Origin of the sequence: Gramella sp. Hel_I_59, from assembly GCF_006714895.1 — a bacterium.
GTDB lineage: Bacteria > Bacteroidota > Bacteroidia > Flavobacteriales > Flavobacteriaceae > Christiangramia.
The window spans coordinates 2479874-2537544 of the sequence record NZ_VFME01000001.1 but is presented as its reverse complement, the minus strand read 5'-3'; the positions used below and the strand labels follow the sequence as shown (position 1 = coordinate 2537544).

Genomic DNA, 57671 nt, shown 5'->3' with positions numbered 1-57671 from the left:
CTTACGTGTCATTAATTCCGATGAAAAAGAAATATGTGATAACACATCAAAAATGTCACAATCGGGAGTAGCTATCATATCACGCAAATCATTGAGTTGCACATTATCAAAACCTAAATCACCTAGTTTTGTTAGTAAATCTGCACGCGTATCTGGGTTAGACCAAATTTTACGCAAATGAGCTTCATCTTTATAGATGGCAGGTAATTCTCCAACCAATCTTTCCAAAAACTCCCTTACTGTGAGTGGCTTTCCGTTTTCATCTATATAGCGCACATCGATATCAGTTACTTTTAATTGTCTACCGTTAGATAGCTCCACAATGAGCTTTTCCTTTCGCTCGTAATCTTCCTGATCTTCTTTTGCTTCTAATCTTATTCGTTTTTTACGTTCTTGTTTTTCCTTTCCATAACCTTCGCCACCATCTGCAGGGTCTTCTGGTTCGCCATCCCAATTAGCATCGTAAAACAGGTTGGTAGCTCCCACAAAGTCAATAATCGTAAAGAAATCTTTTCCTTCAAAAATACGGGTGCCTCTTCCAATAATTTGTTTAAACTCTACCATAGAACCTATAGGAGCAGTTAAGATCACATTGCGAACATTCCGTGCATCAACGCCTGTGGTCAACATTTTTGAAGAAGTTAAAATTACTGGTATATCTCTATCATTATCCTGAAAAGCTTCCAAAAAATCGCGACCATTTTTACCTTCATCGCTAGTAACACGCACACAGTAATTTGGATCTGAAACTTTTTTATGCTTGTTTATATAATCTCTTAAATCTAAGGCGTGATCTTGATTGGAGCAAAAAACTATACTTTTCTCCATTTCACCAATTTGTTCTAAGATGATCTTAGCCTCTAAATCTGTACGCTGATTGATGGTAATATTTTTGTTATAATCGCTTATTTCATACCTGTCTTTCGTTACTTCCCCTTGAATGACTTTGCTATCATTGGTATGGATATATTCGTCGATATTGGTGGTGATGCGTTTAACTTTGTAGGGAGTTAAAAATCCATCTTGTATACCTTCCTTTAGGGAATATTCATAAATAGGCTTTCCAAAATATTTGTAGGTGTCTACGTTATCATCACGTTTTGGTGTAGCGGTTAGGCCTAAATGTACTGCTGGACTAAAATGATCTAAAATAGCTCGCCAAGATCCTTCTTCATTTGCACTTCCTCTATGACATTCATCAATTACAATTAAATCGAAGAAATCTTCCGGGTATTCCTTGTAGTATCCACCAATATCTTCCCGTTCTGCAATAGCCTGATAAATCGCAAAGAATATAAAAGCATTGGTAGGAACAACGCCATTTCGTTTTCTTATTTCTTCCCCATCAATTTTGATCACATCATTTTCATAGGGATTAAACGTGTTAATCGCCTGGTCTGCAAGAACATTTCGATCAGCTAAAAATAAAACTCGAGGTCTTCTATCATCTCCATCCAAATTCCATTTTGTCTGTAATAATTTATGTACAATTTGAAAGGAAATAAATGTTTTACCCGTTCCAGTAGCTAGCGTTAATAACATACGCTTATCTCCATCGGCAATATGTTCCATAACTTTATTGACCGCAATTTCCTGATAGTATCGTGGTGCAAAATTTCCGGTTAATAAGAATGGAACATTATGAAGTTTCTCTTTGAGTTTATTTTTCTTTCTAAAAAGTCTGTCATAAAGAGATTGGGGGGTAGGGAAGTTCTCAATATAATCTCCTTTTCCAGAGCGTCTATCAAACTCGTAAATACGCTTCCCATTAGTTGCATATACAAAGTTGATCTTTAGTTTTTCGGCATATTCCAAGGCTTGTTGCAAACCTTTAGTAGGATGATCATCCAACTTTTTAGCTTCTACTATTGCTAAATTTTTGCTGTTAAACTTTAAAAGATAGTCTAAGAAAAGTCGCTTACCTCTTTTGTTTCCCAACAATTTTCTACCATCGGTAAAATAATATTCTCGTACAATATGAATAGGCTCCCATTGATTTTCAACCAACTTAGGATCAATAAAATTTGCCCTGGTATCAGATTCAGATATCTTATTTCCCATCATCTATTTTACTTTATGAATTTTTTGATGTCACGACTTCCATGAAGTACCCGAACTATTCTAATATGATTATTGAAAATCCGGTAGAAAACAATATGAGATATAAAGGGAAAGCTAAATAGTCCTTCCTTAATTTCATCACGTTTTTTACCTATTAGTGGATTTTTTAGAAGAAGTTCAAAGTGAGTTCTCAAACCGATTAGATATTCAATAGCCTGATCCTGGCCAAATTTATTAACGCCAAATTCATATATATCATTAATATCTTCCTGAGTTTTCTTGGATAAAATATAATGATCCATTAAGATTTCCGCTTGGATTCAATAATCTGATCCATGGTCATGGAACTATCCGGGCCATCCCAGCCAAGTTCAATTTCTTTTCTGAGATCTTGAATAACTTTTTCTCGGTAAATACCGTGTAGTCTAAGGGCATCTCGAATTACCTCACTGTTGTTCTGGTACTCTCCAGAAGAAACCTGCTTGGAGATATATTCTTCCTGTTTTTTAGTGAAACTAATATTCATGGTTTATATCTATATATGATAAATATAGATATAAATAATTAAATAGAAAATTGATAAGATTTGAAAGTTTAGTGATGGGAGTAGGGTAACTATTTCCTTCTCAATTTACCATTTTCTATAATCGCCAAAACTTCTGATCCATCTTTAGATAGTACAAAATCATCTGTTCTTTCCTGACGTGTCTGTAGTATGGGATTAAAAAACGAAAAAGTGGTTTCGGCTTTTTTTGCAAGGAGTTCATTTTCATCCCTATCTTCATATTTAGCCAACGATATAGATTTTTGTTTTTCTACCTCTTTTAGCGCAGTCTGGGCTTTTTCAAGACCTCTTTGATTCATTTCACTAATAGACTTGTTGGCTGCTATTTTAGCAAGGTTATCAATACTGGAATCATCCAGTGATTCGTTTTCCTTCACAGCACTATCGATATTCAATCGAAAATTGTCTATCGACTTTTGAGCTTTTTCTATTTTTGATTGATACCTTTCTTTCAAAATACTAATGCTGTCTGCCACTGTAACGTCTGTAATTTCTAATTGCGAAACTTCAATCTTTAAATCGGTTTTAACTCCTTTAGCATCTTCTTGCAAAAAATTGATTATTGCCTGTTTTTGAGCATCTGTATTTTGTAGGCTATTACAAGCCATCATAGTAATAAGTAAAAATGGTAAAGCTTTCTTCATGATATTTTATTTAGGTTGGTCAATAAGATCTTTTTTGATAAGTGCAGAGATATATTTCAGTTCTGACTTATCGAGATTTGAAGCATAAAGCTTCTCCGAAATGGTGTTTATCTCAATATCTTCTTTGTACTCGCTAGGAATAGGATTGGGATATTTAAGTATGTAGTCTTTCAGATCATAATTGAATGTGGATTGACCTTTGCCATTTGCAGTGTCTTCAAAGTCCCATATACCATCGAGGTAAAATTTTTGTATTATTTTTTTTACCCGGGTATATTCATATTCGCTTAAACCGGCGAATAAAAACTTTTCAGCAATGTCTGGCTGATCATGATATTTCGCAAGAGTTTTCAAAATTTCAACTTCTTCGAAACTGTAACTTAGATGTGCTAACTGATTCATAGGCTTATATTAGAGATTAAGTAGCCTTTGATCCTGAAGTCCAAACACAAAAAAAGCGTGGAACTGCAACATGTCGGTACTAGAGGCATTGCCTTGCCTGCACACCAAACACAAGAGCAGCCCACGCCGTAACGTGGGCGCCTTGCTTTGATATTGGTGTGCATTAAAAAACGGCAATTTTCTAGTACCAAAATCAAAAGCTAAACGCTTAAGAATTTTATTTTATAAAAAATATATTTTTTATTCTATAGTTTATGTTTTTATAATTTTTAAATCTAAAATCTATATTTATTATTTCTAAAATTTATAGTTTTAAGGTTTTCTATTAATCTTAGTAACCAAAAATAGAATTTTTATTGGTTTAATGCTTTTGTTCTATAAGATATAAAAAACCTATTAGGGTACTACACTAATATGATTTTGCAATAAAACCATAAGATCACAAAATAACATTATTGCTTTAGAATAATAGAATTTAGTAGCATTAAAAACTTTGGGCTAATTTCGAACTTTCATCATTTTACCTTTTAGGCCCTTTAAAATCTCTTTTTATCACATTTTTTTGCTTATTAAGTCTTTTGCTTTCATCTATTTTTTTGATAAGTAGGTCTTTTTCCCGAGGAGAACCATTCTTTAAAATGTATTGATTATCAAATTTTTCAATGGCGGATCTTCTATAATTGAAAAGAGTATCAAAAGATTTTTCATTCTTATTGATCCATTTCATACGATCAAAACCTACTTGATAAGAATTTCCTCCTATACTTCGCTGGGTAGACCTTTCTTTGGTAGTAGGTGTTAGTTTTAATCGTTGAGTTTGATCTTTGCGACTTACGATAATATGAGCATGAGAGTTAAGTCCAGGTTTATAATCTCCTGAATTATATAAACCTCGCTTAACTTCTTCATCAGTACCTTTGAATTTTCTAAAGTGTTCGATTTTGGCGTAATACACGAGATCATTTCCTGTCTGCAATCCTTTATTTTGCCTGTTGAAATTCTCGGCGTAATTATCCATTATTTCCTTAATATAATTCTTTAAAAGATGATTGTATTTTCCATACTCGCTATTACTAAGCTGCCAGACGTTATCAATATTTTTCTTTTCAGTAGCCAGAGAAATAACATGTTTTAATTCTGCCTGACTAAAACTTATCGTTGGTGCAAAGTACTTTGCATCGGTTTTTCCAAGTTTTTTAATATTGCGGTCAATACTATCAATCACCTCAATTGGGCTTGTATCTTCCTTTTGATGATTAAAAAAATCTTGTTTTCTGTTTTCGAGTAAAGTGATTTCCTTTAAACTATTCTTTGTATTGATTGTCGCTTCTAACTCCTGATTTTCTTTATTGAGATAATTAACTAGCAACGTGCAACTTCCAGTGTTTTTAGCTCCAAGCGTACTATGTGGCTTACTAATAGGCATTAATCAAAGAGATTATTGATTTTAGATAATATACCGGACTTGTTCTTAGCATCGATTAGTTTAGCAATAGCTATAACTGCTTTTCGTTGTTTCTTAATTTCTGCTAATGCTGTATTGGCCCTTTCTCGTTCATAACGATCTATCCTACTAAGTTCTTCTATTAAAATCTTGTAAGAATTTTGAATCTCGTGTTTTTGCTCCTGAGAATAATCATACACCTCTTGGCGCAATGGTTTTAAAATATCCCTTTCTTGTATTCTAATAAAGGATATTAATCTCTTATCCAATTCTCTAACTGCCTTAGAAGGATTTTCATTCTTTGAATCCAAAGGATTAATGCCTGTTTTCTTAAAATACGTTATCATCTCTTCCACCAATTTGTAATAACTATATCCAAATGCCTCTGATAGTTTCGCAAGTTCTTTATGGTGGTATGCTGAAATTAAGATACTTTTTTTTGCCATTTTAATATTTTTTAGTCCTGATAATCAATTATATACATATATAAATATAGTTTTTGTATAAATTTATACAATCCAGTTATGATAGTTTAAGCCAGTGGTAGTAAGGGATTAGGCCTCGCAGAGCAAGTTGAAAATAGGGGAGTAGCCCCTGTTCAACTTGCTATCACCTTCGGTATACACGTTTTCAACGTCTATTAATTATGAAAATTAATCCTGTTCCCATTTTCATCAAGTAAATCAAATACATCGATCAAGGTTTTTAGGTTCTGGTTTTTCATATAAACCTCTATGTACTTTTGTTGCTGTTCAGATATTATTTTCCTTGGTTTATTGTTTTTATTATCTAAAAAGTAATCTGCGATGTCGTAACCCTTTTGCCTATGCTTATCAGTTCCTTTTCGTTCAAGTAAATCTGATATAGCTATATCAAAACCTTTTTTTTCGAACATCTTCTGTTTTAAATACCATTGTTCAAATGGACTATTGGAGTTTTCTTTCACACCTAAATCTGGATAAAGGATTATTTTCCTCCCTATTATTGGTTTCAATTTATTCTCTGTTAGCCCACCCAGACTTCCAGTTGCTAACCATAAATACTTATCAAAGAGTAAGCTCATAATACAAGCAGTTTTCTCTGATTCGACTATAGCTATAATTTTTTGAGAATGATTAAGGAGATGAAGACCAAATAGACATTGCCTTAAATGAAAGCTATTGATTTTTCTATTTTTTATTTGAATGGCGTGTACCCAATTGATGTATTTCGTACGCTTCCCTGTTTGGGTATAGCTGATAATTTTTCCACCTCTAATTTTTTCCTCCTCATCAATTTGCCAAAAAATTGTTGCATTGTGCCAATTAGAAGCAGTTCCTACTTTATAATCCTTTAGCATTTTAGCTACTTTTAATTGGTCAAATGTTCTGTGCAAAAATTGAATAAGATTATTTTTCCCATTATTAATCAATGTGCGTTCAAGTTCTCTAGAGTTGTGAAATGATGTCCTCAGTTCTAATTTAGGATCAACAACTCTATTCTCTAAAATTGGAAAATAAGGCTCACTAAGATCTTTAAAATAATATTTTGGTGGATAGTGATAAGCACAATTCAATTCCCTATCGCATCTACCGACTAGGTGCGATAAATATTCGTTCGTTTCAGAATCAACATATCTTACGAACCTTTTTTTATAACATCTAGGGCAAATGTGTTTAATCGATTTTTTTTCTAGAGTATATTTATACATAGTAAGTTGCATTTTCCTCATTTTCTGCATTATTCAATAATAGCACGAGTTACAAATAGTTTATAGTTGCATTTTCTCTGCATTTTGATTGCACTTTCAAAAGTTGGGTTTTTTAATTTTTATTACGATTGTGCATTTTATGCACGAATATTGCATTTTATAAAAGCTTTATTTAGTTGTAATTCAACACTTTAAATTAGAAAGTGAAGAAAATGAGGAAAATGCAGTCACAGTATCTTTTCATAATTACCGTGAGATACTCTTTTAAATAACTTTCTGTCGTTCAAATAGGTTTTAAATTGTCTCTCACTAATCCTAGGTTTACCATCAACTTTTTTGCATGCTATTTTTAGACCGGCTTGAGTGGTGAAGTTTTTTGGAAGTTCTGCTAAAATGATTTTCTGAAGTTCAGTTAAGGATTCCAAATAATTTTTTTTGGTAATTTCACTTCGCACCTTTATGGCATTATGATAAAAATATTCGAATAAACGTATCGCTCCTTTGACAGCAAACAATTGCACTTCGTTTTTAGTTTTTTTATCTGAAGCGTAATGAATTAGCTGAAGTATTAGCGCAAATCGAATTACATATTCCTGAAGCTTTACTTCTATGCTCCTTTCGTAATCAAATAAATATTCATCTGGCCGATTATTCTGCCAATTAAATAGGTGTTTCTCAGCACTCTCTTCGATGGGAATAATATTTGCTTGGCCATTCTCATTATTTTTTAGATCAATTAGATTTGATATTATCGTAAAATAGTTTTGTAAAATATTCTCATCCACTTTATCTATGTTCCACTTTATAGTCTTTTGATTTTCTGGATATGCAAAGAGTAAACGATCCATAAAACCGTTAGCACTTCTACCTTCTTTTGCAAATTCTTTGAGAACTGCAATTTGTGTGCTTCCAATTACTCCAACAAAAGGATCTTCAATGCGTAGGTTCTTGCCAGATGCCCTGTCAGTTGATATTGTAGTTCCGCTCCACAGGCTCAAATAAATTTCTGCTTCACCAGAATTATTATACCTATTAAAATTTTTTATCCATCCGTGGAGTTCGTCTACATATATATATAGACCTCTCTTGTTATAGAAATGGGATAGAATTAATGCTTCTAATGTATAATCACTGATTAAGAACTTTTCTAGAAACGGTTTTTTTAGTTTCTTTTGTCCTGATTCTAGGCTATCTTCATAGTTCAGGACCTCTTGTTCGTATCTGTAAAAAAGTTCGCTCTCCCTTATGTGTATGGGTTTGAAACAAAAGTTTAAAGCATGGCTTTTAGAATCTCCTGGCCGCCCAACTATCACGGTAAATAGATTACTCTTTACGTTCCATCCCTCTTTTACTTTAACTTTATGAGAAATACCGATTGCAGCTGAAGAAGCTGATAGAATTCCCGCTCCCAAATAGTCAATAGAAAATTGATATTTATTAGAAGCCTCAAAAATTATTTCCTGTAATACTTTAGGAAAAATATCAAAGGGAAATTGATTTTCATTTTTCTCGGTTAAATTTAAAAAATCACTTTCTAAGTCAAGACGATCAATTGTATTTTTACTAAATTCGTTTTCAGACAAATTATTCGAGCCTCTTATACTTCTCAGGGTATGGGAGGCTTCTTGTTTTTCAGCTCCCATTATCTCTTATATTTAATAGATTTGACATCGTTTAAGGAATCGAATAACTCCTTATGAGGTATGAGTATTCTCCTACCTATGAAAGTGGCACTAATCGTTCCCCTGTCAATATGGTTGCGTACTGTTTGCCGATCTACTTTGAGTAGATCTGCTGCTTCGTTCAATGTATAAAGTTTGTTGGATAGATCTTCATCGGGCTTTTTTAGTAGTTGAGTAACTAAGTTTTTGATCTCAGATAATTCGCCTTGGATACTTTCAAATGGATTATTCATAATTGCAGTTTTATAGATTATCACTGCAAATGAATGGTAATGAAGTGGGTAGTATTAATTCGAATTAATACCTATTTATACCTTATTCTGAAGTAGTATCAAATTGAGATAAATATTGGTAACATTCTTCATTATCTCTAAAACAATTTAATTTGATAAGTGCTTGAACAACATTAGTATTAGATTTACAATACTTTTCTAGATCTTTCTCTCTACCGATCTCTTTGTATTTATTGCTAAATGAGCCTGAATTTAAATTCTCCTTTGATGCTGTGTAATCATAAAAATCCTGAACACGAGCGAACCGAGAAGTGTCTGAATGCGGATTTTCATTTTTGTCAAACTTATTAATGATGTGATACTTAAGCGCAATTACGGCAAGTTCGGAATAAGGTTTTCTTCCAGGCTTTTTGAAAAAATCGTTTTCTTTTTCTCCGTCTAAACTCGATAATTTAACTTCATCGTGAACTATTTTATCTCGGATCCTATTACTCAAGATTGCTTGATACAGCATCATTTCCATATCTTTCAGGATTTTACTTTTTTCAATGGCGTAATCCTTTTTAGCAATACCCTCAAGATTACCTCTTTTTACACGAACGTTACCATTGTCATAAATAAATTCTAAATATGAAATTATCAATTGAACGATGTTTAATTTGAGAATAGATTCATTATGATGCTTTCTTATTAAATCAAGAAAATCTTGATAAAAGGGATATTGTTCTGTTAACTGCTTTATGTGAAGTTTGTTTTCAGCAATTATCTTCTTAGTTATTATCGGAGAATCTTGAATCCGAAAGTGGGCTCGATCGTAATTTTCAGACCAATAATTGATTTCCCTTTGCTCTCTAGATATTCTGAGATTTTCTTTCAATTTATTTAACTCCATACATTTTTCATAAAATTGATTCTATGTTCTTGATTTGGCCTATAGTAATTATTGAAAACCTCTATACTTTTATGACCGGTATAACTCATAATAACCTTATCGGGAACTCCTTCATTTTTCATAATGGTAATAAATGATCTTCTGGCTGTATGCGAACTGATTCTGTCTGCATATGTGGACTCGGTTTCTACAATATCGTTTCCATAACGCATCGTTTTTTTTATGACTTGATCATATTCCATTTCCTCAAACAACTCCTTTAGATAATCATTAAACTTTTGATTTGAGATTCTAGGAAGCTCGTAGTCGTATTTTTCTAAAATCTCCTTAGAATATTTATTGATAGGTATTGATAGCTTTTTTGATCTATCCTTACCGTCAATGACATTAATAAAACCGTCACTGATATCATTTTTCTTCACCTTAGAATAGTTTGAATAGCGCATCCCAGTGCAGCAACCAAAAACGAATAAATCACGAACTCTCTTTAATTTCTCGTTCTTTTTAAGATCAAACTGATAAATCTCGTCTACCTGGTCTTTGGTAAGCGCAATTTCATCTGTCTTGAAACGCTTGATATTCTTAAATGATTTAAACTCTTCGTTATAGGTATATTTGTTTGCAATAGACCAATTCATAAAAGTTTTAAAGAGGCCGATATTTCTACTCAACGTATTTGCAGAATGGTTCTTCGTTTTTACACTATAGTGAATAAATGCATTGTAGAAATCTTTATTGATGGTATTAAATCTAAGATTGTAAGATTTATGCGCCTGGAAATCTTCTAGTAAAGTTTTGTTATACTCATAACGCTTGATCGTTGTCTCTGTATTGGCTTGATCAGAATTATCATTTCTTTTATCCTCTAAGAACAATTCATATACTTTGAAAAAATCATTAGCATTTTTACTGACCTTTTTAAACTCCGTATTGAATTCGTCCTTTACCATTTCAATCGTCAGATTCTCATTTATCGTTTTGTATCTGCTAATCAACTCGATAAAAAAATTAGAGTATCTGGATAACTGTATTTCTATAGCTCTTCGAATCTCAGCATCTTTTCTTCTTCCCGATAAATTTGCTGGACGCTTATTTTTAAAATCCCAATCTCTAGGATGTATTTTTTCTCCAGTAGAATAGACAAAGGTCTTACCTTCGTTCTTAAATGAAGCTGTAAAGTAGATAAGAGATTCCTTGTCTATGTTTGGGTATTTAAGCCTAAAAGAATAATTCATTTATGATTTAAAGGTGTCGAATTAGGTGTTATAAATGGTATGTTTTATCACTAAAACAAAGATATGATTAAATATAAAATTACTGTAAATATCTGAAAAATAGGGCTATTATAAATATGGATGCAAAAGAATTATATTAGGTTCAAAACCCTCTTTCTCCGCAACAAAAACCCCGTTATCTTTTGGATAACGGGGTTTTGCTTTTATATGATCTTTGGATTTTCGCGTCAGATGTTATTAAAGAGAAAGTCAACCCTTGAGAAATTTTCAAGAATAGATGTTTTATCTTAAAAAGATAGGCGCATAAATTTCCATTTCTGAACATTGGAAATCATGTTATTACTAGCTAGAATATACTATTCTGCGAAAATGAACAGTAAAGGATTTTTTCTGATATGAACTACTTCCCTAAACTTGCTAATTTCATAACAACATCCAGACATTGATTAGAAAATTATACAAATGCTTAGATTGCCAAATCAGGTTGTTCTAAGTCGAAGCATTTATCGTAGTAAGGCTTTAGTTAGAATAGCGTACCTGATAGAAACTAGATTACTTATCACGTGTTTAGGTAAACGCCGGGTAGGGATTAGTGAATGAGGTCACTTGAACTAAGACTTTTCGACAGAATTGCTCGAAGTCAATTTACCCTGAATTATAATTTCAAGATTTAATTTTGATTCAAAACTTATATATAATAAAAAAACCTCCTTTTCAGGAGGTTTTTAGTTTACTTTTTTGATTCTGCAACAGAGACTTTACGAAATTCTTTTAGAAGTTTTTCTAATTCTAAAGATGCTTTTCTTGCTCTGGTACCAGCACTTTTATTACCACTCTCTAATTGAGTATTGGCCTCTGTCTGGAATGATTCAAATGTTGACTGAATGTTTTCAACTAGTTCTTTCATTTTTGATGTTTTTAGGTTAATGTGCGAAAATAGAAGATTTTTCCGGGATGCGGACTTCTTCCTGCATTTTTCGTAGCATCATTGGGTGATTGTTGAAGCTCATTTAAATCTGATGATTTGAAAAGCCTCTTTATATTTAGTCAATATTAGATTTCTAGTTTTGATATAATCATGAACTTTAGTGGCTAAACCCTGGTCCTCTGGAATACATGCGGCAGTATTTTTTAAAGCCCTGAAAATAATTTAGTATGATATTAACAAGGGAGTGCACGGGACATTTTATTTTTATTTAAAATTTAAACATGCCAAACTTTGCAGATATTAATTCAGGTTGTCTAAAGATGCCAGAAGATTCACGGCATTTTCCAGCAACTGCAATGCAATTACTTCATGAACAATCATTGCTGCAAATTAATCTTCCGAAGAAATTTCGGGTAAATGCTGAACGCATACCTATTTATGAAACACTAAGTAAGATTGGCAAATGCAATCTATCTGCAGGGCGTATTTATGAAGGTCATTTAAACGCCATCAAACTAATTAAGGATCATGGATCTGAGTCGCAAAAAGAATATTTTTTCCAGGAGGCCAGAATTGGAAGATTATTTAGCGTATGGAATACAGAAATGAGTTCTGAAGCCCTTACAGCACAAGTAAGTTATAGCAAGCTTAAGCTGAATGGAGCAAAAACTTTTTGTTCAGGAGGATTACAGATTGATCATGCGATCATAACTGCTGAAGTTGATGAGGATAAACAGATGTTGATCCTTCCGCTTAAGGAATATCCGAAACTAATCGAGGACTGGTCCCTGTGGAATCCCATGGGAATGAAAAACTCGGTAAGCTGCCGAATTGATTTTTCCGGCTTAGAAGTGTCAAGCGACCTGAAGCTAGGTAAATTAAATGTTTACCAGCAACAGCCATGGTTCTCGGGTGGCGCCATGCGTTTTGCAGCGGTCCAATTCGGCGGGGCAGAGGCATTGATGCTTTCCGCGATCGATCACCTGAATGCACAAAATAAATCCAGTGACCCGTATCAACAACAGCGTATGGGTACCATGGCGATACTGATTGAATCTGGGAAGTTCTGGTTACAAAAGGCTCAAAAAATAGATGATAATCAGAAAAATTATACTTCAGCTGAAATTGTGAATTTTGCAGATATGATGCGTAGCGCTATTTTAAATATTTCCGAAGAAATTTTACAGCTAACCGAACGTTCCATTGGCGTCCAGGGTTTTATGGAAAATCATCCTATGGAGCAGGTTTACAGGGATCTCAAAGTATATCTCAAACAACCAGGACCAGATCTTGCGCTCAAAAATGTAGGCGCTTATACTTTTGATTATTATAAGAAATGAAAAATACCAGGGAACACATTGAGAAAGCCCCGTTTTTGAATATAGAAGGACTCCATAGGGATCTGGGAAAAGTGATCATTGTAGCTCCACATCCCGATGATGAAAGCCTTGGTTGCGGAGGATTAATCGCTCATTTAGCTACTCAGAATGCAGAAGTATCCGTACTGTTTCTTACAAATGGTGATGCTTCGCATCCTAATTCCAGTAAATTTCCACAAAACAAACTTGGGAAGTTACGAAAGTCTGAAGCCATCAATGCTTGTAAGATTTTAGGAGTAAAGGAAAAAAATCTCATATTTCTAAATGCTAGTGATGGGAAATTAGCTGAAAAGTTTAAAAATGATGATTCGGTCGTAAATGAATTAAAAGAACTCTTTCAGCAGAAGGAACCGGACACAATTTTTGCACCCTGGCGTAGAGACCATCATATTGATCATATTGCTGCTTACAACCTGATTAACAAAGCAGCGGAGAGCCTGGAAAGCACAATAGTTGAATATCCAATCTGGCTCTGGAAAAAGGGAGAATCTGCCGACTGGCCCGCTGAAGATGAGGTCCTGACTTTCAGATTAAAGATCGATTCCGTAAAAGAAATCAAGAAAGCAGCGATTCAGGCACATATAAGTCAGACTACAAATTTGATCGATGATGATCCTGAAGGTTTTATTCTTACAGAAGATCTTATGCAGCCTTTTATAGGGAATTATGAATATTTCTTTTTTCCAGCCAAATATAAACCTGCAGTTAATGAAACCTATTTTGCGAACTTATATGCAGATAACGAAGATCCATGGGATTTTGAAACTAGCAGTTACGAGCAGGAAAAATATCGTAAAACAATTGCATCGGTCTTAGGTAAGTCATTCGAGAATGCTCTGGAAATTGGATGTTCCAACGGAGTTTTTACCAAATTACTAGCTCCAAAATGCAAGAATCTACTTGCTGTCGATCTTAGTCAGGAATCCTTAAAGTCGGCTATAAAAAGGTGTGCTTCGTTTTCGCAATGTAAGTTCATGCAATGGGATGTTAGTAATGGTCTGCCAGGAAGTAATTATGACGCTATCTTTTTTTCTGAAGTAGGTTATTATTTCGATCTGAACAGATTAGGTAAACTATTTAAAGATATTACGGACTCTTTGCAGTCAGGTGGAATTTTAGTCATGGTCCACTGGACGGCATACGTTAGATCATATCCACTTACAGGACAACAGGTACATGATCACTTCAGAAAAAATTACATTGATCGTTTTAAACTGCTTAATTCTGAGCGAGCTGAACTGTATATTTTGGAAGTCTGGGAAAAGACAGAAAAGTGATCTTCTAGTTCGTGAATAGCTTCAGCTATATTAATATTAGGATGGGCAGCATTCCATGGAGAATGATCCTCCAAAAAATTTTCAAGGTAAATGACCAATGAATTACTACTGTGGTGTTTTTCAATTAAAGATCTCAGCATTTGTTTCTGAATTTTCAACCGGTGACCGATAGAATTCAGAAGTTCTTCAAAAGGCTGGGAATAATATTGTCTTATTTCAGCAAAGGCCGTGAAGCGTTCTCTTAGTTTAGCATAGCCTTCGACATTTTCAGTTTTAGAAGCCGACCAGTTCTGGATCTGGGAACCAAAACCTCCCGGAACTCTGGAAGAGCTGCGGCAGGAAGTTGTAACCATAGGCTCCATCGCATGTTTAACTGCATAACCAGAGCTTATCACTTTCTGGTACAATGCGATATCTTCCAGGCAGGCGATAGGAGGAATGCCTCCAATATTTTTATAAACTAAATTTCGAACCGCCATGTTAGGTCCTGAATTATGGGAATGCCTCGGCCAGGGATCAGATTGCTGTGGGTATATTTCACTCTCAAGTCTGCTAACCAGGTCAAGATAATGCCTGTTTTCAAAAAGATTCTTCTTTGCTTTCGTATTCAAACCTTTCATGTCTGGTATGATCTGTCCGCATACAAGGTCTACAGGTTCAGTTTGAAGTTTCAAAAATGAATGGAGCCAATTCTTATCTGCTATGGTATCCGCATCGGTCATGATAATAAAACCGTTGTCGGTAAGTCTTTCGCTGGCAAGATCCATTAAAACTTTCCTCGCAGCACCAACATTATTGTTCGCTGGATTGTTTGTTACATATATATAAAACGGAAATTCTGGATTGAGCTCCTGAAAAACTTTACATAGCTCTACAGTATCATCATTACAATTATTACACAAAACTAGAACTTCATATAACTGAGTAGGAACGGCTTTATCTCCTGAAAGCTGATTTGCCAATGCCGTTAAGGTCTTCCAGATAGTCTGGGCTTCGTTCCTGGCAGGAATACAGACACTTAACTCGATGTCTGACGATACCGAGGGCGTTTGGTTACCATAAGCCTTTAGCTCCGCAACAATTTTTGCTATGGATTCAATATTCACTGAAAGTTTTTACCCGAAAAATACTCAATTGTTCTGCTGAATTAATAGAGCTTATAATGAAATTAACAAATGCAAGGGTTAGAGATTGTAGAAGAATTTAGGTACAGAATTCGAAATTGAAATTGATTTTTAAAACAATACATTGTTATACTATGTATTTTGTTAACTGGATCAAAAACTCAAAGATTTTTATCCTGAAATTACTAATTCTGAAGTGATCACAATCAAAAATATGCTTAACCATAGCAGTGGCATTCATGACTTTACAAGAAATGGAGATTATTTAATGTGGAATCAGGTACAACAACATAAGGATAGCATGCTCAAACGAATATCCAGTTACTCTAGTGACTTTGATCCAGCTACAGAAAGTGAGTACAGTAATTCTAATTTTGTGCTACTTACCTATATCCTGGAAGATGTTTACGAGAAAAGCTTTAAAGACTTACTCTACGAGAAAATTACGGGTCCATTAGGTTTAAAAAATACTACCTATGGTAATAGAATAGATCCACTCAATAATGAAGCGTATTCATATTCGTATCTGGGAAAATGGACAAAGTCTGCAGAAACCGACATGTCTATTCCGCAAGGCGCTGGAGCTATAGTATCAACCCCCACAGATTTAAACATATTTCTTAAGATTCTTTTCAAGAACGAAATAATTTCAGAAGAGAGTTTGAAGCAAATGAAAACTATAGAAAATGGATTTGGTTTGGGACTATTACGATTCCCTTATATTAATAAATGGAGTTTTGGTCATACTGGTGGTATCGATGGTTTCGAAGCGGTCTCCAGCTACTTTCCGGAAGATAAGCTGGCTATTAGTCTTCTTTCCAATGGGGTAAATTTTAATAAAAATGATATACTTCTGGCAGTACTGGGAAGCTTTTATGGAGATGAATTTAAGTTACCAGAATTCCGAAAAATAGATTTAAAGTCCAGTGAGCTTGAACCGTTCGTTGGTACTTATTCAAGTGAACAAATACCACCCAAAATCACCATTTCTATGGAAGAGAATACCTTACTGGCGCAAGCTACGGGACAAACTGCATTTCCATTGGAAGCGGTATCGAAAAATATTTTCGTTTATGATAAAGTGGGTGTGGAAATAGAGTTTAAAGCTGAAACTGAAGAAATGATTTTAAAACAAGCAGGCCAGGAATTTATATTTATCAAAGAGTAGCATTAGCGAATGATCTTTACCGCAACTGCCATAGCTAAGAGAAAAATTTATAGTGTACTCTCCGTAAAATAAAGCCATCAAAAAAGCAAAAACCCTGATCTGGAAATCAGGGTTTTTGCTTTTTGTCTTACTTGATTAAATGATGATTATTTCCAAAAATCTACTAAGGCCTTTGCTGTTGGTTCTGCAGATAATGGATTTTGTCCGGTAATCAATAATCCATCAACCTCTACATGTGAAAGGAAGGGAGCGCTTGCATTATGATATTCTCCTCCCAGTTCTTTCAGTCGGTTCTCAAGTGTGTATGGAATATTGTCCATTTTAAGCGACATTTTTTCTTCAAGATTTGAATAGCCGGTCACTCTCTTTCCTTTCAGTAAGTCAGGTTCAATTTCAGCAGCTTTGATTAGTGCCGCGGGTCCATGACAAACTGAAGCTACCGGTTTGTTACTTTCAATAAACTCCAGGATCAATTTCCCGCTATCATGATTAGTGGCAAGATCGAACATGGGGCCGTGCCCACCTGGAAAAAATAAAGTATCATAATTTTCTGCGGAAACCTCAGACAGAAGTTTTGCATTATTTAATGCATTTTTAGCCAATTCATCGTCTTGAAATCTTCGATTGGAACTAGTAATATGTTCGGTTAGCTCACTCATTGGATCAATTGGCGGCTTGCCACCCATAGGACTGGCGATCTCTATTGAATAACCTTCATCTTTAAAAACATAATATGGATCTGTAAATTCTCCAATCCATAAACCAGTGGTGCTGTCGGTATTTTCCAATGCCTTATGAGATGTCACCACCATTAATATCTTTTTCATAACGAGATTTTTTTGATTTAATTGAAATTACCAAAAGCCCCCGAAATTGAAGTTTTCAGTATCATAAATCATTTATAAATTTTCAGAATCCTAATTTTAAATCAGCCAAACGATAGATATTTTTTTTACAGCAGAAATATTATTTAGCACCAATTCTCTGATTTGGCAGCCCGAAGCTAGTTTGAACTATCCTTAAGTAGAAGATTAATATTCTCAAGTATGTCTTCGAATCTGGAAATATCTTTATCCAGCACTGTCCTTATCTTTTCTTTCATCCTTAGAATATTTCCAGAATTATCATCAGCTCTTTCCAGGTATACAGTTCTAAAATATTTGATCTGGTTAGTGATATAGTCACGGTAATCTCCAAAAAAATTTGAATCAACCAGCAACTGATTGAAGTGTTCTAGATTTGCCGATTCATTTTTTGCATAATAGCGGTTTAAAGCAACTAGATTCACTTTCTCCAGAAATTTATCATTCAGGGAAACTGAAAGGACAGGGTCGACCACTTTGTCCAGATCCAGTGATTCTCTAAACTCCCGAAGATCTGTAATCGCGTGATGTATGGAAGATTTTAATCCGGGTAGGGAAGATTTGAAGAATCGATGTGCATCTGTGGCTTTATCATCTCGCTGCACCTTGTAGAGCCAGAATGCGATGATAAAGCCGAACAAGGTCAATAAAACTGCCGTGCCATCCATAAGCATAGACCATTGATTTGGGTCCAGGCTCCATTTTTTGGATAAGATATAATACTGCTCTTTCTGTCGAATCACTACTGAATTTTAATTGTTTCAACTTTTAATATATACATTATTCAGAATTAATAGAGGTTCCCATGTCCAGTATTATTTCTCAAAACAACTTCTTCCGAAGTATAAATAGTTAGACGAATTAGATCAGCTGAAGTGCAAGTTAATGTAATGATAATTAACGTTTTGTAATAAGATCTGCAGCTACTTTTACTTTTTGTTTTAACGACTTCAATTAACGATCAAATTATCTAAATATACTATGGAAACTATCATAAAACGCTCACCAGGAATGGGTTGCATCATAGATGAAGGGCTTACTACCTTTCGCGTGTGGGCTCCAAATGCCGATAAAATATTCGTTACGGGAACCTTTAATGACTGGAATGCCGATGACCTGGAACTTGAACATGAAGAAAATGGTTACTGGGCTGGCACGACCGATAAGGCAAAGCAAGGCGATGAGTACAAATACGTCATCCACAATAATGGTGAAACCTTCTACCGCAATGATCCCTATGCTTTTGAGCTTACCAACAGCGATGGTAATTCTGTAATTCGAGATCTCAACTTTGATTTTGGCGATGATCAATACCAGTTGCCTTCCTTCAATCAATTAGTAATTTATGAACTACACGTAGGAACTTTCAATAGGAAATCGGCAGATACTGTTGGAACTTTCGAAAATGTTATCGAGAAACTGGATTATTTGAAAAATTTGGGAATTAATTGTATAGAACTACTTCCGGTAGCTGAGTTCCCCGGCGGAGAATCCTGGGGTTATAACCCGGCGCATCCTTTCGCCATAGAACAGGATTATGGTGGTCCAAACGGACTGGCAAATCTGGTAAAAGCTGCTCACCAGCATGGAATTGGAGTGATTATGGATGTTGTCTACAACCATTTTGGCCCTTCAGATATGGATCTCTGGCAGTTTGATGGCTGGTCGCAAAACGACAAAGGTGGTATTTATTTCTATAACGACCATCGAAGCAAGACTCCCTGGGGTGACACTCGTCCTGACTATGGTAGGGAAGAGGTAAGACAGTATTTAAGAGACAATGCCCTCATGTGGATTGAGAAATATCGTTGTGATGGATTGCGCATGGATGCGACTTCCTATATTCGTTTTGAAGGTGGAGGTCTGGGTGAAGACACTGCTATTGAAGAAGGAAATCAAATGATGCGCGAGATCAATGCTGAAATTCAGGAGAAATATCCTCATATTATTACTATTGCTGAAGATCTAAAAGGTCATGATATGGTAACCGATACGATCGAAAATGGCGGAATTGGTTATGGTTCCCAATGGGATATGAATTTTGTACACCCGGTACGTGAAGTACTTACCGATACACATGATGATAGCAGGGATCTGGAAAAGATCGCTGGTGCATTGCAGTTCGTGCAAAGCAACGACGCTTTCAAAAGGATCATTTATACTGAATCTCATGATGAAGTCGCCAATGGAAAAGCAAGGGTGCCTGAAGAGGTTCAGCCCGGTGATGCCGAAAGTGCATTCGCTAAAAAGCGAGCTCTGCTGGGGATAGTACTAACTCTTACTACTCCAGGCATTCCAATGTTATTTCAGGGTCAGGAGTTTATGGAAGATTCTTATTTCCAGGATACGGTGGAGCTTAACTGGGAGAAATTAGAAAAACACCAGGGGATTTCCAGATTGGTTAGTAACCTTATTAAAATAAGAACAGGAGAAATTGAAGGCTATGAAGGTTTAAGACAACAGGCTATTGAAATCATACACTTAAATAATGATTCTAAAGTTCTGGCATATCTTCGAGGCGAAGAGAACTCCAAAGTTTTAATAGTTATAAACTTCAGTAATAAAGATTATACCGAATACAACCTGGATCTTGCGGAGCAGTCTAACTGGAAACTGCGTTTAAACACGGTGGCTAAAGAGTATGATGATGATTTTTCAGAAATGGAAGTTGATGATCCGGAAATACATATGGAGAGTAAAGAAGAAGCGAACACGGGAACTTTTGAAATCCCGGGATACTCTGCACTCATCTTTATTCACGAATAGATTATAAATTCAATATTCCCGCCAATTGGCGGGAATTTTAATTATCTGAGGATGTTTTATTTTTCAACTCACGGTTCCATAATCGAAAACGTGTTCTTAGCTTTCGTTCTTTCTCTTCATCACTTTCTTTATTCTGAATTAGCTGAAGGTAAAACTTCGCTCCTGCCTCTTTGTAGGTTTCTTTTTCAGGTAATTGAAGTCCGTCATTGGACTTCAAATTTTTCCAGGGTAGGGAAAGCCAGATATCAAAATATTCATCCAGCTTAAATTCTCCTTCAGCATACAACTGCAAAGCTGAAGATTGTATCTGTGTTCTTGGAACTATTACTACGCCGTTTTCAATCCTGAAAGTTTGAGTTATTGGTCTGAACCGCAGCTTTTCAAAACGTTCTTCTTTCATTAGAACGACCGACTCCAGAACTGGCTTAAAATCGTATAGTTCCAGATCTTGCAGGTCAAATACTATGCTGCCGTTCAGTGAGTTGATATCTATGTTGCCGTTTGACAATAACTTAGTTCTGGCATCAATTTTCAGATTAAGTTTACCTGCAATTTTTTCAGCAGAACTTAATTCTTCCATATTCAGATAGTCAAGATCTGCTATAAGCTTCTGAATATCTACAGCATTTATCTCTGTCATCAAATGTACTGGAAGCACTTCCGAAGAATCAACGCTGGCGAGTAGTTCAACCTCAATTGAGCCTTGTTGGTAACTAAAGTTCGTATTGTTCAGTTTAAAATTGCCTTCAGGGTCAAAACTCAACTTGGCATTAAAATCTGAAACTCCCAGCCCTTCAAGTATAACGCTGTCCAGGGCGACACTGGCGGTTGGAAAATAAGAGTCATTAATATTCCTAAGAATTTCCTTGAGATTAGTGACCTTAAATTCAGATTTAGTCTTCTTCTTTCTCTTTGAGGAATCGGAACCAATAAATTCAGCAATATCCTTACTATCCAGATAGGGCGATCTAATCATGAAATTAGAAGTATGGGCAAGTTCCAATTGTTCGTTATTAATAAAATTCGAAAAATGATCGATAGTACCAGTGATATCGATCGAACTTTTACCAGGTAGATCCACATCGAGTCGATCAAGAGTTGCAAGATCATTTTTAATGATCAAATGCAGACTATCTACGGGGATTTCAAGGTCTGTTTCATTGATCCTGACCAGGGTAGCACCAAGTTTAAGGTCTCCTTCCGCATTAGAATTAAGAATACTAAGATCCTGTGCCTGTCCCTGGTAACTTCCGGTAAACTCAAAATCACCAGAATTTAGTTCAAAGTTTACAGTATTTAAAAGCTCGTTAAGATCTTTGGATTTTCCGTTCATGGCTAGCGAAAACTGGAAGTCAAAGGGATTTTCATTTTCAGTATTAATGACTGGCTCCTTTGCAGTGATAGAGCCCTGAATATTGGCGCGGGTCTCTTTAAATTTTAGATTGAGATCATCAAGCTTGAGGATCGAGTCATTTTCGAAATTCACGAATGCCTTAAGACCTTCAGAAATAAGATCATTGAATTTTACTGAGTCTAACTCAACCTGGACCTTTGGATGAAACTTATAAATATCCTGGAATATATTTGAAACATGTGTATTCTTGTTAATATCCTTCAAACTGTCTCGCTCCATTTCAGCAATAGATTCCAACCACTGGTCAACATCAATATAGTTTGCATCCAGTTTTACAGCAATACTCCCGGTATCGGTATCTTTCTCCAGCAAAAAAGAAGCAAAATCTGTGATCTTACTCTGTAGATAAATTGGGTGATGACCAATAGTTTCCAATGCAAATCGATCGATCTGAATATCGCTTTTCTCAATACCTACATGTAGGGTATCCATGGCAAATTTCATTTCAGCCTCTGGATAGTAAAACTCTGTGCCAGATAACTGTAGATCACCTTCAGCATTTCTCAGCAACTGATCGAAATACTGAACGTTGCCCGTAAATTTACCTTGAAAGGCAAAATCGCCCTTCCGTAAAGAAACCAGTTTAATATTGAAAAGATCCTGGAAAACTCTGATAGAACCTTTCGAATCTGCAGTTACATTTATAAAAATAGGCTCGCGGTTATTCTCTTTGACCTTTGGAACCCAAACACTTCCTGAAAGTAAAGTTTCGGCATCCTGATAATCGAACTGAAGTTGATCGAACTGTATAACTTCAGAATTCTTTAAATGTACCCGAGCTTTTAAATTTTGAAATAAGTTATCCTGGTAGATCACAGAATTTATATTCAGCTGAAAGCCAGGTTGAAACTTTTTATAGATCGTCGCCAGTGTTTGATGCAATGTCTTTAAATTATCCTGATCACCTTTATTTTCTGAAGTGAATTTAGTTGCCGTATTGATGAGGTCATCAAGATTAAGAGCATCTGAGTTCAAAATAAGACTGGCCTCTGCAGGGTTTGAAGGGTTCGAAGCCATAAGTGCTGAAACATTCTTTACATTTCCTCGAAAATTCAAACTTTCCCCATTGGGAAGGTCGATCTGTAATTGCCTGAGAATCGAATTGTTGTTATCCAGTTTCAGATCAAGACGCCGCAGTGGCAGCTGTACATTATTTTCCTTTAATGCCACCCGCGTATTTCCCATAGTAAATGTGCCTTTGGCAGCATTAAGAATCATGTATGGGTCATCAATATTGCCATCTATTGTAGCATCCAGAGAAAACTGTCCGCCTTCAAAACTGAAGTTCTCATGATCAAGAGCCCTGGCCATGGTTTCATTAGAACCGTTGACCTGTATATTGGCCTTAACCTGGTTTCGTAGGTTCGCCGTAGACTGGTAATAACTCTCCTGAGCACTTACCTGTATATCTTCCAGATTCGCTGAAAAATCTTTGAAATAAAGCTTGATATCTCGCTTGCCGGGTTGTTCTGCCAGAGAGTCTGTCGAATTTAGATTGTTCGTGAGAATTCCGTGAGATTCTACATTTTCAAGTTCAAGCTCTTCGAATAGTTGAAGCTTGTTATTATTCGTACTGAAGTCGACATGAATAAAAGGAACGTCTCCGTATGCAAATTTTCCTTTTAGTTTTAAATTGGTGGCGATGGGATCCTGAAGCTGGTATGGTTTTACCTTAGCGGCCAGTGAATCTGCCAGAAACTGCTGGATCTTTTTAAAATCTGTTACCTCATTTTTTAAACTGAATTCGTATTCTGTAAGTTTATTAAACACGAATTGAGCTTCTGCTTCAAAATACTGATCATCCAGCTGAAGTTCAAAAGCTGGTAAACTCAGCGTATTACTGGATTTTTTCAGTTCAAATTCCGGGCTTCCCGTGGCCAGGGCTCCATTGATAAAACTACCTTTTCGGGTATTGAATCCAAGATCGTTGATAAAAACCTCGTAGGTAATATTTCCGCTGATGATTTCGTCACCTGATCTAATTTGTCCAGAAACATTTTCTGCAACAAGATCGAAGTACTTATGAAGTATTTTATTTTCAGCGATAAAGTGAACGTTCTGCAGCTGGAAATTTGTTTTATCAGGGTGAACCCAGGAGGGAAGATCAAATCCGCTGTTCTGTTCGAGCTGCTTTTTTAGCTTCAGTTCAATATATTCCTGGAGATTTTTTTCCGTAAGAACTTGTGTATGAACACTCGCATCTCTAATCTTGATATTACGAAACTGAATATTTCCCCGCATCAGGTCTTTTGCGGCAATATTCACATCTGCTCTCGCCAGCTTAATGATGGTTCTCTTATCCAGAATCGTATCGAAACTACTTTGTTTGACATCCTCTATACTGAAACCAACATTTGGAAAACCGGTGATAAAATTTGCATTTACCTCTCCAATTTCCAGAGTCCCGTTACTATTTGCTTCATACCATATTTGAAGCTCATCTATCAAAAGGTCCCGACTAAACCATCCCAATGTAAAAAGAAATAGGGGCGCAAGAAACAGCAGACCTAATGCAATAAGAATGCGTTTGATCCAATTAGGCTTTTTTCTCTTTTTTTTCTTGCTGGTATTATCCACAGATTTGGTTAAGCTCTTTCCAGGTTAATCAGGTGAAATCTTAGTGATCCAAAATACATTAAAAATGAATTGGTTCCACATTTTCATATGAAACCAATATTAGGATATAATAAATAAAATTCTTAGCGTATTTCCTTCAGAATAAGCACTGGTAATTTTGGATCAAAATCTATATCCTCAATAGCTGCTTTATTAAATATCTTTCCGAAGAATCCTTGTTTTCTTTGATACAAGGCAAGAAAATCACTTTCCCTGCTTTCAATAAATAAATGCACTCCGGTTGTAGGACTGGTTTTGGTAAGCATATGATAACTGGTATTTACCTTGGCCAGTTGCTTCAACAGGTCTTCTTTATTCTTCTCCTGATCGGTTGAGAGTGCTTTCCCTTCCGTATTGATATAGAGTACTCTAATGGAACATTCTGTATTTTGAGCAAGTTCTATGAGATGTTCCAGTTCGCTTGGCTTAAACGGCTTGCGTAAATTTGTTGGAAACACGATCTCCAGATTAGGGTCGATCGCAGTTTCATACTTCTCCGGGATGACCAGCACTGGGCATTCTTTGATCTTTTCAGTTATCTTGGAGATCTTGTTATTCTCTGCAGTATTGATTCCCGCAGTATCGCCGGGTGAACCTACAATGATCATATCGATCCCAAGCTTATTCACCTGCTCCTGTATTCCCTCAACCAGACTGCCATCAAAACTTATCTGTTCAAATTGATGTTTTTGATTCTCTTTTCTAAAATTCAAGCCCTGCATGATCCTTGCAAGTCCTTTTTCAGAAACAGATGCATTGGTTTCTTCATCATCTTCCTTGTGGATGGACATCGCTTCACTTAATGAACCGCGAGAGCTATAAACGTTAATTAGATAGAAAGTGCATGGAAATTTCTTGAACAGCTTCATGGCAAAAATCAATGCGCTCCATGAATGTTTGGTGAAATTGGTAGGGACTAGGATCTTCTTTTCCATAAATAATGTGTGTAGTAGACAGTTTCAGTAAATATAATTAAACTCCGCGGCATGAAATTCAGCTTTGCAGTCACTTTGTGATAAAACCTGCTGAAAACAGGAAAAATCATCTCAATCGTTGCTTTTGTGTTAATCATTTAACCAATAGTGTCGATTCCCGTAAAACCCTGACTTACAATTTGTCGTAAATATATTGAGACTAAAAAGAAGGAGGTTTATATGGAGAAATAAATTTCAAAACTATGGTTCAATTTTTAATTTTTAATCATTGAATTAGCCTAAGACAAAGCCGGAGAGTCCGGCTTTTCTCTTTCAACTTATTTCCAGGCTACTATATCCCTGTCCATTTCTTGTTAATTTTATTTGCGTGGAAATTCTCTCTTTTAATGAATCAACGTGACTTATAATTCCAATGGTCTTGGAACTTTCGGCCTTCAACCTTTCCAGCGTATCCAGGGTTTGATCCAGTGTTTCAGGATCCAGCGTTCCAAAACCTTCATCGATAAACAGACTGTTAATTTCTACATTTTTAGAAGCAAGGTCAGACAATGCCAGCGCCATGCTCAGGCTGAGTATAAAAGTTTCTCCGCCAGACAGCGTTTTGACAGATCTTCGCTGACCACCCATATGCTGATCTATTGCTACGAGTCCGTCGTCTTCCTGTACTTCAGGTTTATCGATAAGATAGCGATCATTTAGATCTTTTAAACGAACGTTAGCAAGGCTGAGTAATCTGGATAACGTAAGATCCTGGGCGAAATCGTTGAATTTTTTCCCTTTGGAATCTCCAATAAGCTCGTTAAGAATACGCCATCTTTTACTCTGCTTTTCCTTTTCTGAAATTTCCTCTTGGAGTTTGGTTTTACGATTGATATTATCCTCGTAATTTTTAAGGATCCTATCGATTTCCTTACAAGCAGTATCCATGTTAGCTAGTTCAGTTGTCTTCTCTTTCAACTGTTCTTCGAGTATCGAACGCTCTTGTTCAGGTTCGATTTTTTTCAGTTTTGATAGCTGTTCCAGAAGTGTTTTGCCAGAAGCATGAGCACTGGTTAATTGATTGGCGATCTGCTGTTTTTCTCTTCTAAAGTTGCTGGCTTCAGATTCGCTCAATAAAAAATTCCTCGCAGTTTCAATACTTTCAAAATCATGCACTAAGCAGAAGGCTTTGAGTTCGCCTTCTATATTCTCCTGCTTTTCAATGATTTTGGTGTATTGTGATGAAATTGTTTTCAGTTGCTCTGTAAGGCTATCTCTTTCCTGTAGAAGTCTGATCCAGTTTGTATGCAGTTGCTGTACATCATTTTGAATATTCGATCCTGAGTAAAGGTTATCTATCTGTAATTTCAGATTTTTACCAGCATCAATGATTTCCTGAATTTCATCCACGATAGGCAGAGCATTCCTGTAAGAATTGCTAAGACGCGAAGACCTTTCCATTTTTGCCAGATCCCGGGATTTCTCTTCCAGACTGTTTTCATATTTCTGAAATTCTTCCTTAGTCTTTAAATTGCTGAATTCTTCATAATTTGTACTTAAGCGCTGAATTTGCTCTTTTTCCTTTAGCTGAAGTGCTTTCAACTTTTCAGAATATTCACTGAAATTTTTCCTGATATTTTCCAGTTTAGATTCTTCCCGCATAAGTAATTCCCGGGAACTCTCGTAGCTCTTTGTAAGGCTGGCAATTTCAGTTTCCAGAACTGAAGCACTTCCCCCATTTTCTTCGGCAAGAGGATGCTCTGTTGCTCCACAGAGAGGGCATGGCTTTCCATCTACCAGATTCTTTCTGTGTTCCTCCAGGCTCGCACGTAACTTTAAATTTTCAAGGCTAAGCTGCTTGTTTGCCAGATCCGACTTCAATAAGGCAGTGTCTTTGGATAGTTTATTAATCTTTTCAGGTGCAGAATTAAGCTCAGGTTCCAGAAGTTTCAGCTGCTCCAGTACCGCGCCAGACTCCTTTCTGCTATCCTGAAGCTCCATGAAATAACGGTAGGCATCCCGCGATCGTTTCTGAAATACTCGTAGCTTTTCCATTTCTTCGGAAATATCCTCGATTGCCGCAATTTGATGTTTCTGAAGTAGCCTCTCTAATTCCGAAGAAATAGAATTGAAAGCAGTATTGAGTTTGGATTTTAACTCAGCGGCATCATCACTCACTGAAATTTCCATATCTCTTAATTCGGTCCTTAACTGCTCCTTTCTGGTAGTGTAAAGAGAAAGTTTATCTGCTCTTTTCTGTTGTAGATCCAGCACTCGTTGTCTAAAATCGAATATGCCTTTTTCCAGATTTTCTTCTGAAAGTTTTGATCCTGTAAGAGCTGAAGCATTTTCCAACAGCTCTTCAATATTCTTCTTTGTAGAAATGAGCTTATTGGAGAGCCTGGACTTTTCAGCTTCCAGTTCTTTTATTCTAGCAGTGTTTTGAGACCATTCCCGAAAGCTTTCAGCTTTGGGTTCGATCTTCTCATGCAATTTTAAACGTTTTCCCTGTTCCTTTTCGAAATCTTCTAGTTGTGATTTAGCTTTTTCTTCCGAAGATTTTAAAATAGAAAGTTGCGATTCCAGGTCTGAGACAGATTTTTTAAGCTCAATAGCTTTTTTTATACTTTCTATCTCAGATCTCCAATTTTCACATGTCTGCGATTTTTCCTTTAGATCCTGCTGTTTCTCGGTAAAAACTTCATCACTAAGCAAATTTTGATCTATGATCCTGATCTCGTTCTGCTGCTGAATGATCTCCTGGCTGGCTTCCTTATTCTTTTCAAAAGCTCTAATTCCAAGCTGTCGATAGATACCGGTTCCAGTGATCTTCTCCAGTAATTCACCTCGTTCATCCTTCTTTGCCCTCAGGAATTGGGCAAATTCACCCTGAGCCAACAGAACAGCTTTTATGAACTGGTCGTAATTAAGCCCGATCAATTCCTCATTCTTACCTGGAATTAGCGACTTTTTTAGGTCAATTAATTTGCCAGATTGATGATCATGAAGTTCCATTTCATAATCATTCAGATTGTTGTTTCGGTTAATTTCAATGGTCCATTGGGAACTGTAGATCCCAGAATTACAGCTATAGGTAATGCGGGCCATCGCATTTTTCTGATTCCGGGTAAGGATCGCTCCTTTGGTGGCGATCTCGTTTTTGGTGATCTTTCCCAATCTAGGCACATGATTAAACAATGCCAGAGAAATAACATCGAGAATACTGCTTTTCCCGCTACCTGTTGGACCTGTGATTGCAAAGAGCGAATTGGTGGTAAAAGGTTCTTTGGTAAAATCGATACTATGAGATCCCTTGAGGGAATTGATATTTTCGAATTCTATTTTTAAGATCTTCATTTAAATGCCAGTATTTCCAGATTGAACATCTTCCAGGATTTCATCAAAAGCAGCCATGATCTCATTTTGATCGTCTTTAGAGTATTGGTGAGTAGCTATTAATTCAGCAAAAACATCTTTAGGCTTCAGGTCTTCCAATTGCTGATCCTCGTCATACAACTGGGAACTACCTTCTATCTGGTTTTTAAACTGAACACGCTGTTTTACGATCTCGAAACCATCGGTTTGAAATTGATCTACTAACTGGTCCAGCGCATAGACTTTCTGTGCGTCATACTGTTCTTCTACAAGATCTACCTCTATTAAAGATTTTAAACTGGAGTTATGATCCAGTGAATTAAGTTTTAATTCCAGTTCGCTAAGATTTCCACTCAACTTTATAAGCTTCCTGAAACTTGGAATCGCAATGCTATCTGGTTCGTAACTGTCATCGGTATCCAATAACAGGATTCTTTTTTCATCGGCTCTCTCACTAAAACTAAGCGGAAATGGAGATCCACTATAGAAAACAGGTTTTTCTGCAGATACTCTTTGAGGTTTGTGAATATGTCCCAGTGCGAGATACTCATAATAACTACCAAATTGTGAAGCCCGGAAAGCAGCAAGATTACCAATTTGAATGTCTCGTTCACTTTCTGAAGATTCAATTCCGGCGGTAAATAAATGTCCCATGGCAATTGCAGGAATTCCCGGGTATTTTTGTTGGCAAATAGCTGCAGCTTCCGTAAAGACTCTTTCAATTCCCAGTCTAATCGCTTCAATTCTATCTTCGTGATTTGAAGCCTGCTCTCCGCTTCTAAGATCGGCATCGCGTAAGTAGGGGATTGCTGCGACCACCAGTTCTGTTTCTCCGCTTTTATTCTTTAACGGAATGATCACTTCATTCAGATCTTGCGGGAGACCTCCAATTACACTAAGATCTAAGGCTCGCATAATTTCTTGTGGAGCGTCCAGCATTGCCGGAGAATCATGGTTCCCACCGGTGGCAATAATCTTACAATTCAGTTTTTGTAAGCGAATGAGTGCGCGATAATATTGTCTGCGAGCTTCAGAAGACGGGTTCGCCAGATCAAAAATATCTCCGGAGATCAAGAGCAGGTCGACATTTTCAACTTCTATAAACTTGGTGAGCCAGTTGATAAATAGATCGAAGTCTTCACTAAGATCATGCTTATGTAGTTTCTTTCCAATATGCCAGTCGGCAGTATGAACTATTTTCATGCAAAAATTTTATAATGCTAAAGTAAGCTGCACCTGTGACAGAACTTGTCGTCGCAAGTGAGGAGTTGTTGAATTTCAGGTAAGAAATTCGCGAAATCAAGATAGTGAAATTTGAGTTTCAGGAAAGCCGGAAGCATTTAAAATAGCAGGTTTTTACCAACAATTTCTGTAATAAAGATCTGCTGGCGGCCAGGGATATTAATGTAGTAATCTTGAGAATGTTAACAATTCTATAGAACCTTCTGCTGCTTTTTAGTTTTACATTTGAGTTGTTATGGAAAAAGAAGATTACAGTATTAATATTATTGGAGCTGGTTTAAGCGGACTCGTTGCAGCCAGGGTGCTTGAAGATCATGGCTATCAACCTACAATCTATGAAGCTGAAAGTCATGTAGGAGGAAGGTTGCGAACATTTGAGGTGGATGGATACCAGCTGGACAGAGGTTTCCAGGTAATGTTGGGTCAGTATCCAAAAGTTCAGCAATATCTTGATCTCGAAGCATTGCAACTTCAAAAGTTGAAGCCTGGCGCAGTTATCTTCAATAAGCGTGAAAGTACCAGGATTGGAGATCCTACCAGGGATATTTCGGCATTATTTCCGACGATTTTCTCTAGTATCGGTTCCATTTCAGATAAATTCAAAGTGCTTAAACTTAACCTTGAACTTAAGAAACTAAGCCTTCAGGAAATTTTCAGTAAAGAAGAAACCACTACGCTGGAATACCTTCAGAATAGAGGATTTTCAGAAAAGATGATCAGTAATTTTTTCAGACCTTTTTTCTCCGGAATCTTTCTCGAACCAGATTTGAATACTTCCAGCAGAATGTTTGAGTTCGTCTATAAAATGTTTGGGGAAGGAGACGCGGTGATCCCGAAAGATGGAATTAATGCGATCCCAATGCAACTTTATAAAAGGCTGAAGACTACCAAGGTGAATTTTAATTCCAGGATCAAACAAGTAACTGATGATGTGCTGACCCTGGAAAATGGCGAGCAAGTGAAATCTCATTTTACCATTATTGCAACAGAAGCAAGTTCGATAGTAGCGAATCTTCGGGGGCAAAACCAGGACTGGAAATCATGTCGATGTCTATATTTTACCGTGGAAGAGGATGTAATCGGGGATGCGATCATAGGTTTGCAATCTGATAAAGAGAAACTGGTCAATAATATCTTTTACCACTCATCAATTTCAAATAATAACACTTCAGAAGGAAAGCTATTATCAGCAACCATTGTACGCGATGTAGAATACAGCGAAGAAGAATTGGTTGAGAAAGTTTCAGAAGAACTAAAGTTTGAATTTGGCATTAAAACGATCAAATTTTTAAAACACTTCTATATTCCAAAGGCGCTTCCAGACTTGAAAGATATTCAGTATGAACTGCAATCTACGGAGGCCCGCTTGAGTACACAGGTTTTCCTTGCCGGAGATCAACTGCTGAATGGTTCCCAGAATGCAGCTATGCTTAGTGGTGAGCGCGCAGCCTTAGGAGTGATGGAAGTACTGGAAGGATAACAACTTAAGATTGAATTCTTTTCTGAATGATTGAATTAATATCAGGCAAAACCTTGATTGTGCTTTCGTTTTTCAGATTAAATCAAAATTTTAAACTGAAATTGAGAATATGCTAATTCAGTAAAATTAGAAGGAATTAGTCATTTTTAAATCTGCAGAAAACAACTAGTTTTATAAATAATTTCAACCGAATTGAATCCTGCTATGAAGGAGAACCGACATTATGTAATTGATTTTGACAGCACTTTCACGCAAGTGGAAGCATTGGATGTTCTGGGCGAGATCAGTCTAAAATCTCATCCTGAAAAGGATCAGAAACTGCATCGATTAACCGAGCTTACAGATCTAGCAATGGCAGGAAAGATAGGTTTTAGAGAATCTCTGGAAAAAAGACTCGAGATCCTGGAAGCAGATATGAATATGATTCCTCCAGTGATCGAAGATCTAAAAAGCAAGGTATCTGTTTCTTTTGTGAGAAATGAAGCCTTCTTCCAGGAGAACAAGGACCATATCTATATAATTTCCAATGGTTTTAAGGAGATCATTGTTCCAATAGTAAAGGAACTTGGAGTTAGGGAAGAAAATGTATATGCGAATACTTTTACTTCTGAAAACGGTCATATAACGGGGTTTGACAGAGATAATGTATTATCTTCAAGCAACGGTAAGGTCGCCCTGCTAAAGCAGATGGATCTACAGGGTGACGTTTATGTAATTGGCGATGGCTACAACGATTACGAGATCAAGGCGGCAGGACTGGCCAATAAATTTTACGCTTTTACTGAAAATGTTCAACGTGGGGAGGTGCTTGAAAAAGCTGATCATGTAACTCCCAGTCTGGACGAATTTCTATACTTACACAAAATGAACAAAGCAATATCATACCCTAAGAACAGAATTAAAGTACTACTTCTTGAAAATGTGCATGCAGATGCCGTTGCCATTATGAAGGAAGAAGGTTACAATGTAGAGACAGTTTCTGGTGCTCTGGATGAGCAGGAACTTGCAGAAAAGATCAAAGATGTCTCCATTCTTGGGATCAGGTCTAAGACCAATCTTACTGAAAAAGTGCTTGAAAATGCAAACCGACTCATCGCAGTTGGCGCTTTTTGTATTGGTACTAACCAGATCGATCTGGAAGCCTGCCTTAAAAAAGGAGTTGCAGTTTTTAATGCGCCGTATAGCAATACCAGGTCTGTAGTGGAACTGGCGATAGGAGAGATCATTTTTTTAATGAGAAATCTGCCCGATAGAATTGCAGAAATGCACCGAGGGGAATGGAACAAATCTGCCAAAGGTAGCTATGAAACCCGTGGAAAGAAACTGGGAATCGTTGGTTACGGGAACATTGGATCGCAATTATCTGTAGTAGCAGAAGCGATAGGTTTCGATGTTTATTATTATGATCTAGTGGAGAGACTTGCTTTGGGGAATGCCACTAAATGCAATAGTTTGAAAGAGCTATTCGAAAAAGTTGATATTGTGACCCTGCATGTTGACGGTCGCAAGGAAAATACCAATATGATCGGCGATAAACAGTTTGGATGGATGAAGGAAGGAAGTGTTTTCCTGAATCTCGCCAGGGGGCAGGTGGTTGATGTAGATGCGCTGCGAAAACATATTGAAAGCAATAGAATCATTGGAGCAGGAGTAGACGTTTTTCCAAAAGAGCCTAAAACGAACCAGGAAGAATTTGAATCACCGTTAAGAGGTTTACCTAATCTTATTCTTACTCCGCATATTGGAGGTTCTACGGAAGAAGCTCAGGAAAATATAGGAAATTTTGTACCAGGAAAGATCATTAATTACATTAACACGGGAAGTACTACAAACTCGGTGAATTTCCCGAATTTACAACTCCCAATTCTTGAAAATGCTCACAGGCTTATTCATATTCACCATAACAAACCTGGGATCATAGCTCATATAAACAGAATACTTGCGGCCAACGATATCAATATTGTTGGACAGTATCTAAAAACCAATGAAACCATAGGTTATGTGATTACAGATATAGATAAGGCTTACGATGAGGTGGTGATCAAGGAATTGAAAGGTATACAGGGGACAATTAGATTCCGTGTGCTATATTAATTGACATTTAATATGAAGTTTATAAAAGAGATCATGATATAATTGATCTCTTTTTTTTGTTCTTCATCGACGTTAATTAACTCAATTTTAAGAAGTTAAGTGGCTTTGAAACTTATCTTTATAGATCCCCCCCAAAAGATTTAACTTCTAAAACAGACAAAATGGATACTACATTATTTTGTTCAGTATTGGGTGCAGCAATTACCATTATCGGAGCTATTTATTACCAGTTGAGAAAAGACAATTCCAGGCAGGAAAAGCTTATTAAATCTTACAAACGGGAATTGAGTTCACTCCGTAAAGTTCGAAAGCGAATGACATCTGCTACTATATTCAGATCAGGTCCAATGATGGATCTTGATTAATAAAGAAAATTTCCATTTCCTAACTATAAAGCTGTCGTTAGCTTAGAATACATTGTGAAACATTATTTTAGAGCGGTGAACAACTAGTTTCTTTCATCTTGCTCTCCTTTACCCTCCTTTTCAACTTAAATCTTTTTTCTCAGTCTTCAGTTCCAGAAAACTGTGCTCCAGATCATTGAGTCAATTGTAATTGTTGTTTGAATGTAGTTTAGTGATATCAATAAATCATTATTCATCATTCAAAAAACGTACATTATGAAGACTTTATTTATTTCATTATTGCTAATCGCAATAACAGCATTTGGAAACGCACAGGAAATTGAATTAGACGAAGCTGAGGTTCGTCTGGAAACTAACAAATCTAATTTTGTCAAATCTGGCGATGGTTTTACTTACTCCGTAACCGAAAAACAATCCGGAGAATTTGAGAAAGATCCAATCGCCTTTATGCGCTCCAATCTCGATATCACTGCGATGCTGGACGAACTGGCAGAAGAGGACTTTGTTTCCTATCAGGTAACCTTTAGAAGCAGCAAGGGTTACCTGGCAGCTGAATTCGACAAAAAAGGGGCGTTGCAAAAAACCAGTCAGAAATTCAAAAATATCGCTTTACCAGCAGCATTAAGATCAGAACTTTATAGTTCTAATAAAGGCTGGACCATGATTTCGAATAAATACGTAGCTTCTGGAAAAGGAGAGTTCCTGGACAGGGAAATTTATAAGATCAGGTTGGAAAATGCAAATCAAAAACGAACGGTTAAATTGGATCCGAGTACAATTACTAGAGTGTCGGTCGCAAGTAATTAAAAACAGGTTAGTAGTTAGTTAGTCAGAGGGCTGTCGGATAAAGTTCGATAGCCCTTTATTCAGCAATCACAGATTCGTTAGCTTATAGATCAATAATTACCACAAGCTCAGGCAATTTGACTTATTGGAAATAATCATAACTTGTAGTGGCCAAATAACATTTTTTATGAAAGCTTTAATCATCGATGATGAGGAACTAGCCCGAAAACGTGTTCTTAATCTACTGGAAGATGTATCGCAAATAGACATTCTTGGTGAGTGTTCCAATGGCAAAACTGCTATAGAAAAAATTAACCGAGACAAACCTGACCTTATTTTTCTGGATATTAACATGAAAGATATGAATGGTTTTGATGTGCTCAAGAAGATCGAAATTCAACCCAAACCAATCGTGATTTTTGTCACGGCCTATGACACGTATGCCCTTAAAGCCTTTGATGCGGAGGCATTTGATTTTCTTCTGAAGCCTTTCAAGGACGAAAGATTTTTTAAAACAATTGCAAAGGTTCTGAACACGACTACTTCTGAAGCTGAAGAGAATTTTGAAAAACGACTCGTAGAACTATTTCATGAATATTCTAAAAGTAACCTGCATCTGAATTCGGTGGCAAAAATCCCTATTAAGCAAGGCAATAAAACTTCACTGGTAGATCCCCGGGAAATACATTATATACAGGCATCTGGTTATTATGCTGAAATTTATGTGGAAGGTAAGAAGCATGTTCTGAGAGAATCATTAAACAACCTTGAAGAAATCCTGGATCATAATTTTATCAGGATCCACAGGTCTACTATCGTAAATCTCAATTTTGTACATGAGATTATACATTCAGATTATTCTGAGATCGATGCAAAAATGACATGTGGTGAATTACTGCATGTAAGCAAATCTCATAAGAAGGAATTTCTTGAAAAAATTGGAATCTAATGAGTCTTCATGAACTAAAACAAAAGTATATAGACTTCAAGCTGGTCCGTTTACTCGCAGGATTCTACCTGATGTTTGACTTCATACATATAGCCAAAACGGCGTATATGCAAGAGTTCATGCCCAAGGAAATGCAACACTTCAGCTGGCCTGACTTTCTTATTTATAATATGCTTTTTGATTACATCATCGTAGTCAGCTATATGACGCTCATTGCGATTAGTACAAAGAGGTTTCTAAATAAGAACTATTCATGGGTAAAGATCATTTCCATACACACCATGTTCTCGATATTAATAGGCCTTATTATCAGGCTTGTATTTGATTTCTATTCCATACTTGCAGGAAGAATAAGCCTTGCAGAATTTGATCTTCGGAAGAGTGTAAACGCGTTTGTCTATGTGCTTGACCTGAATTTTCTGATCTATTTTGCGATGATTTTTATCATCTATACTTACTATTATCTCCGCCAGGTAAAAGAGGCAGAAAAACGACATTCGAAACTGGAAAGTCAGTTAATGAACACCAGGATGCGTATGCTTTCCTCGCAATTACAACCACATTTTCTGTTCAATACGCTTAATAGTATTGCCGTGTTAACAGATCTGGATAGTAACAAAGCGAAGGATACAATTGCAGATCTAAGCGATTTTCTACGAGAGATCCTTTACCATAGTGATAGAAACCGCATTAGCCTTGATGAGGAACTCAGGATCCTGGAATATTATCTCAATATTCTGAATGTTCGGTTTTCAGATCATCTCAGTATAGAAAAGGATATTGACGACTCACTACTGCTGAAGAAGATTCCGGCAATGTTACTACAGCCAATGATAGAAAACTCTATCAAGCATGGATATTCTTATGATCATACAAATCTTCATATCCTGATTAAGATACGTGAAGAAGGAGGTTATCTGATCATTAGAGTTGAAAATGATGGAGAACCTTTAAAACTTACTCACAAAGAACTGCTTGAAAAGGGCGTTGGTTTAAGAAATATTGATGATCGTTTGAGAAATTTGTATAAGGACAAGTACATCTTTGAAATCAGGAACAGGGCAGATGGGAATGGAGTAGAAACCTTAGTGAAAATTCCTGCATAACTGGTTTCTATTAGAATTCTAGAAAGAATTTCTTAAAAAGATTAATTTTGCTCCATGGAAAAAAGCATGGAGCCTAAATACTATCCACCAGAAGAGGAACGACTGAATATAATTTCCCACGGCATCGGCTTTTTGCTGAGTATAGTCGCACTTTACCTGCTTATCCAGCGCGCATTAGAATTTGATTCTTCCGCTTATCTTGTAAGTTTTTCAGTATTTGGTGCCAGTATGATCCTGTTGTATGCGGCGAGTACTTTGTATCATAGCGCTAAAGATCATCAAAAGAGAGCCAGATTGAATATTCTGGATCACGCATCAATTTATGTTTTGATCGCTGGCACCTATACACCTTTTGCAGTCATTAGTTTACCCGGCCTGGTTGGTAATATCATACTCTGGACCGTCTGGCTGATCGCACTGGCGGGAATAATTCTGAAATTTTTCTTTACGGGTAAATATCAGCTGCTCTCAACTATCATGTATGTTGCGATGGGCTGGATTATCGTTTTCGCCGGAAATTCCATGATAGAAAATCTGAGTACTGAAGGTTTATGGTGGCTGGGAGCTGGAGGAGTTTCCTATACCATAGGAGCTATACTTTTCATGCTAAAGAAAATACCTTTTAACCATGCTATCTTCCATGTCTTCGTACTCATGGGAACATTCTCCCATTTTATATCAATTTACCTATACGTGGTTTAATTCTGAACTTCTGAAACTTCAGTTTCTCTAGTTTCAAAATCAAGTTCGATCTGATGCCTGGTAAGATCTTCAAAAACTTCACGTTCTCTAATTAAATGAGCCTGGTTGTTGTACCATAATACTTCCGCAGGCCTCAATCTAGAATTAAAATTGCTGGCCATACTAAAACAATAAGCTCCGGCATTGCTGAAGCTAAGAATGTCGCCTTCCCTTATTTCAGAAATACGCCGGTTATTTCCAAAAGTATCGGTTTCGCAAATATAGCCTACGACACTGTAGAACCTGTTCTTGGCTTCCGGATTACTAATATTGGTAATTTCGTGATGTGATCCATAAAACATGGGCCGGATTAGATGATTAAATCCAGAATCGATTCCTGCAAAAACAGTTGACGTGGTTTGTTTGATCACATTTACTTTCGCCAGGAATTTCCCGGCGTCACTTACCAGGTATTTTCCAGGTTCAAAAGCGAGTGCAAGATCACGACCGTATTCCTTACAAAAAGCCTTAAACTTTTGGGTGAGTTGTTCACCCAGATCTTCAATATCGGTTTCTATATCGCCAGGACGGTAAGGAACTTTGAAACCACTTCCAAAATCTATGAATTCAAGTTCTTTAAAGTTTCTTGCTGCTTCAAAAAGAATTTCTGAAGCATGTAGGAAAACTCCAATATCAAGAATATCACTTCCAGTATGCATATGAATACCGTTAATGTGCATTCCTGTGTTTTCTACAATTCTCAACAAATGTGGCATCTGGTGAATACTGATCCCGAATTTGGAATCAATATGTCCAACAGAAATTTTTGAATTTCCACCCGCCATTACATGAGGATTAATACGAATGCAAACAGGAATCTCAGGATGCCTGCTACCAAACTGTTCCAGGATGGAAAGATTATCTATGTTGATCTGGGCTCCGAGTTGAACCACTTCCTCGATTTCTTCCAGGGAAACACCATTAGGAGTGTATATGATCTTTTGAGGAGAAACACCTGCTTGTATTCCCAGTTTTACTTCCTGAATAGATACGGTATCCAAGCCACAACCCAGAGAATTAAGTAACTTAAGGATCGAAATATTGGAAAGTGCTTTTACTGCGTAGTGTATTCTTAGTTCATCAACCTTAAATGCATTGGTTAATCTTTGATATTGAGAAGTAATTTTTTCAGCATCATACACGTAAACCGGGCTGCCAAAATCATCTGCTACAGAAAGTAGATCCTTATGTGTCATTTCTAATCCTAATTTGGCGTAAAACTACAGTGTTTTGTAATAGTTACCCTAGATCAAATTTAAATATAACCAATTTATACCTTTTGTTAAATATGTATATTCCTATGCAGTAGTCTGAAGCGCTGCCTGTCTTTTGCGCATATAAATGACGCTAATTCCTATAATAATTCCAATTCCAGCCATAGCAGCTCCCACATATTGAGCAGATACAATGCCGTACCCATAAGCGATAGGTAGACCGGCAAGATAGGCTCCACTGGCATTTCCCATGTTAAATGCACTTTGATTAAGCGAAGAACCCAACATCTCAGAGCCTTTTGCTGTATTGATGACGGCCATTTGTATAGGTGTGGCGATACAAAATGCGATCACAGGAATAATGAACGTAGTAATGAGCACTCCAATTTGATCATAGGCAACAAAAGTATTCACTATAAGCGCGGTGACCATCAGGATCAGCGCTATAATAACTGCTTTGATCGGACTGAACATCTCAGCCAGTTTCGCACCCAGAAAGTTTCCGGCGACCATTCCTAGACCTGCAAGGATCATCGCATAACTTACAACACCTTCAGAATGACCGGCAACATCTGTAATTAGCGGAGCTATATAGCTGTACCAGGCGAAAAAACCACCAGTTCCAATAGTAGTTAAAAGGATAACCATCCAGAGTTCTGGTTTCCGAAGTAATCTTAATTCTTCTTTCATTCCGCCGGCGTTGGCAATTTTCACTTCCGGCATCCAGAATTTTATACTTAGCATTGCACAAATCCCAACTACACCAACCGCAAGAAATGCAATTCCCCAGCTGAAGTTCTGTCCTAACCAGGTCCCAAGTGGAACCCCGATCACATTGGCCACCGTAAGTCCGGTGAACATCATTGCAATTGCCTGAGCTTCTTTCCCGGGACGGGCGAGTTTTCCTGCCACTACAGCGCCAATTCCGAAGAATGCACCATGAGGAAGACCGGACAGGAACCTGGCGAGCATTAGAAGCTCGTAGGAATCTGCAAATGCTGAAAGCGTATTGAATATGGTAAACCATACCATCAAACCTAAAAGTGTCTTTTGAGGCGGCCATTTATTTCCGAAGATGGTAAGCAGGGGAGCGCCAACGACTACCCCAAGAGCATACGCCGAGATAAAATGTCCTGCGACCGGGATGGAAACTTCCAGAGCATTAGCGATCTCAGGCAAAATTCCCATGATCACAAATTCTGTCATTCCTATTCCAAAACCTCCAATTGCCAGCGCCAGTAATGCCTTCTTCATGAGAAATAATTAAAAGATCAAATTTAGGTGAGAATCGAAAGTCTCACCAGATTTACTTCAGTTTTCTGCGATAACCTTTTCGTTTTTCCGTAGATATTCTGAAAGCCCTGCAGCATAAGATTTTCCGACTATTAGCCTATCGTTAAGAAGCTCAAAAAAGATTGGTACAATAGTATGTATTTGTTACTTTTGCTTTCCATAATAAATACAGAAGAAATAGCTGATTATGAATATACACGAATATCAAGGAAAAGAAATTTTGAGCAGCTTTGGAGTCCGCATTCAACGTGGAACCGTAGCAACAAACGCTAAAGAAGCAGTAGATGCTGCGAAAGCACTTACCGAGCAAACCGGGACTGGATGGCATGTGATCAAAGCACAGGTTCATGCTGGTGGACGTGGTAAAGGTGGTGGTGTAAAACTTGCCAAAAACCTGAAGGAAGTTGAAGAAATCGCCGGAGAGATCATCGGGATGAATCTTGTAACTCCTCAAACTTCTGCGGAAGGGAAAAAGGTACACCAGGTTTTAGTTGCTGAAGATGTTTACTATCCTGGAGACAGTGAACCGGAAGAATATTATATGTCTGTTCTTTTAAACAGGGCTACCGGACGTAACATGATCATGTATTCTACTGAAGGTGGAATGGATATCGAAACTGTTGCTGAAGAAACTCCAGACCTTATATTTACTGAAGAGATTGATCCTTCTACAGGATTGCTTGGATTCCAGGCGCGTAGAATCGCTTTCAATCTTGGACTTAGCGGAAAGGCATTTAAAGAAATGACCAAATTCGTAATGTCTTTATATGAAGCTTTTGAAAAATCTGACTCTTCACTTTTCGAGATCAACCCTGTGTTGAAAACGAGTGATGATAAGATCATGGCAGTAGATGCTAAGGTAACATTAGATGATAATGCACTTTTCCGTCATAAGGATTATGCTGAAATGCGTGATGTTCGTGAAGAGAATGCTACTGAAGTTGAAGCAAGAGAAGTTGGACTTAACTACGTAGATCTTGACGGTAACGTTGGGTGTATGGTTAACGGTGCAGGACTTGCAATGGCAACTATGGACCTTATTAAACAAGCAGGTGGAGAGCCGGCTAACTTCCTTGATGTTGGTGGAACAGCTGATGCTAAGAGAGTAGAAGAAGCTTTCAGACTGATCTTGAAAGATGACAAAGTAGAAGCAATCCTGGTGAATATCTTTGGAGGAATCGTAAGATGTGACCGTGTTGCTCAGGGTATCGTAGACGCTTCCAAGAATATGGGAGACGCTATGAATGTGCCAATCATTGTTAGATTGCAAGGAACAAACGCAGATATCGCTAAGGAACTTATCGATAATAGCGGACTTAAAGTTTACAGTGCGGTACAATTCCAGGAAGCTGCAGATAAAGTTCAGGAAGTACTTTCCTAGTAACTCATTCATATTATAGAAAAACCCGGCCAAGTGGCCGGGTTTTTTGTTTTTATATGTTATGCGTTATGAATTGTTTTACTTAAACTAATATCATAGTTCCCAATTTTATTTCTGAGTATCTAGTTCTATTCCCTGATGTATAATAAAACTTATTTTCATTAAAGTAGGATGGAACCTGGGTATTAGAGATTTAGAAAGTCAATTTATTGCAATGAAAAGTTCAGATCTTAAAACCGCTAAATCATAAAGTTTTCTAAAAATTACTGGTTGAGAACAATTGAGTTAAAAAAGACTCGTTCTAAATAAACAGGAAACCTTATATTTAATAATATGAGAATCAATAACTTAAAAGTCGCTTCCCAGATTAATGTTCTTGCTTGATTAAATAATTGTTGAATTTGTTTTAGCCAACTAAAAATTTTACAAAAATTTCAAGCGTATTAATCTGAAGAGCGACTTCTTGTTTTCAGATTTCTTCTACTTCGATCTTTCCGGGTACCAGTTCATTAGTTCCACTTCAATATCAGAATTTCCTTCGTTTACTAATTTCTTAAATTCTTTAACATCAGAAAGTCCATTTTTACCACGGTAATGGTATGGAATTACTTTTTTTGGTTTGAAGGCTAACACACCTTTTGCCGCACGATCTACTGGCATGGTATAAGGTAGATTCATAGATACTAATGCAACATCGATATTCTTAAGGTTTCTCATTTCCGGAATATCTTCCGTATCACCTGAAATATATAGTCTCTTCCCATTATTCTCAATAATATATCCATTACCACGACCTTTCACATGCATAGCATCTTTAGACTGAGGTAAATTGTACATTGGTATTGCCTTGATATTGAAACCCATAATTTCTTTGGAGTCTCCATTATCCATTATTACATATTCAGCTTTCAGATCTGCAGGTAATTTATCCTTTACGGCCTGTGGTACAATGACGGTTACACTGTCCAAACCAATGGCTTTCAGCGTTTCAGCATTCATATGGTCTCCATGAATGTCTGTGATCAAAATAAAATCAGGTCTATCCTTATCAACAAAAGCTTCTGCTCCACCTACGGGATCTGTGTAAAAGGTCTTATCGCCCCATTTGAAAACTGCTGTGGCATGAGAAATAGGTTCGATCTCTAGGTCCATGGTTTCCTGAAGAGGCATCTCACTCATCTCTGCATTTTTCTCTGCAAGAGTGTCGTTCATCATGTTATCCTTTTCATTACCTTGATCTTTACAACCAACAAGCAATAAACCTGCGGCAATTAGAGTAGCTACATTTTTCATAGTCAATTTTTGGCCTAAGATAAGGCTGGACATGACTTTAGCTATTTGGTTTAATAAAGAATTATGAAAGGATTAATGACATTTTAATATCACCACGGGCATAGGGATTATTTTCTTCAATAGGAATTTCTTCGAATCCATATTTACGATACAAATGGATGGCGTTTTCCAGTTTGCGACTAGAGTAAATGATCAATTTATCCCAGCCACTATTTTTTGCAAACTGTATGGTATGGTCAATTAGAAAGTGTCCGATCTTCTGACCTCGAAATGCTGGTTTAACCGCCATTTTCGTGAGCTCGTAAATATCATCTTCCATCTTCATTAAAGCTACACAGGCTACGATAGTTTCGTCTTTTCTTACAAAGAAGATCTTTCCGCCTGGCTCAATGATATATTTTTCTTGTTTTCCTAAAACCTCTTCATCATGTGGTTCCACATAAAAGAATTCATTCAGCCAGTGAAGATTCATTTTTTCAAATTCTTCCGCGTACTTTTTATCCCAGTTGAGTATCTCCATAATCATTAGTTATGGGTCAAAAATATAAAGAAGCTTTGAGTAGCCACGCTTTTCAGTTCTCAATTTATTTATATTTATACATCGTAAACACATCTATATGAACTTCCGAAGATATTTTAAGTTATTCCTGCTATGCTTACTAATTATGTTCAATAGTTGTAAGTCCAGTGAGGATACCGTTGTTGCCAATGATGACCAGGAAATTAATATACTGCCACCAGCCGAGCTCTACGGAAATTTATTCTACGATGTACAAACCCGGGCCATATTCGAGGACAGTAAGACTTTTGTTGATGCGACTCCTAAATATAGTGTAGGCCTTATACGGCAACGATATGATATGCTGGAAGATACTACCGTTTCGGGAATGAAAACCTTTCTGGATCAACATTTTAGTATTCCTGAAGCCGATCTGGACTTCAAAAGCGATAGTCTGCAGATAGGTAATCACATAAAGAGTTTATGGGAAGTGCTGAAAAGGCCTGCAAATGATAGTATTTCGGGAACTCTTATTCCGTTGCCAAATGATTATATAGTGCCGGGTGGTAGATTTCGTGAAGTTTATTACTGGGATAGCTATTTTACCATGTTAGGATTGCAGGTAGATGGTGAAAATGAGGTCATCAGGAACATGGTGGTAAATTTCGCATTCCTTATTGATGAACTAGGCTTTATTCCGAATGGGAATCGTACTTATTACCTCGGAAGATCTCAACCACCGTTCTTTTCTCTTATGGTCGATATTCTGGCTGATATTGAAGGCGAGCAGGTTTATGCCGAGTTTTTAAATGCATTGGTGAGAGAACATCAGTTCTGGATGAAGGGAAATAATGAACTCAAACCAGGGAACGCTAGTAATAGAGTCGTTAAGCTGAAGGTGGAACTGTCCTGAACCGCTATTATGATAAATTCGCAACTCCAAGACCAGAAAGTTATCGTGAAGATGTAAAAACTGCGGAAATTGCAATGAAAGCCAATGCAATGCTCAAGAAAGAGGATGTTTATCGTAATCTTAGAGCAGGGGCGGAGTCTGGTTGGGATTATTCAAGCAGATGGCTGGTCAAAAATAAGCGAAATGAATTTGAACTTTCGAGTATTCAAACCACTTCCATTCTTCCGGTTGATCTAAATTCGTTGCTTTACCAACTCGAAAAGACCATCTCTAAGGCAGCAAAAATTTCAGGCAAAAAAGAATTGTCGGCTAGTTATGCGAAGCTGGCAGAAAAACGACAAAAGGCAATCGCAAATTTTTTCTGGGATCCTGAAATGGAGTTCTTTCAGGATTACAATTTTCGAAAGCAGGAATTTACGGGAAACCTATCTCTGGCTGCAATGTACCCTTTATTTTTCCAGATCGCAGATGAAATGCAGGCTAACAAAGTAGCTGCAAAGATCCAAGAAGACTTCCTGAAACCGGGTGGAGTTGTAACCACGCCATATAATACCGGACAGCAATGGGATGCACCAAATGGATGGGCTCCATTGCAGTGGATCTCTATTCAGGGTCTAAGAAATTATAAGCATCTGGAACTTTCCGAAGAAATAAAGAGCAGATGGCTTGATGTAAATAGCGCAGTTTACGATCGAACCTACAAGATGACCGAGAAGTATAATGTTATGGATCTTTCCAAAGAAAGTGGAGGAGGGGAATATCCAACCCAGGATGGGTTTGGCTGGACTAACGGAGTTTATAAAAAATTATCTTCAGAAGAATAGTTTATGGAAAACATAAGTTTGTATATCGAGTATGCGGCAAAGTTTATAGAAGTAACCGGAGTTGTGGTAATACTTCTGGGAACGATCGTAGCATTATTCAAATATTTACTAGCCAAGCAAAATAAAGGAGTCAGATCTTACAAATTATTAAGACAGGAATTGGGAAAAGCTATTCTGCTCGGACTTGAAATCCTGGTTGCTGCGGATATTATAGCAACCGTAGTAACAAAACCAACGCTGTATGAGGTTATCTCATTAGGGATCATCGTCCTGATAAGAACATTTTTGAGTCTTTCCATTGAACTGGAGATTGAAGGTAGATTTCCATGGCAAAGGAAGGAAAAAGAGAACAGGCTGGATCAGGAAGCTTAAACCTGTACATGAAAAAAGCCACTGAATATCAGTGGCTTTTCTTATAAATATCTGACTATCCTGCTTTATAAAGTATACTCAGCAAGTAATTTCTGAACTTCATAGATATCAACTTTCTTATTGAATCTCTTTGAAATACTGGGTGATTGTTCCCCGGAAATCCAGATCTTAAGTTCTGCATCCAGATCAAAACTTCCAGCAGTTTCCACGCTAAAACGTGTTATGCTTTTGTATAGAACTGAGAAATATTCAATCTTACTTCCGGTTAATCCCTGCACATCTACAATGATCAGTCGTTTGTTAGTGAAAATGAAAGTATCTCGAATGATCTTAAAACCAGCAATAACTTCTTCAGAATCAATTAGCAACTTGCCATATTTCTCCTGAATAACTGAATTTTCTATAGCACCGGCATTACCAAGCAATGAGGACAGTAGACCCATAATTAATTTTTTAATGATTTCATATCGATTACAAATCTATACTTAACATCAGATTTTACAACTCTGTCGAAAGCAGTATTTATAAAGTCCATATCGATCATTTCAATATCTGAAACAATGTTATGCTCTCCACAGAAATCTAGCATTTCCTGCGTTTCCTTGATTCCGCCAATTAATGAACCTGCAAGTCTTTTTCTACCCATGATAAGTCCGCCACCATGAATATCTACTTCATCGATCGCGCCCACTAAAGTCATTGTCGCATCTCTTTTCAGTAAGGCAACATAAGGATTTGTATCATGTCCAACAGGAACAGTATTCAGAATAAAATCGAATGAATTCGCATGTTTCTTCATTTCTGCTTCGTCCTTCGAGATCAAAACTTCATCTGCACCCAGGGATTTAGCATCTTCGGCTTTAGCAGGAGAGGTAGTGATCATCACAACGTGAGCTCCCAATGCGTGAGCAAACTTAACACCCATATGTCCCAGACCTCCCAGTCCAACAACTCCAACTTTATCACCTTTTTTTACATTCCATTGTCTAAGTGGAGACCATGTCGTAATTCCTGCACATAATAATGGTGCAACGGCTTTTGTATCCAGGTTTTCAGGAACCTTCAGTACAAATTTTTCTCGTACCACCACCATTTCAGAATATCCTCCGAAAGTATGACCACCTAAATGCTTATCCTTACCATTATAAGTAGCGGTCATTCCATTTTCGCAATATTGCTCAAGACCATCTTCACAAGATTTACACTCCTGGCAGGAGTCCACCATACATCCAACTCCAACAAGATCACCTTGCTTAAAGTTTTTTACGTCTGAGCCAACTTCTACTACGCGACCAATAATTTCATGGCCTGGGACCACTGGATATTTACTATTGCCCCAATCATTTCTAACCTGGTGTATATCGCTATGACAAACTCCACAATAATCGATTTCGATCTTCACGTCATTTGCAAGAATGTCCCTGCGTTCGATCTCCATCATATTAAGATCTGCATCATTCGACTTTGCGCCGTAAGCTTTTACATTTTTCATTTTATTCTCTTTTGCTGAAAGTTACTTAATTTATAACTGCTAAAGATGATGTGGTGTACAGGTTTAACTATTCTTAACGCGCTGAATTGACGTAGGTCAAGTTTCCTGTAGTCCATTGCTTTCAAAGAATTCTTAGTACCTTAGGTGCTCAATTTTGAATTCTAAATTATGAGCGATTCTAAAGGAATCAATACGATATGTACACATACTGGAGAACTGGAAGACACTCAGTTTAAGGGAGCGGTTTCTCCTCTTTATATGGCAACTTCCTATGCATTTGAAGATGTGGAGACCAAGCGTTATCCCAGATATTTTAATACTCCAAACCAGGTAGCCCTTGCTAAAAAGATGGCTGCATTGGAGCACGGAGAAGCTGCTTTGATCTTTGGTAGTGGGATGGCAGCAGTAAGCACTTCGTTAATGGCATTTTTGAGATCTGGTGATCACGTTGTATTTCCAGATGCCCTTTATGGGGGAACAAGTAACCTAGCGGTAGAGGAGTTCGCTAAATTCGGGATAGAATATACGTTCGCTAAAGATTCATCAATAGCTTCATTGGAGTCTGAAATTAAGGAAAATACGAAGGTAATTTATATCGAGACACCATCGAATCCTCTGTTGAAGATCACAGATATCAAAGGAGTTGCAGGTCTGGCCAAAAAGCACGGACTTGTGAGTATGATCGATAATACATTTGCTTCACCGGTGAACCAGAACCCTTTGGATATGGGAATAGATATCGTTTTACACTCTGCAACAAAATATATGGGAGGCCATAGTGATATCCTGGCTGGAACTGCAATAAGTTCAGAAGCACATATCGACAGGATCTTTCAAATGGCGAAGAATTTCGGCGGAAACTTAAGTGATTATACGGTCTGGTTACTGGAAAGAAGTATTAAGACCATGGGTTTGCGTGTAAAAGCCCAGAATTCAAATGCTATGCAACTGGCTGAATTTTTAACAGCTCATTCCAGTGTCGCGAACGTTTATTATCCTGGTTTAAAAGATCATCCAGATCACGAACTGGCAGCAAAGCAAATGTCTGGTTTCGGCGGAATGATGTCTTTCGAGTTAAATGCTGAGATCGATGTGCAGCATTTTATGAAATCCCTGAAACTAATTAAACCCTCCATGAGCCTTGCCGGTGTGGAAAGTACCATTCTTTTACCTTCGAAAACCAGTCATGGTCTGCTGACAGAGGAAGAAAGAGCACAGCAAGGGATCAAGGATAATCTATTGAGATTCTCTGTGGGTATCGAAGAGTTTGAAGACATTAAACAAGACCTTGAGCAGGCAATAGCAAATACCAAATAAAATTTTATGAAATTAGATATACTTGCGATTGGCGCACACCCAGATGATGTGGAATTAAGTTGTGCTGGAACCATTGCAAAAGAGATTAGTCGAGGAAAAAAGGTTGGAATTCTTGATCTCACCAGGGGAGAACTTGGTACAAGGGGAACTGCAGAGATTCGTGATCAGGAAGCAGCCGCTGCAGCCGAGGTTTTAGGAGTTGAGGTTCGCGAAAATCTTGAATTTAGCGATGCTTTTTTTACAAACAACGCCTCTCATCAAATGGAGATCATTAAAATGATTAGAAAATACCAGCCAGAGATTGTGCTATGTAATGCGGTTGATGACAGGCATATTGATCATGGAAAGGCTGCGAAATTAATTAGTGATGCTTGCTTTCTGAGTGGTTTGCGTAAGATTGAAACTATTATGAATGGTGAGAACCAAAACGCATGGCGACCAAAGCACGTTTTCCATTATATCCAATGGAAGAATCTAAAACCAGATTTTGTAGTGGATATTACAGGCTTTCTGGATAAAAAAATTGATTCGGTAAAAGCTTACAGGTCTCAATTCTACATTGAAGATAGTAAAGAGCCTGAAACTCCAATTTCCAGCAGTAACTTCCTGGATAGCATTACTTATCGGGCCCAGGATATGGGAAGGCTTATTAATACTGAACATGCCGAAGGTTATAATGTAGATCGTTATGTAGCAGTGGATTCTATATTTGACCTAATTTAATTGAAAATTTTTCTTTGCTGAATTGTACAAATAACTTACATTTGCAACCGCTAATCAAATGGTGGTTGTAGCTCAGCTGGTTAGAGCGCCGGATTGTGGTTCCGGAGGTCGCCGGTTCGAAACCGGTCTTCCACCCTCACAAAGCTTCTCATAAATGAGAAGCTTTTTTTGTTTACGCAACCTTTCTCAATTATTTGCATCTACCTATTGAATCAAATCAATGAAATAATGAGAAAATTAATAATTCTTTTCGTCGCGTCCATTTTTTTAAGTAGCTGCAGCAGTAGTGATGATAGCCTGTTAATCGTAGATCTTACGGTAGATAGTCTTTCAGGAACCTGGAAAATGACTGACGCATATGTAAGTCCGGGTGGTGAGACAACCTGGCAAACCGTTGAAAACGGTAGAGAATATACATTTTCTCCAAATGGTAATTTTAATGCTACCCAGGATGAATGTCCAACAGGAACCTATAATCTCGATCTTGATGAAAACACACTTTCATTCACTTGTACGAATGACACGGAAAGTATGCGCTCCTTTAGGGTAGTAAGCATTACTGAAAGCGAAATGGAGATAAGTTACATAGGTTGTATAGAAGCTTGCATTTACAGATATCGTAAGCAATAAACTTCAGTTCATGTTCATCATACGGTTTTGATATATTACTTTTGAAAAAATCGTATTTCAGTATGAATTCCAGGCAAGATCAACTTCAGGCTTTTGATAGATTATTAACCATCATGGATGAGCTCCGGGAAAAATGTCCCTGGGATTGTAAACAAACCATGGAATCATTGCGTCATCTTACAATTGAAGAAACCTACGAGCTTGGCGATGCCATTCTGGACAAAGACATGGAGGAGATTCGGAAAGAGCTAGGAGACGTCTTATTACATCTTGTGTTTTATTCGAAGATTGGAAGTGAGACTAACGATTTTGACATTGCAGATGTTGCGAATGGAATCTGTGATAAACTTATAGACCGCCACCCCCATATTTACGGGGATGTAGTCGTTGCAGATGAAGAAGAAGTTAAGCGGAACTGGGAAAACCTGAAATTAAAAGAAGGCAAGAAAAGTGTTCTCGAAGGAGTGCCTAGATCATTGCCGGCAATGGTCAAAGCCAACAGGATACAGGATAAAGTTGCAGGAGTAGGATTTGACTGGGAAGAACCCAAACAGGTATTCGAAAAACTTCAGGAAGAACTCAAGGAGCTGGAAGACGAAGTTACAGATAATAACAGTGATCTAATCGAAGCAGAATTTGGTGATGTACTATTTTCTATGATCAACTATGCACGTTTTCTAAAAGTGAATCCTGAAAACGCTTTAGAACGTACCAATAAAAAATTTATAAAACGATTTCAGTATCTGGAAGGTAAAGCGGCAGAGCAGGGTAAAGCGCTAAAAGATATGAGTCTAGCCGAAATGGATGTATTCTGGAACGAGGCTAAGAAAGTATAAATAGACTATAGATTTTCCTGGTCATCTTATCTAGTAAAAGTAGTTTTCAGAAATGAAAAACAAAATTTATTAGAATTTATTCTTATCAAACTTTCAATTTTTCTCAACCTTTTCAGATTACCTCAAAATTTCCTTAAACTTTTGGATATATGCTTGGATACCTAAGACTTTGAGTATAGGATCTGCAACTCTAGCCGCAAGAATAACTACTTCCGAAGAAAGTGTAAAGATTTAGATAGCCATTCGTTTTGATTTTTGAAGTGATATTTGCGCAAACTTTTACTTCTTTAAGAGCATATAAAGACTCCTCTGTGAGTTTTGGCCTTAGATAAGCACTTAAATGTACAAGGACCGACCACATTGAAATTTCCGAAGAGATTACCTAATTGAGGGAAGACTAGCATTTAGTGATAGTCAGTGCTATAATCAGTGTAACTCCGATTCTTATTAGCGCCTCAAGATCTTTTCCATCTTTCGGCCTTTGGCTAATTCATCGATTAACTTTTCCATTTTTCTGCAATCGCGATACAAAGCAAATTCTTCAGGAATATCTTCAATACGATAACCGCATACGACTCCATTGATCATGTGTGCGTTTTTGTGGATACTGGCTCCTTCAAAAAAATCATCAAAAGTACCAGTACCGCCAATAAAGGATTCCAATGTATCCTGATCATAACCCGTTAGCCACGAAATAACAAAGTCAAGTTCATCTTTAGTTCTACCGTGCTTCTTTATTCTATTCAGGTAATGCGGATAAACAGCGCCAAAATTCATTTTCGCAATTTGCTCATTCTTTTCTGCTGTTACTACTGCCATCTTTTATAATTGCTAGTTACTATATAGGGTATGAGACGCGAACGGGATAGCTAGTTTGCTGATTCTTTAAAAAACTATAGCCTGTAAAACTTCGATCAGGCTAAGTTTTTATACTTACTCGATCACTAAAATTTTACAGGCTATAATATTGAACTTTAACTAGTACAAGGTCTTAATCTTCGCAAGTTTTTCCTGCCATACTTCCAGGTCGGCTTTGTGCTGAGCGATATTCTTGTGTACATCCTGTACCAGTGGATTATCATCATCTACATTACTGAAGAACTGTAAATTGTTCTCGAGTTGTCTTATCTCAGCTTTGGTTTCTTCGATCTTCTTGGTAAGGAAATAGTGTTCGTTCCTGATCTTCTTATCATCATCGGCATCATCAAGAGCCTGGATCTTGTTCTCGTACTTCATCATCTCTGCCTTGGTGTTATCAACATCAAGCTTTTTAAAGAGTTGATCTAGCGCTTTATTAAACTTTCCTTCTATAAATCTTTTATTATAAGGTACACGACCCACTTCCTTCCAGGAATTGATCTTATCCTTGATAGCGGCAAGGTTTTCCTTTTTAGTGCCAGCTAGTTCCAGGGATTTTACTTCGTCCAATAGGGCCTTTTTCTTTTCGAAAGCTTCTACTTCATCCTTATTCTCTTCATTTTTCTGGGCGTGCATGCGATCAAAATAATGATTACAGGCCTTTTTAAACTGTTTCCAGACCTTATCACTATCCTTTCGGGGTACATGTCCAACTTTCTTCCAATCGTTCTGGATCTTCTTCATGAGAGGTGTGACCGTTTTAAAGTCATCACTATTCATATTGTCTTCTGCAATCTTGATTAGTTCTTTCTTTTGCTCCAGATTATCATATTGCTCCTTCTTTAAATTCTTGTAGTAAGCATTTTTCTTACGATTGAATTTACGAACATGCTCCTTGAACTCATTCCAGGTTTCCTGGTTCTTGTTTCTTGGAACTTTCCCAGCCTTGAAGAATTCTTCTCGCAGAGCTTCGATCTGTTTGATACTTTGCTGCCATTTATTATGGCTATCAAAATCCTGTTCTGCAATTTCCTTGATCTTGATAATGATATCTCTTTTTGTCTCCCAGTTCTTCTCGTACTGTTCGTCCAGCTGAGAAAAATATGCCTGACGCTTATCGTGAATATCTTTTGTAGCTGCGCTAAATCGCTTCCAGATGTCTTCCCGATACTCCTTCGCCACAGGTCCAAGCTCTTCCTTCCACATTTTGTGCAGCATCTGCAACTCCCGGAAAGAACGATTCGTGTCTTTTTCCTGCGCTAATTCTTCAGCACGGTCTATAACCTTAAGCTTTTGCTCTAGATTATGTTTAAAATCCAGGTCTCTGAATTCCCGGTTTAAATGCAGAAAATCATAGAAATTCTCCACATGATGATGGTATGTGTTCCATACATTATTATAACGATCTCTTGGAATAGGTCCGGCGGTACGCCATTTATCCTGAATTTCCTTGAAATGATTGTAAGTAGTATTGATATTTTCCTCAACACCCAGAAGTCCCTTCAATTCCTCAATAAGCTCTAAGCGTATATTCAGGTTTTGGTTGAGGTCTTTTTTAAGGCGTTTATAATAATCATTCCGCTTCTCACGATAATCAAAGTATGTCGAACTAAATTGTTTGTTAAGTGGAGTAGAGTAGTGGAAGTCAATTATATTCCCGCCTTCAGCAAGAAACTCTTCCTTTTTCTCTTCCATTTCCTCATCGAACTTAGCATTGAATTCAGTTCTGATCTCCTGTACATGTTCTTTGATCGCCTGAACCTTCTCGGTTTTCAGCAGTCTTTCCAGTTCCTCAACAAGTGCTTCCTTGCTCATGGAGTGGTAATCTTTTTTCTCTATAGTGTGTCGTTCACCAGCGCTTTCATCTTCACTTTCTTCAGCAACAGAGTTCTCCATGTCTTCCTCATGACTCCCGCTGCCTTTCTGATTCTCTCCAACAACTGCTTCACCAATATCACTATCAAGATCGTCATCCTGTTCTTCAGTATTTGCCGCCGTTTTTCTGTTTTCAGATTCTGAAACGATCGCATCTTCATGATCTGTAGATTCTGAAACTTTTCGAATAGATTTGTTTTCAGGTTCTACAGATTCATTGTTCTTCTTCACAGGATAAGTATCTCCGTCTCCTTCCATGGCCGTATAAGGATCTTTATCTGGATCAGTTTTTTCTATTTTCTTTTGATCTGAAGTTGCCTTTCCTGAAGCAGATTCATGAACGATCGCATCTTCATGATCGGTCCCATCATCACCTTTTCGTTCAGTTTCCTGCTGAAGTTTTGCAGAATTATCGTTCGGGTCATTCAAAGAATGATCTGTGGAACCGGAGGTCTGTTTGGAGTCCTTTTCCTGGTTCTCAGACATTTCATTTTTCTTGTTATCATTTTCTGTAGTGGACATATCTTTCAATGTTAGGGTTCTTCAAAATCGAATTATTCTGAAAGATAACAACTCCACTAAAATTGGACAAGGGAATGATTCTATTTATAAACAGAATGAAGTTTTGAGAGTCGAATTAAGAATTCCAGATGGACCAGCTTTTTTCAGCCTGTAGTTCCAACATTTTATAACCATTTAGGGTTTTTGCACCACGTTCAGAAGCTAACTTCATGAGCTTGGTTTCTTCCGGATTATAGATAAGATCAAAGATGATATGCTGGTTGGAAATACCCTCGAGAGGAATATCTGGATAACGGTCGGTTTCAGGAGAAGTACCTAGAGGTGTTGTATTAATTACCAGTTTGTTATGACTAATTACTTCAACGCTTAGTTCACTATATGATAGCGTATTTTCTGAAGAATTTCTGGAGATAAACTGGTAGGGAACTGACAGTTTGTCAAGAGCATAAGCGACGGCTTTTGAAGCTCCTCCGGTCCCCAGGATAAGAGCAGAGCTATGGAAACTTTCCAAGTGATTTTCCAGTGCTTTTTTAAAGCCAAAATGGTCTGTATTATAGCCAGTGAGCTCACCGCTTTCAGAAATTTTAATGGTATTCACAGCGCCTATTTTTTGCGCTTCAGAGTCAAGATGATCTAGAAATGGAATTACTTTTTCCTTGTAGGGAATGGTTACATTCAATCCGGAAACTTCGGTATTTTTGAAAATTTCGGGAAACTGATCAATGCTTTCAAGATCAAAATTGATATACCTGGCATCGATATTTTTATTGCTGAATTTCTTGCTGAAGTAGTTTCTGGAAAAAGAATAATCTATGTCTTTTCCAACGAGTCCAAAAGTTCTCATTTTTCCGAAGTAATTTTTTCGTACCAGGCGAGTCCAAGTACAATGCTAATTCCTATTCCTATACAGAAGATTGCCGCGAAAGTTTCTACCTGATCGAATTGTGGCCAGTATCGATCGTAATTGTCGATCACCTTATTTCCGTTCCTATCAATTAGAACTTTACCCTGTTCTCCAATTTTGTATACTTTCTCCTTCCATGGCCATACAACTCCAAGGGAGCCCGTGATAAAACCAATGATGACTGCAAAAGTTTCTCTTTTTCTTGTTTTGAGTACATATCCCAGCAAATGAGACAATGAAACCAGTCCGGCCAGGGACCCAATCGCGAATACCGCCAGTACTTTAAGCATCTGAATTCTTTCTGCATTCCCGGTCCAGGAGAAATCCATCATCAGGATGTCTGCCATCGTATCATAGAGCGCATTAACAGAGTCTACCAGCAACAGGACGTAATTCCCTACTAGAATCAATATAAAGCTGCCTGAGAGGCCCGGAAGGGTCATTCCCGATACACTTATCATTCCGCAGATAAAAACAAACCAGAGATTGTCATTTTCTCTTGCGGGTTCCAGGAAACTAATGGCTATTCCGGCAATGATCCCGAGTACTGCAAATACAATAGAGTTACGATCCCAGTCTTCAAAGTCCTTACTAATGTAATAAATGGAGCCAATGATCATTCCGAAGAATGCTGACCAGACGTATAGTTCGTAATGTATGATTAGATAATCCAGGATCTTGGAAACGCTAAAATAGCTAATGAGCATCCCAAGTATCAACAGAATTAAGAACTTTCCGTTGATATAATGATAAAGGCTTCTGAATCTACCAGAAATTAAAAGCTTAAAGGCTTTAAGGTTTACTTTTTGTAATGAATAGATGAACTCTTCATAGAATCCGGCAACAAAGGCAACAACACCGCCAGACACGCCAGGAACCTTGTTCGCAGCGCCCATAGCCAGGCCTTTAAGAACCAGCAGGAACTTATCTGTGAAAGTCCTAGTTTGCTGCATTGGCATTTTCAGGTTTATTACCAGCCAGCATTTCCAGACCTAAAATGAGGAAGAATCCGGCCAGCATAAGAACGACAGACCATAGTGTTTGTGGATCTCCGTCGAAATTCCATGGCAATACTGAAGCTTCCTTGAGTACAACCTCTTTTTCACCATACATAGCAGTTTCCAGAGTTTCTTTCCACGGCCAGATCTTGTTCAGTGAGCCAGCGATAAATCCGGTAAGAACCGCAAGAGTAATACTACTGTAATGAACGAATAACCATTTCAGGATCTTTGAAAAAGTAAGCAATCCAAAAACTGCTCCAACACCTACAATACCTATAGTCTTCAGATCAAAATCATGTGCTGCTTCTGTAATCGACTTATAAGCACCTAGCAATACCAGAATAAAAGCCCCAGAAATTCCAGGCAGGATCATTGCGCAAACGGCAAGTGCTCCGGCAAAGAATAAAAATAAATAGGAATTACTGGCGGAAAGTGGCGGCAGGCTAACGATATAGAACGCAACCCCTGCACCAATTACCAGCGCTAAAACGATCTTCCAGGTCCACTTTGGGATTTGTTTACCTACAAACCATATACTGGCAACCACGAGTCCAAAGAAAAAGGACCAGATTAGAACCGGATGATTCTCGAGCAAGTAATTTGCTACACGCATCACACTAAATATGCTAACGAGAATACCTGCAAAAAGAGCTACAATGAAATTACCATTCAGCTCTTCCCACATGGCCTTAAAGCCGTCTGCCTTCCAGGTGGAAAGCAATCCAAGATTCACTCCACTAATGGTGGTGATCAACTCTTCATATATACCTGAAATAAATGCGATAGTACCGCCGGAGACTCCGGGAACAACATCTGCGGCTCCCATAGCCATTCCTTTAAGGCTTATCTTTAGATAGTCCACTAAACTGCGTTGCATCTTAGAATTTTATGATTTTGCTCAAAGGTAGCAAAATTACTAAGAGAGCTTTACGAAGGAATTTATAATTTGTTTGATGCTTTTTCGCTCGAAAATATTCGGGAAAAGTTCTTCTATGATGATGTAATATTCTGAGTCGGTTTTCAAGGCATTATTCAAATGAAAATAACCTTTATCTCCATTGTTTGTATTAAAATATAAACCGGCGAGACGATATTCGACTTCCGCAGTACCCGGGTAAAATTCCAGAGCCTGCATCATGCTGGAAATTGCAGTTTCATATTCTCCCAGTCCAATCAGGATATCACATCTTCTAATCCAGGTCTCTAATTCGTAATTCCCCAACTCAAGACTTTTTTTATAGCCTTGCTCAGCTTCTTCCGGGAAATTCAGCCTACTGTTGATCTTTGCGTAGCGCTTCCAGTAAAGAACATTTTCCTCGTCTATGTTGATTGCTTTATTGATATAATATAAAGCCTTTGGGAAGTTCAATTTTTTGATATAGAAGTCGGTAATCGCGATCCAGCCCTTATCGAGTAAAGGATCTTCGTGCACGGTTTGCTCATAGTTTTTGATCGCGAAATCATCACAACCAAGTTTTTCGAAGCATTTACCAATTCTTAAATATGCGAAAGATGTAGGATCATCGAGTTCCAGAGTAATATTATAGTTTTCGATGGCCTCATTGTAACGTTTTAATTTCTCAAGAACCTTTCCTTTTTCCAGGTAAGCTCCCACGAACCTGTCATCACTAATAATGGCAAAATCAAAAGCTGCCAGTGCTTTAGTGTAGTTCTTCAGGTCGAAATATTGCTTTCCAACCTGGTGCCAGGCTACTTCGCAATACGGGTGTTTGTCCAGATATAGATTCAGGTAATCAATAGCCTCCTCTTTCTGTTCAAGAAAATCGAAGCAATACATGATATTGTAAAGAGCAGAATAATCCTCATCATCTGCCTCAAGGCATTTCATAAAGCTATATTTCGCATTCTCAAAATCCTCGAGAAAGAGATATTCCATCCCAATGAGCGAAAATATTTCTGCATCTTCAAGCGTGATCTCCAAAGCTGCTTCCAGCATGGTAATTGCTTCAGCATGCATATCTCGCTTAGAATAGATCTGAGCCTTTTGAATGTAGATCTCCTCGTTGGAAGATTCCAGATTCTTCAGCTCATTAAGTATGCTGTCTGCAAGATCCAGTTTATCTTCAAAAACCAGGATCTCAACTTTGTATAATCTTAGATTTACTGAAGTAGGATGCTGGGCGAGACCCAATTTCACCGCTTTTTTAGCAAGAGCTATCTTGCCATTCTCCATGTAATGGTTGATGATATTCTCAAATTCGTTTGAATCGAAGAAAAGAACGTCATTGGTCTTTAGCATGGATTCGAAGCGATCAAGAGAGAAATTAT

At 37.4% G+C, this 57671-nt stretch carries 51 protein-coding genes and 1 tRNA gene (2 of these 52 running past the window's edge); 20 read left to right on the top strand and 32 right to left on the bottom strand.

The genetic code is table 11. The features are described 5' to 3' along the window. The 13 genes from JM79_RS11695 to JM79_RS11635 form a co-directional block, all read right to left on the bottom strand. A protein-coding gene (locus JM79_RS11695) for a DEAD/DEAH box helicase family protein (RefSeq protein ID WP_260443425.1) crosses the window boundary here: on the bottom strand, positions 1-2064 show its 5' portion. Its footprint begins 255 nt before the window's first position; 2064 of the gene's 2319 nt are visible here — the first part of the coding sequence; it begins with the start codon at positions 2062-2064; its stop codon lies beyond the left edge, outside the window. Between the two features lie 5 nt (positions 2065-2069). Beyond that, positions 2070-2363 (bottom strand): type II toxin-antitoxin system RelE/ParE family toxin, encoded by a 294-nt coding sequence (locus JM79_RS11690; RefSeq protein WP_141878320.1) that lies wholly within the window; start codon positions 2361-2363, stop codon positions 2070-2072. Further along, positions 2363-2587 carry a type II toxin-antitoxin system ParD family antitoxin gene (locus tag JM79_RS11685; RefSeq protein WP_141878319.1) on the bottom strand — a complete coding sequence of 75 codons (225 nt, stop codon included), beginning with the start codon at positions 2585-2587 and terminating at the stop codon, positions 2363-2365. The genes JM79_RS11690 and JM79_RS11685 overlap by 1 nt, the downstream gene beginning before the upstream one ends. A gap of 89 nt (positions 2588-2676) precedes the next feature. Beyond that, complete coding sequence (locus tag JM79_RS11680; protein ID WP_141878318.1) at positions 2677-3270, bottom strand: hypothetical protein; 594 nt, start codon at positions 3268-3270, stop codon at positions 2677-2679. 6 nt (positions 3271-3276) lie between these two features. Continuing rightward, positions 3277-3672, bottom strand: coding sequence for a hypothetical protein (locus JM79_RS11675; RefSeq protein WP_141878317.1), 396 nt, complete (start codon positions 3670-3672; stop codon positions 3277-3279). Between the two features lie 520 nt (positions 3673-4192). Continuing rightward, positions 4193-5098, bottom strand: a complete 906-nt coding sequence (locus JM79_RS11670) for a DUF5712 family protein (RefSeq protein ID WP_141878316.1) — start codon at positions 5096-5098, stop codon at positions 4193-4195. Further along, the gene (locus JM79_RS11665; protein ID WP_141878315.1) at positions 5098-5562 is read right to left on the bottom strand and encodes a BfmA/BtgA family mobilization protein; all 465 of its coding nucleotides are present in this window, start codon (positions 5560-5562) and stop codon (positions 5098-5100) included. The genes JM79_RS11670 and JM79_RS11665 overlap by 1 nt, the downstream gene beginning before the upstream one ends. Before the next feature lie 194 nt (positions 5563-5756). Then, complete coding sequence (locus JM79_RS11660) at positions 5757-6806, bottom strand: DUF6371 domain-containing protein (protein ID WP_185739491.1); 1050 nt, start codon at positions 6804-6806, stop codon at positions 5757-5759. Positions 6807-7033: 227 nt separating this feature from the next. Then, positions 7034-8449: a DUF3987 domain-containing protein gene (locus tag JM79_RS11655; RefSeq protein WP_141878313.1), complete on the bottom strand. Its 1416-nt coding sequence runs from the start codon at positions 8447-8449 to the stop codon at positions 7034-7036. Next, a complete protein-coding gene (locus JM79_RS11650; protein ID WP_141878312.1) occupies positions 8449-8721 on the bottom strand; it encodes a helix-turn-helix domain-containing protein in 273 nt (90 codons plus the stop codon). The genes JM79_RS11655 and JM79_RS11650 overlap by 1 nt, the downstream gene beginning before the upstream one ends. Before the next feature lie 82 nt (positions 8722-8803). Continuing rightward, complete coding sequence (locus tag JM79_RS11645) at positions 8804-9613, bottom strand: hypothetical protein (RefSeq protein WP_141878311.1); 810 nt, start codon at positions 9611-9613, stop codon at positions 8804-8806. Continuing rightward, on the bottom strand, positions 9604-10848 hold the full coding sequence (locus JM79_RS11640; protein WP_141878310.1) for a tyrosine-type recombinase/integrase: 1245 nt from the start codon (positions 10846-10848) through the stop codon (positions 9604-9606). The genes JM79_RS11645 and JM79_RS11640 overlap by 10 nt, the downstream gene beginning before the upstream one ends. A gap of 730 nt (positions 10849-11578) precedes the next feature. Next, entirely contained in the window at positions 11579-11755 is a 177-nt protein-coding gene (locus JM79_RS11635; protein ID WP_141878309.1) for a histone H1, read from the bottom strand. Positions 11756-12057: 302 nt separating this feature from the next. On the opposite strand from JM79_RS11635, the gene JM79_RS11630 reads away from it, so the two are divergent. Next, positions 12058-13116, top strand: a complete 1059-nt coding sequence (locus JM79_RS11630; RefSeq protein ID WP_141878308.1) for an acyl-CoA dehydrogenase family protein — start codon at positions 12058-12060, stop codon at positions 13114-13116. Then, positions 13113-14432, top strand: a complete 1320-nt coding sequence (locus JM79_RS11625; protein ID WP_141878307.1) for a bifunctional PIG-L family deacetylase/class I SAM-dependent methyltransferase — start codon at positions 13113-13115, stop codon at positions 14430-14432. The genes JM79_RS11630 and JM79_RS11625 overlap by 4 nt, the downstream gene beginning before the upstream one ends. Here the strand turns inward: JM79_RS11625 and JM79_RS11620 are convergent. Beyond that, positions 14351-15538, bottom strand: a complete 1188-nt coding sequence (locus tag JM79_RS11620) for a glycosyltransferase family 2 protein (protein ID WP_141878306.1) — start codon at positions 15536-15538, stop codon at positions 14351-14353. The two genes, JM79_RS11625 and JM79_RS11620, sit on opposite strands and share 82 nt — an antisense overlap. 166 nt (positions 15539-15704) lie before the next feature. Here JM79_RS11620 and JM79_RS11615 point away from each other — a divergent pair, with 166 nt between their 5' ends. Then, positions 15705-16724 (top strand): serine hydrolase domain-containing protein, encoded by a 1020-nt coding sequence (locus JM79_RS11615; protein WP_141878305.1) that lies wholly within the window; start codon positions 15705-15707, stop codon positions 16722-16724. A gap of 146 nt (positions 16725-16870) precedes the next feature. On the opposite strand, the gene JM79_RS11610 is transcribed toward JM79_RS11615, so the two are convergent. Together JM79_RS11610 and JM79_RS11605 are read right to left on the bottom strand one after the other, a co-directional pair. Next, the gene (locus JM79_RS11610; protein ID WP_221625451.1) at positions 16871-17551 is read right to left on the bottom strand and encodes a type 1 glutamine amidotransferase domain-containing protein; all 681 of its coding nucleotides are present in this window, start codon (positions 17549-17551) and stop codon (positions 16871-16873) included. Positions 17552-17727: 176 nt separating this feature from the next. Next, positions 17728-18330, bottom strand: coding sequence for a hypothetical protein (locus JM79_RS11605; RefSeq protein ID WP_141878304.1), 603 nt, complete (start codon positions 18328-18330; stop codon positions 17728-17730). A gap of 238 nt (positions 18331-18568) precedes the next feature. Between JM79_RS11605 and JM79_RS11600 the strand changes: the two genes are divergently transcribed. Beyond that, positions 18569-20353 carry an alpha-amylase family glycosyl hydrolase gene (locus tag JM79_RS11600; protein WP_141878303.1) on the top strand — a complete coding sequence of 595 codons (1785 nt, stop codon included), beginning with the start codon at positions 18569-18571 and terminating at the stop codon, positions 20351-20353. A gap of 37 nt (positions 20354-20390) precedes the next feature. On the opposite strand, the gene JM79_RS11595 is transcribed toward JM79_RS11600, so the two are convergent. The 4 genes from JM79_RS11595 to sbcD all read right to left on the bottom strand — a co-directional run bounded on the left by JM79_RS11595 (position 20391) and on the right by sbcD (position 29875). After that, positions 20391-24344 (bottom strand): AsmA-like C-terminal region-containing protein, encoded by a 3954-nt coding sequence (locus tag JM79_RS11595; protein WP_141878302.1) that lies wholly within the window; start codon positions 24342-24344, stop codon positions 20391-20393. A gap of 122 nt (positions 24345-24466) precedes the next feature. Further along, positions 24467-25318 carry a universal stress protein gene (locus JM79_RS11590; RefSeq protein WP_141878301.1) on the bottom strand — a complete coding sequence of 284 codons (852 nt, stop codon included), beginning with the start codon at positions 25316-25318 and terminating at the stop codon, positions 24467-24469. 312 nt (positions 25319-25630) lie between these two features. Further along, entirely contained in the window at positions 25631-28654 is a 3024-nt protein-coding gene (locus JM79_RS11585; protein WP_141878300.1) for an AAA family ATPase, read from the bottom strand. Beyond that, the gene (sbcD, locus tag JM79_RS11580) at positions 28655-29875 is read right to left on the bottom strand and encodes an exonuclease subunit SbcD (protein ID WP_141878299.1); all 1221 of its coding nucleotides are present in this window, start codon (positions 29873-29875) and stop codon (positions 28655-28657) included. A gap of 274 nt (positions 29876-30149) precedes the next feature. Between sbcD and JM79_RS11575 the strand changes: the two genes are divergently transcribed. The 7 genes from JM79_RS11575 (at position 30150) to JM79_RS11545 (ending at position 37396) form a co-directional block, all read left to right on the top strand. Then, positions 30150-31394: an NAD(P)/FAD-dependent oxidoreductase gene (locus JM79_RS11575; protein ID WP_141878298.1), complete on the top strand. Its 1245-nt coding sequence runs from the start codon at positions 30150-30152 to the stop codon at positions 31392-31394. Positions 31395-31598: 204 nt separating this feature from the next. After that, positions 31599-33488: a phosphoglycerate dehydrogenase gene (gene serA, locus JM79_RS11570; RefSeq protein WP_141878297.1), complete on the top strand. Its 1890-nt coding sequence runs from the start codon at positions 31599-31601 to the stop codon at positions 33486-33488. Between the two features lie 161 nt (positions 33489-33649). Beyond that, the gene (locus JM79_RS11565) at positions 33650-33853 is read left to right on the top strand and encodes a hypothetical protein (protein WP_141878296.1); all 204 of its coding nucleotides are present in this window, start codon (positions 33650-33652) and stop codon (positions 33851-33853) included. A 255-nt stretch (positions 33854-34108) separates the two neighbouring features. Continuing rightward, positions 34109-34660, top strand: a complete 552-nt coding sequence (locus JM79_RS11560) for a hypothetical protein (RefSeq protein WP_141878295.1) — start codon at positions 34109-34111, stop codon at positions 34658-34660. A gap of 166 nt (positions 34661-34826) precedes the next feature. Beyond that, positions 34827-35588: a LytTR family DNA-binding domain-containing protein gene (locus JM79_RS11555; RefSeq protein ID WP_141878294.1), complete on the top strand. Its 762-nt coding sequence runs from the start codon at positions 34827-34829 to the stop codon at positions 35586-35588. Next, entirely contained in the window at positions 35588-36694 is a 1107-nt protein-coding gene (locus JM79_RS11550) for a histidine kinase (RefSeq protein ID WP_141878293.1), read from the top strand. Before JM79_RS11555 ends, JM79_RS11550 begins: the two co-directional genes overlap by 1 nt. A 54-nt stretch (positions 36695-36748) precedes the next feature. Further along, on the top strand, positions 36749-37396 hold the full coding sequence (locus tag JM79_RS11545) for a hemolysin III family protein (RefSeq protein ID WP_141878292.1): 648 nt from the start codon (positions 36749-36751) through the stop codon (positions 37394-37396). Here the strand turns inward: JM79_RS11545 and lysA are convergent. Both lysA and JM79_RS11535 read right to left on the bottom strand, forming a co-directional pair. Beyond that, positions 37393-38631 (bottom strand): diaminopimelate decarboxylase, encoded by a 1239-nt coding sequence (gene lysA / locus JM79_RS11540; protein ID WP_141878291.1) that lies wholly within the window; start codon positions 38629-38631, stop codon positions 37393-37395. The genes JM79_RS11545 and lysA overlap by 4 nt on opposite strands. A 102-nt stretch (positions 38632-38733) precedes the next feature. Beyond that, positions 38734-39903 carry an MFS transporter gene (locus tag JM79_RS11535; RefSeq protein WP_141878290.1) on the bottom strand — a complete coding sequence of 390 codons (1170 nt, stop codon included), beginning with the start codon at positions 39901-39903 and terminating at the stop codon, positions 38734-38736. A 226-nt stretch (positions 39904-40129) separates the two neighbouring features. On the opposite strand from JM79_RS11535, the gene sucC reads away from it, so the two are divergent. Continuing rightward, positions 40130-41323, top strand: coding sequence for an ADP-forming succinate--CoA ligase subunit beta (gene sucC / locus JM79_RS11530; protein ID WP_141878289.1), 1194 nt, complete (start codon positions 40130-40132; stop codon positions 41321-41323). Positions 41324-41803: 480 nt separating this feature from the next. Here sucC and JM79_RS11525 read toward each other — a convergent pair whose 3' ends face one another. Both JM79_RS11525 and JM79_RS11520 read right to left on the bottom strand, forming a co-directional pair. Next, entirely contained in the window at positions 41804-42616 is an 813-nt protein-coding gene (locus JM79_RS11525; protein ID WP_141878288.1) for an MBL fold metallo-hydrolase, read from the bottom strand. A gap of 61 nt (positions 42617-42677) precedes the next feature. Continuing rightward, positions 42678-43136, bottom strand: a complete 459-nt coding sequence (locus JM79_RS11520) for a GNAT family N-acetyltransferase (RefSeq protein ID WP_141878287.1) — start codon at positions 43134-43136, stop codon at positions 42678-42680. A 97-nt stretch (positions 43137-43233) separates the two neighbouring features. On the opposite strand from JM79_RS11520, the gene JM79_RS16250 reads away from it, so the two are divergent. From JM79_RS16250 to JM79_RS11510, 3 genes are read left to right on the top strand one after another with little or no spacing between them, the layout of a single operon-like run. Next, entirely contained in the window at positions 43234-44028 is a 795-nt protein-coding gene (locus JM79_RS16250) for a trehalase family glycosidase (protein WP_260443424.1), read from the top strand. Beyond that, the gene (locus tag JM79_RS16245; RefSeq protein ID WP_260443486.1) at positions 44025-44852 is read left to right on the top strand and encodes an alpha,alpha-trehalase; all 828 of its coding nucleotides are present in this window, start codon (positions 44025-44027) and stop codon (positions 44850-44852) included. The genes JM79_RS16250 and JM79_RS16245 overlap by 4 nt, the downstream gene beginning before the upstream one ends. Before the next feature lie 3 nt (positions 44853-44855). Next, positions 44856-45224: a DUF1622 domain-containing protein gene (locus tag JM79_RS11510; RefSeq protein ID WP_141878286.1), complete on the top strand. Its 369-nt coding sequence runs from the start codon at positions 44856-44858 to the stop codon at positions 45222-45224. A gap of 65 nt (positions 45225-45289) precedes the next feature. Here JM79_RS11510 and JM79_RS11505 read toward each other — a convergent pair whose 3' ends face one another. Together JM79_RS11505 and JM79_RS11500 are read right to left on the bottom strand one after the other, a co-directional pair. Further along, the gene (locus JM79_RS11505; protein WP_141878285.1) at positions 45290-45667 is read right to left on the bottom strand and encodes a PH domain-containing protein; all 378 of its coding nucleotides are present in this window, start codon (positions 45665-45667) and stop codon (positions 45290-45292) included. A 2-nt stretch (positions 45668-45669) separates the two neighbouring features. Next, positions 45670-46716 (bottom strand): NAD(P)-dependent alcohol dehydrogenase, encoded by a 1047-nt coding sequence (locus tag JM79_RS11500; protein ID WP_141878284.1) that lies wholly within the window; start codon positions 46714-46716, stop codon positions 45670-45672. Between the two features lie 168 nt (positions 46717-46884). On the opposite strand from JM79_RS11500, the gene JM79_RS11495 reads away from it, so the two are divergent. The 5 genes from JM79_RS11495 (at position 46885) to mazG (ending at position 50222) form a co-directional block, all read left to right on the top strand. Further along, a complete protein-coding gene (locus JM79_RS11495) occupies positions 46885-48033 on the top strand; it encodes a PLP-dependent aspartate aminotransferase family protein (RefSeq protein ID WP_141878283.1) in 1149 nt (382 codons plus the stop codon). A gap of 6 nt (positions 48034-48039) precedes the next feature. Further along, complete coding sequence (gene bshB1, locus JM79_RS11490) at positions 48040-48756, top strand: bacillithiol biosynthesis deacetylase BshB1 (RefSeq protein WP_141878282.1); 717 nt, start codon at positions 48040-48042, stop codon at positions 48754-48756. 60 nt (positions 48757-48816) lie between these two features. After that, positions 48817-48892, top strand: a tRNA-His gene (locus JM79_RS11485). 92 nt (positions 48893-48984) lie between these two features. After that, positions 48985-49386 carry a lipocalin family protein gene (locus JM79_RS11480; RefSeq protein WP_141878281.1) on the top strand — a complete coding sequence of 134 codons (402 nt, stop codon included), beginning with the start codon at positions 48985-48987 and terminating at the stop codon, positions 49384-49386. A gap of 62 nt (positions 49387-49448) precedes the next feature. Continuing rightward, positions 49449-50222: a nucleoside triphosphate pyrophosphohydrolase gene (mazG, locus tag JM79_RS11475; protein WP_141878280.1), complete on the top strand. Its 774-nt coding sequence runs from the start codon at positions 49449-49451 to the stop codon at positions 50220-50222. A 447-nt stretch (positions 50223-50669) separates the two neighbouring features. Here the strand turns inward: mazG and JM79_RS11470 are convergent, their stop codons facing one another. From JM79_RS11470 to JM79_RS11445, 6 genes are all read right to left on the bottom strand, one after another. Beyond that, on the bottom strand, positions 50670-51041 hold the full coding sequence (locus JM79_RS11470; RefSeq protein WP_141878279.1) for a DUF2200 family protein: 372 nt from the start codon (positions 51039-51041) through the stop codon (positions 50670-50672). A gap of 159 nt (positions 51042-51200) precedes the next feature. After that, entirely contained in the window at positions 51201-53477 is a 2277-nt protein-coding gene (locus JM79_RS11465; protein WP_141878278.1) for a DUF349 domain-containing protein, read from the bottom strand. A gap of 115 nt (positions 53478-53592) precedes the next feature. Further along, a complete protein-coding gene (locus tag JM79_RS11460; RefSeq protein WP_141878277.1) occupies positions 53593-54321 on the bottom strand; it encodes a shikimate dehydrogenase in 729 nt (242 codons plus the stop codon). Beyond that, on the bottom strand, positions 54318-55334 hold the full coding sequence (locus tag JM79_RS11455) for a DUF368 domain-containing protein (RefSeq protein ID WP_141878276.1): 1017 nt from the start codon (positions 55332-55334) through the stop codon (positions 54318-54320). Before JM79_RS11455 ends, JM79_RS11460 begins: the two co-directional genes overlap by 4 nt. Further along, positions 55321-56259: a DUF368 domain-containing protein gene (locus tag JM79_RS11450; RefSeq protein WP_141878275.1), complete on the bottom strand. Its 939-nt coding sequence runs from the start codon at positions 56257-56259 to the stop codon at positions 55321-55323. The genes JM79_RS11455 and JM79_RS11450 overlap by 14 nt, the downstream gene beginning before the upstream one ends. A 39-nt stretch (positions 56260-56298) precedes the next feature. Then, positions 56299-57671, bottom strand: the 3' portion of a protein-coding gene (locus JM79_RS11445) for a tetratricopeptide repeat protein (protein WP_141878274.1). 25 nt of this gene lie beyond the right edge of the window; only the last 1373 of its 1398 coding nucleotides appear in the window; its start codon lies beyond the right edge, outside the window; it ends in the stop codon at positions 56299-56301.

What these genes read in the sequence shown, in the direction of transcription:
- JM79_RS11590 (WP_141878301.1), bottom strand. Translation starts at nt 25,318, where the DNA reads ATGGAAAAGAAGATCCTAGTCCCTACCAATTTCACCAAACATTCATGG.
- JM79_RS11635 (WP_141878309.1), bottom strand. Translation starts at nt 11,755, where the DNA reads ATGAAAGAACTAGTTGAAAACATTCAGTCAACATTTGAATCATTCCAG.
- JM79_RS11525 (WP_141878288.1), bottom strand. Translation starts at nt 42,616, where the DNA reads ATGAAAAATGTAGCTACTCTAATTGCCGCAGGTTTATTGCTTGTTGGT.
- JM79_RS16250 (WP_260443424.1), top strand. Translation starts at nt 43,234, where the DNA reads ATGAACTTCCGAAGATATTTTAAGTTATTCCTGCTATGCTTACTAATT.
- JM79_RS11665 (WP_141878315.1), bottom strand. Translation starts at nt 5,562, where the DNA reads ATGGCAAAAAAAAGTATCTTAATTTCAGCATACCACCATAAAGAACTT.
- JM79_RS11455 (WP_141878276.1), bottom strand. Translation starts at nt 55,334, where the DNA reads ATGCAGCAAACTAGGACTTTCACAGATAAGTTCCTGCTGGTTCTTAAA.
- serA (WP_141878297.1), top strand. Translation starts at nt 31,599, where the DNA reads ATGAAGGAGAACCGACATTATGTAATTGATTTTGACAGCACTTTCACG.
- JM79_RS11655 (WP_141878313.1), bottom strand. Translation starts at nt 8,449, where the DNA reads ATGGGAGCTGAAAAACAAGAAGCCTCCCATACCCTGAGAAGTATAAGA.
- sbcD (WP_141878299.1), bottom strand. Translation starts at nt 29,875, where the DNA reads ATGAAAATAGTTCATACTGCCGACTGGCATATTGGAAAGAAACTACAT.
- JM79_RS11650 (WP_141878312.1), bottom strand. Translation starts at nt 8,721, where the DNA reads ATGAATAATCCATTTGAAAGTATCCAAGGCGAATTATCTGAGATCAAA.
- JM79_RS11495 (WP_141878283.1), top strand. Translation starts at nt 46,885, where the DNA reads ATGAGCGATTCTAAAGGAATCAATACGATATGTACACATACTGGAGAA.
- JM79_RS11670 (WP_141878316.1), bottom strand. Translation starts at nt 5,098, where the DNA reads ATGCCTATTAGTAAGCCACATAGTACGCTTGGAGCTAAAAACACTGGA.
- JM79_RS11600 (WP_141878303.1), top strand. Translation starts at nt 18,569, where the DNA reads ATGGAAACTATCATAAAACGCTCACCAGGAATGGGTTGCATCATAGAT.
- JM79_RS11535 (WP_141878290.1), bottom strand. Translation starts at nt 39,903, where the DNA reads ATGAAGAAGGCATTACTGGCGCTGGCAATTGGAGGTTTTGGAATAGGA.
- JM79_RS11560 (WP_141878295.1), top strand. Translation starts at nt 34,109, where the DNA reads ATGAAGACTTTATTTATTTCATTATTGCTAATCGCAATAACAGCATTT.
- sucC (WP_141878289.1), top strand. Translation starts at nt 40,130, where the DNA reads ATGAATATACACGAATATCAAGGAAAAGAAATTTTGAGCAGCTTTGGA.
- JM79_RS11555 (WP_141878294.1), top strand. Translation starts at nt 34,827, where the DNA reads ATGAAAGCTTTAATCATCGATGATGAGGAACTAGCCCGAAAACGTGTT.
- JM79_RS11510 (WP_141878286.1), top strand. Translation starts at nt 44,856, where the DNA reads ATGGAAAACATAAGTTTGTATATCGAGTATGCGGCAAAGTTTATAGAA.
- JM79_RS11500 (WP_141878284.1), bottom strand. Translation starts at nt 46,716, where the DNA reads ATGAAAAATGTAAAAGCTTACGGCGCAAAGTCGAATGATGCAGATCTT.
- JM79_RS11680 (WP_141878318.1), bottom strand. Translation starts at nt 3,270, where the DNA reads ATGAAGAAAGCTTTACCATTTTTACTTATTACTATGATGGCTTGTAAT.
- JM79_RS11565 (WP_141878296.1), top strand. Translation starts at nt 33,650, where the DNA reads ATGGATACTACATTATTTTGTTCAGTATTGGGTGCAGCAATTACCATT.
- JM79_RS11640 (WP_141878310.1), bottom strand. Translation starts at nt 10,848, where the DNA reads ATGAATTATTCTTTTAGGCTTAAATACCCAAACATAGACAAGGAATCT.
- JM79_RS11470 (WP_141878279.1), bottom strand. Translation starts at nt 51,041, where the DNA reads ATGGCAGTAGTAACAGCAGAAAAGAATGAGCAAATTGCGAAAATGAAT.
- JM79_RS11520 (WP_141878287.1), bottom strand. Translation starts at nt 43,136, where the DNA reads ATGGAGATACTCAACTGGGATAAAAAGTACGCGGAAGAATTTGAAAAA.
- JM79_RS11660 (WP_185739491.1), bottom strand. Translation starts at nt 6,806, where the DNA reads ATGTATAAATATACTCTAGAAAAAAAATCGATTAAACACATTTGCCCT.
- JM79_RS11480 (WP_141878281.1), top strand. Translation starts at nt 48,985, where the DNA reads ATGAGAAAATTAATAATTCTTTTCGTCGCGTCCATTTTTTTAAGTAGC.
- JM79_RS11545 (WP_141878292.1), top strand. Translation starts at nt 36,749, where the DNA reads ATGGAAAAAAGCATGGAGCCTAAATACTATCCACCAGAAGAGGAACGA.
- JM79_RS11550 (WP_141878293.1), top strand. Translation starts at nt 35,588, where the DNA reads ATGAGTCTTCATGAACTAAAACAAAAGTATATAGACTTCAAGCTGGTC.
- JM79_RS11645 (WP_141878311.1), bottom strand. Translation starts at nt 9,613, where the DNA reads ATGGAGTTAAATAAATTGAAAGAAAATCTCAGAATATCTAGAGAGCAA.
- JM79_RS11625 (WP_141878307.1), top strand. Translation starts at nt 13,113, where the DNA reads ATGAAAAATACCAGGGAACACATTGAGAAAGCCCCGTTTTTGAATATA.
- JM79_RS11630 (WP_141878308.1), top strand. Translation starts at nt 12,058, where the DNA reads ATGCCAAACTTTGCAGATATTAATTCAGGTTGTCTAAAGATGCCAGAA.
- JM79_RS11450 (WP_141878275.1), bottom strand. Translation starts at nt 56,259, where the DNA reads ATGCAACGCAGTTTAGTGGACTATCTAAAGATAAGCCTTAAAGGAATG.
- bshB1 (WP_141878282.1), top strand. Translation starts at nt 48,040, where the DNA reads ATGAAATTAGATATACTTGCGATTGGCGCACACCCAGATGATGTGGAA.
- JM79_RS11610 (WP_221625451.1), bottom strand. Translation starts at nt 17,551, where the DNA reads ATGAAAAAGATATTAATGGTGGTGACATCTCATAAGGCATTGGAAAAT.
- JM79_RS11505 (WP_141878285.1), bottom strand. Translation starts at nt 45,667, where the DNA reads ATGGGTCTACTGTCCTCATTGCTTGGTAATGCCGGTGCTATAGAAAAT.
- JM79_RS11585 (WP_141878300.1), bottom strand. Translation starts at nt 28,654, where the DNA reads ATGAAGATCTTAAAAATAGAATTCGAAAATATCAATTCCCTCAAGGGA.
- mazG (WP_141878280.1), top strand. Translation starts at nt 49,449, where the DNA reads ATGAATTCCAGGCAAGATCAACTTCAGGCTTTTGATAGATTATTAACC.
- JM79_RS11685 (WP_141878319.1), bottom strand. Translation starts at nt 2,587, where the DNA reads ATGAATATTAGTTTCACTAAAAAACAGGAAGAATATATCTCCAAGCAG.
- JM79_RS11460 (WP_141878277.1), bottom strand. Translation starts at nt 54,321, where the DNA reads ATGAGAACTTTTGGACTCGTTGGAAAAGACATAGATTATTCTTTTTCC.
- JM79_RS11675 (WP_141878317.1), bottom strand. Translation starts at nt 3,672, where the DNA reads ATGAATCAGTTAGCACATCTAAGTTACAGTTTCGAAGAAGTTGAAATT.
- JM79_RS11690 (WP_141878320.1), bottom strand. Translation starts at nt 2,363, where the DNA reads ATGGATCATTATATTTTATCCAAGAAAACTCAGGAAGATATTAATGAT.
- JM79_RS11465 (WP_141878278.1), bottom strand. Translation starts at nt 53,477, where the DNA reads ATGTCCACTACAGAAAATGATAACAAGAAAAATGAAATGTCTGAGAAC.
- JM79_RS11575 (WP_141878298.1), top strand. Translation starts at nt 30,150, where the DNA reads ATGGAAAAAGAAGATTACAGTATTAATATTATTGGAGCTGGTTTAAGC.
- lysA (WP_141878291.1), bottom strand. Translation starts at nt 38,631, where the DNA reads ATGACACATAAGGATCTACTTTCTGTAGCAGATGATTTTGGCAGCCCG.